General features: G+C 62.4%; 55 protein-coding genes (1 of these 55 cut by a window edge). 35 read left to right on the top strand and 20 right to left on the bottom strand.

The features are described 5' to 3' along the window. The 5 genes in view from napG to AC2FNZ_RS14850 are tightly spaced (at most 30 nt apart) and all read left to right on the top strand, a layout consistent with a single transcriptional unit that may run on beyond the window. Positions 1–675 carry the 3' portion of a ferredoxin-type protein NapG gene (gene napG / locus AC2FNZ_RS14870; RefSeq protein ID WP_170454116.1) on the top strand. The gene continues 144 nt to the left of window position 1, outside the view, so the window shows 675 of its 819 coding nt (coding positions 145–819); the start codon falls outside the window, past its left edge; the stop codon is at positions 673–675. Next, complete coding sequence (napH, locus tag AC2FNZ_RS14865) at positions 672–1,589, top strand: quinol dehydrogenase ferredoxin subunit NapH (protein ID WP_496841106.1); 918 nt, start codon at positions 672–674, stop codon at positions 1,587–1,589. The genes napG and napH overlap by 4 nt, the downstream gene beginning before the upstream one ends. Before the next feature lie 12 nt (positions 1,590–1,601). Next, positions 1,602–2,039, top strand: coding sequence for a nitrate reductase cytochrome c-type subunit (locus tag AC2FNZ_RS14860; protein ID WP_170339556.1), 438 nt, complete (start codon positions 1,602–1,604; stop codon positions 2,037–2,039). Positions 2,040–2,069: 30 nt separating this feature from the next. Further along, positions 2,070–2,765: a NapC/NirT family cytochrome c gene (locus AC2FNZ_RS14855; RefSeq protein ID WP_170585062.1), complete on the top strand. Its 696-nt coding sequence runs from the start codon at positions 2,070–2,072 to the stop codon at positions 2,763–2,765. Between the two features lie 12 nt (positions 2,766–2,777). Continuing rightward, positions 2,778–3,035, top strand: a complete 258-nt coding sequence (locus tag AC2FNZ_RS14850) for a hypothetical protein (protein ID WP_093964456.1) — start codon at positions 2,778–2,780, stop codon at positions 3,033–3,035. Between the two features lie 15 nt (positions 3,036–3,050). Here the strand turns inward: AC2FNZ_RS14850 and AC2FNZ_RS14845 are convergent, their stop codons facing one another. The 3 genes from AC2FNZ_RS14845 to AC2FNZ_RS14835 all read right to left on the bottom strand — a co-directional run bounded on the left by AC2FNZ_RS14845 (position 3,051) and on the right by AC2FNZ_RS14835 (position 4,963). Further along, entirely contained in the window at positions 3,051–3,521 is a 471-nt protein-coding gene (locus AC2FNZ_RS14845; RefSeq protein ID WP_093964457.1) for a phage holin family protein, read from the bottom strand. A gap of 11 nt (positions 3,522–3,532) precedes the next feature. Beyond that, on the bottom strand, positions 3,533–3,808 hold the full coding sequence (locus AC2FNZ_RS14840) for a hypothetical protein (RefSeq protein ID WP_496841105.1): 276 nt from the start codon (positions 3,806–3,808) through the stop codon (positions 3,533–3,535). Positions 3,809–3,880: 72 nt separating this feature from the next. After that, positions 3,881–4,963 (bottom strand): AI-2E family transporter, encoded by a 1,083-nt coding sequence (locus AC2FNZ_RS14835; RefSeq protein ID WP_496841104.1) that lies wholly within the window; start codon positions 4,961–4,963, stop codon positions 3,881–3,883. Positions 4,964–5,136: 173 nt separating this feature from the next. Between AC2FNZ_RS14835 and AC2FNZ_RS14830 the strand changes: the two genes are divergently transcribed. The 4 genes from AC2FNZ_RS14830 (at position 5,137) to AC2FNZ_RS14815 (ending at position 10,810) form a co-directional block, all read left to right on the top strand. Next, the gene (locus AC2FNZ_RS14830; protein ID WP_496841103.1) at positions 5,137–6,630 is read left to right on the top strand and encodes a BCCT family transporter; all 1,494 of its coding nucleotides are present in this window, start codon (positions 5,137–5,139) and stop codon (positions 6,628–6,630) included. A gap of 474 nt (positions 6,631–7,104) precedes the next feature. Continuing rightward, a complete protein-coding gene (gene xylB, locus AC2FNZ_RS14825) occupies positions 7,105–8,559 on the top strand; it encodes a xylulokinase (protein WP_496841102.1) in 1,455 nt (484 codons plus the stop codon). Beyond that, positions 8,556–9,512, top strand: coding sequence for an aldose epimerase family protein (locus AC2FNZ_RS14820; protein ID WP_496841101.1), 957 nt, complete (start codon positions 8,556–8,558; stop codon positions 9,510–9,512). The genes xylB and AC2FNZ_RS14820 overlap by 4 nt, the downstream gene beginning before the upstream one ends. Then, entirely contained in the window at positions 9,509–10,810 is a 1,302-nt protein-coding gene (locus AC2FNZ_RS14815) for a cytochrome-c peroxidase (RefSeq protein WP_496841100.1), read from the top strand. Before AC2FNZ_RS14820 ends, AC2FNZ_RS14815 begins: the two co-directional genes overlap by 4 nt. Here AC2FNZ_RS14815 and AC2FNZ_RS14810 read toward each other — a convergent pair whose 3' ends face one another. Beyond that, on the bottom strand, positions 10,811–12,322 hold the full coding sequence (locus tag AC2FNZ_RS14810) for a CRTAC1 family protein (RefSeq protein ID WP_496841099.1): 1,512 nt from the start codon (positions 12,320–12,322) through the stop codon (positions 10,811–10,813). Then, positions 12,312–13,529 carry an ROK family protein gene (locus AC2FNZ_RS14805; protein WP_480752527.1) on the bottom strand — a complete coding sequence of 406 codons (1,218 nt, stop codon included), beginning with the start codon at positions 13,527–13,529 and terminating at the stop codon, positions 12,312–12,314. Before AC2FNZ_RS14805 ends, AC2FNZ_RS14810 begins: the two co-directional genes overlap by 11 nt. Before the next feature lie 151 nt (positions 13,530–13,680). Here AC2FNZ_RS14805 and xylF point away from each other — a divergent pair, with 151 nt between their 5' ends. The 4 genes from xylF to xylA all read left to right on the top strand — a co-directional run bounded on the left by xylF (position 13,681) and on the right by xylA (position 18,182). Then, positions 13,681–14,700, top strand: a complete 1,020-nt coding sequence (gene xylF / locus AC2FNZ_RS14800; RefSeq protein ID WP_496841098.1) for a D-xylose ABC transporter substrate-binding protein — start codon at positions 13,681–13,683, stop codon at positions 14,698–14,700. A gap of 63 nt (positions 14,701–14,763) precedes the next feature. Next, positions 14,764–16,062 carry a sugar ABC transporter permease gene (locus AC2FNZ_RS14795; RefSeq protein WP_170356973.1) on the top strand — a complete coding sequence of 433 codons (1,299 nt, stop codon included), beginning with the start codon at positions 14,764–14,766 and terminating at the stop codon, positions 16,060–16,062. A gap of 71 nt (positions 16,063–16,133) precedes the next feature. Then, positions 16,134–16,865 (top strand): ATP-binding cassette domain-containing protein, encoded by a 732-nt coding sequence (locus AC2FNZ_RS14790; protein ID WP_093965003.1) that lies wholly within the window; start codon positions 16,134–16,136, stop codon positions 16,863–16,865. A 9-nt stretch (positions 16,866–16,874) separates the two neighbouring features. After that, positions 16,875–18,182 (top strand): xylose isomerase, encoded by a 1,308-nt coding sequence (gene xylA / locus AC2FNZ_RS14785; protein WP_496841097.1) that lies wholly within the window; start codon positions 16,875–16,877, stop codon positions 18,180–18,182. A gap of 170 nt (positions 18,183–18,352) precedes the next feature. On the opposite strand, the gene AC2FNZ_RS14780 is transcribed toward xylA, so the two are convergent. Next, on the bottom strand, positions 18,353–19,162 hold the full coding sequence (locus tag AC2FNZ_RS14780) for a glutathione S-transferase family protein (RefSeq protein WP_496841096.1): 810 nt from the start codon (positions 19,160–19,162) through the stop codon (positions 18,353–18,355). 5 nt (positions 19,163–19,167) lie between these two features. Continuing rightward, positions 19,168–19,611, bottom strand: coding sequence for a cupin domain-containing protein (locus AC2FNZ_RS14775; RefSeq protein ID WP_496841095.1), 444 nt, complete (start codon positions 19,609–19,611; stop codon positions 19,168–19,170). Between the two features lie 111 nt (positions 19,612–19,722). Here AC2FNZ_RS14775 and AC2FNZ_RS14770 point away from each other — a divergent pair, with 111 nt between their 5' ends. After that, positions 19,723–20,652 carry a LysR family transcriptional regulator gene (locus AC2FNZ_RS14770; RefSeq protein ID WP_496841094.1) on the top strand — a complete coding sequence of 310 codons (930 nt, stop codon included), beginning with the start codon at positions 19,723–19,725 and terminating at the stop codon, positions 20,650–20,652. 23 nt (positions 20,653–20,675) lie between these two features. On the opposite strand, the gene AC2FNZ_RS14765 is transcribed toward AC2FNZ_RS14770, so the two are convergent. Genes AC2FNZ_RS14765 through AC2FNZ_RS14740 form a run of 6 tightly spaced genes read right to left on the bottom strand, consistent with a single transcriptional unit; the run spans position 20,676 to position 25,270 of the window. Further along, the gene (locus AC2FNZ_RS14765; RefSeq protein WP_496841093.1) at positions 20,676–21,416 is read right to left on the bottom strand and encodes an energy transducer TonB; all 741 of its coding nucleotides are present in this window, start codon (positions 21,414–21,416) and stop codon (positions 20,676–20,678) included. Next, entirely contained in the window at positions 21,413–21,808 is a 396-nt protein-coding gene (locus tag AC2FNZ_RS14760; RefSeq protein ID WP_170339591.1) for an ExbD/TolR family protein, read from the bottom strand. Before AC2FNZ_RS14760 ends, AC2FNZ_RS14765 begins: the two co-directional genes overlap by 4 nt. Then, the gene (locus tag AC2FNZ_RS14755) at positions 21,805–22,176 is read right to left on the bottom strand and encodes a biopolymer transporter ExbD (RefSeq protein WP_496841092.1); all 372 of its coding nucleotides are present in this window, start codon (positions 22,174–22,176) and stop codon (positions 21,805–21,807) included. Before AC2FNZ_RS14755 ends, AC2FNZ_RS14760 begins: the two co-directional genes overlap by 4 nt. Continuing rightward, positions 22,166–22,831 (bottom strand): MotA/TolQ/ExbB proton channel family protein, encoded by a 666-nt coding sequence (locus AC2FNZ_RS14750; protein WP_496841091.1) that lies wholly within the window; start codon positions 22,829–22,831, stop codon positions 22,166–22,168. Before AC2FNZ_RS14750 ends, AC2FNZ_RS14755 begins: the two co-directional genes overlap by 11 nt. Before the next feature lie 4 nt (positions 22,832–22,835). Continuing rightward, positions 22,836–23,282: a hypothetical protein gene (locus AC2FNZ_RS14745; protein ID WP_496841090.1), complete on the bottom strand. Its 447-nt coding sequence runs from the start codon at positions 23,280–23,282 to the stop codon at positions 22,836–22,838. 23 nt (positions 23,283–23,305) lie between these two features. Then, positions 23,306–25,270: a TonB-dependent receptor domain-containing protein gene (locus AC2FNZ_RS14740; RefSeq protein ID WP_496841089.1), complete on the bottom strand. Its 1,965-nt coding sequence runs from the start codon at positions 25,268–25,270 to the stop codon at positions 23,306–23,308. Positions 25,271–25,576: 306 nt separating this feature from the next. Here AC2FNZ_RS14740 and AC2FNZ_RS14735 point away from each other — a divergent pair, with 306 nt between their 5' ends. The 8 genes from AC2FNZ_RS14735 (at position 25,577) to AC2FNZ_RS14700 (ending at position 34,368) form a co-directional block, all read left to right on the top strand. Beyond that, on the top strand, positions 25,577–26,629 hold the full coding sequence (locus AC2FNZ_RS14735; protein WP_496841088.1) for a hemin-degrading factor: 1,053 nt from the start codon (positions 25,577–25,579) through the stop codon (positions 26,627–26,629). Beyond that, positions 26,629–27,477 carry a heme/hemin ABC transporter substrate-binding protein gene (locus AC2FNZ_RS14730; protein ID WP_496841087.1) on the top strand — a complete coding sequence of 283 codons (849 nt, stop codon included), beginning with the start codon at positions 26,629–26,631 and terminating at the stop codon, positions 27,475–27,477. Before AC2FNZ_RS14735 ends, AC2FNZ_RS14730 begins: the two co-directional genes overlap by 1 nt. Further along, positions 27,474–28,547, top strand: coding sequence for a FecCD family ABC transporter permease (locus AC2FNZ_RS14725; RefSeq protein WP_496841086.1), 1,074 nt, complete (start codon positions 27,474–27,476; stop codon positions 28,545–28,547). Before AC2FNZ_RS14730 ends, AC2FNZ_RS14725 begins: the two co-directional genes overlap by 4 nt. Then, complete coding sequence (locus AC2FNZ_RS14720) at positions 28,548–29,324, top strand: heme ABC transporter ATP-binding protein (RefSeq protein WP_496841085.1); 777 nt, start codon at positions 28,548–28,550, stop codon at positions 29,322–29,324. A gap of 347 nt (positions 29,325–29,671) precedes the next feature. Then, the gene (locus tag AC2FNZ_RS14715; RefSeq protein WP_093964480.1) at positions 29,672–30,622 is read left to right on the top strand and encodes an ABC transporter substrate-binding protein; all 951 of its coding nucleotides are present in this window, start codon (positions 29,672–29,674) and stop codon (positions 30,620–30,622) included. 84 nt (positions 30,623–30,706) lie between these two features. Then, positions 30,707–31,744, top strand: coding sequence for a quaternary amine ABC transporter ATP-binding protein (locus AC2FNZ_RS14710; RefSeq protein WP_496841084.1), 1,038 nt, complete (start codon positions 30,707–30,709; stop codon positions 31,742–31,744). Further along, entirely contained in the window at positions 31,737–33,326 is a 1,590-nt protein-coding gene (locus AC2FNZ_RS14705) for an ABC transporter permease (protein WP_496841083.1), read from the top strand. Before AC2FNZ_RS14710 ends, AC2FNZ_RS14705 begins: the two co-directional genes overlap by 8 nt. A 61-nt stretch (positions 33,327–33,387) precedes the next feature. After that, positions 33,388–34,368 (top strand): arginase family protein, encoded by a 981-nt coding sequence (locus tag AC2FNZ_RS14700; RefSeq protein WP_496841082.1) that lies wholly within the window; start codon positions 33,388–33,390, stop codon positions 34,366–34,368. On the opposite strand, the gene AC2FNZ_RS14695 is transcribed toward AC2FNZ_RS14700, so the two are convergent. After that, a complete protein-coding gene (locus tag AC2FNZ_RS14695) occupies positions 34,365–35,333 on the bottom strand; it encodes an agmatinase (protein WP_170339617.1) in 969 nt (322 codons plus the stop codon). The genes AC2FNZ_RS14700 and AC2FNZ_RS14695 overlap by 4 nt on opposite strands. 83 nt (positions 35,334–35,416) lie before the next feature. Further along, complete coding sequence (locus tag AC2FNZ_RS14690) at positions 35,417–36,934, bottom strand: trimethylamine methyltransferase family protein (protein ID WP_496841081.1); 1,518 nt, start codon at positions 36,932–36,934, stop codon at positions 35,417–35,419. A 185-nt stretch (positions 36,935–37,119) separates the two neighbouring features. Between AC2FNZ_RS14690 and AC2FNZ_RS14685 the strand changes: the two genes are divergently transcribed. After that, positions 37,120–39,555, top strand: coding sequence for a GcvT family protein (locus AC2FNZ_RS14685; RefSeq protein ID WP_496841080.1), 2,436 nt, complete (start codon positions 37,120–37,122; stop codon positions 39,553–39,555). A 90-nt stretch (positions 39,556–39,645) separates the two neighbouring features. Further along, positions 39,646–40,617 (top strand): LysR family transcriptional regulator, encoded by a 972-nt coding sequence (locus AC2FNZ_RS14680; protein WP_170339623.1) that lies wholly within the window; start codon positions 39,646–39,648, stop codon positions 40,615–40,617. A gap of 14 nt (positions 40,618–40,631) precedes the next feature. Here the strand turns inward: AC2FNZ_RS14680 and AC2FNZ_RS14675 are convergent, their stop codons facing one another. Continuing rightward, positions 40,632–41,657 carry a LacI family DNA-binding transcriptional regulator gene (locus AC2FNZ_RS14675; RefSeq protein WP_496841079.1) on the bottom strand — a complete coding sequence of 342 codons (1,026 nt, stop codon included), beginning with the start codon at positions 41,655–41,657 and terminating at the stop codon, positions 40,632–40,634. 135 nt (positions 41,658–41,792) lie between these two features. Between AC2FNZ_RS14675 and AC2FNZ_RS14670 the strand changes: the two genes are divergently transcribed. The 11 genes from AC2FNZ_RS14670 (at position 41,793) to AC2FNZ_RS14620 (ending at position 50,797) form a co-directional block, all read left to right on the top strand. Beyond that, positions 41,793–41,975, top strand: coding sequence for a hypothetical protein (locus tag AC2FNZ_RS14670; protein WP_005981170.1), 183 nt, complete (start codon positions 41,793–41,795; stop codon positions 41,973–41,975). Between the two features lie 24 nt (positions 41,976–41,999). Continuing rightward, the gene (locus tag AC2FNZ_RS14665) at positions 42,000–43,145 is read left to right on the top strand and encodes a TRAP transporter substrate-binding protein (protein ID WP_496841078.1); all 1,146 of its coding nucleotides are present in this window, start codon (positions 42,000–42,002) and stop codon (positions 43,143–43,145) included. Positions 43,146–43,241: 96 nt separating this feature from the next. Next, positions 43,242–43,754, top strand: a complete 513-nt coding sequence (locus AC2FNZ_RS14660) for a TRAP transporter small permease (RefSeq protein WP_496841077.1) — start codon at positions 43,242–43,244, stop codon at positions 43,752–43,754. Positions 43,755–43,765: 11 nt separating this feature from the next. Continuing rightward, on the top strand, positions 43,766–45,094 hold the full coding sequence (locus AC2FNZ_RS14655) for a TRAP transporter large permease (RefSeq protein WP_496841076.1): 1,329 nt from the start codon (positions 43,766–43,768) through the stop codon (positions 45,092–45,094). A gap of 12 nt (positions 45,095–45,106) precedes the next feature. Then, positions 45,107–46,414 (top strand): histidinol dehydrogenase, encoded by a 1,308-nt coding sequence (gene hisD, locus AC2FNZ_RS14650; protein ID WP_496841075.1) that lies wholly within the window; start codon positions 45,107–45,109, stop codon positions 46,412–46,414. Continuing rightward, entirely contained in the window at positions 46,407–47,168 is a 762-nt protein-coding gene (locus AC2FNZ_RS14645; protein ID WP_496841074.1) for an SDR family NAD(P)-dependent oxidoreductase, read from the top strand. The genes hisD and AC2FNZ_RS14645 overlap by 8 nt, the downstream gene beginning before the upstream one ends. Continuing rightward, positions 47,165–48,145, top strand: coding sequence for a zinc-dependent alcohol dehydrogenase (locus AC2FNZ_RS14640; protein ID WP_496841073.1), 981 nt, complete (start codon positions 47,165–47,167; stop codon positions 48,143–48,145). The genes AC2FNZ_RS14645 and AC2FNZ_RS14640 overlap by 4 nt, the downstream gene beginning before the upstream one ends. Positions 48,146–48,167: 22 nt before the next feature. Further along, the gene (locus AC2FNZ_RS14635; RefSeq protein ID WP_170340249.1) at positions 48,168–48,578 is read left to right on the top strand and encodes a universal stress protein; all 411 of its coding nucleotides are present in this window, start codon (positions 48,168–48,170) and stop codon (positions 48,576–48,578) included. 49 nt (positions 48,579–48,627) lie between these two features. Next, entirely contained in the window at positions 48,628–49,134 is a 507-nt protein-coding gene (gene comD, locus AC2FNZ_RS14630) for a sulfopyruvate decarboxylase subunit alpha (protein ID WP_170339639.1), read from the top strand. Further along, positions 49,131–49,685, top strand: a complete 555-nt coding sequence (gene comE / locus AC2FNZ_RS14625; protein WP_005981189.1) for a sulfopyruvate decarboxylase subunit beta — start codon at positions 49,131–49,133, stop codon at positions 49,683–49,685. The genes comD and comE overlap by 4 nt, the downstream gene beginning before the upstream one ends. Then, on the top strand, positions 49,685–50,797 hold the full coding sequence (locus tag AC2FNZ_RS14620; protein ID WP_496841072.1) for an alpha-hydroxy acid oxidase: 1,113 nt from the start codon (positions 49,685–49,687) through the stop codon (positions 50,795–50,797). Before comE ends, AC2FNZ_RS14620 begins: the two co-directional genes overlap by 1 nt. Here the strand turns inward: AC2FNZ_RS14620 and AC2FNZ_RS14615 are convergent. From AC2FNZ_RS14615 to AC2FNZ_RS14600, 4 genes are read right to left on the bottom strand one after another with little or no spacing between them, the layout of a single operon-like run. Then, entirely contained in the window at positions 50,794–52,035 is a 1,242-nt protein-coding gene (locus AC2FNZ_RS14615) for a dipeptidase (RefSeq protein ID WP_496841071.1), read from the bottom strand. The genes AC2FNZ_RS14620 and AC2FNZ_RS14615 overlap by 4 nt on opposite strands. Positions 52,036–52,087: 52 nt before the next feature. Next, positions 52,088–53,269 (bottom strand): carbohydrate porin, encoded by a 1,182-nt coding sequence (locus AC2FNZ_RS14610; protein ID WP_496841070.1) that lies wholly within the window; start codon positions 53,267–53,269, stop codon positions 52,088–52,090. Next, entirely contained in the window at positions 53,266–54,069 is an 804-nt protein-coding gene (locus AC2FNZ_RS14605; protein WP_496841069.1) for a DUF3299 domain-containing protein, read from the bottom strand. The genes AC2FNZ_RS14610 and AC2FNZ_RS14605 overlap by 4 nt, the downstream gene beginning before the upstream one ends. A gap of 7 nt (positions 54,070–54,076) precedes the next feature. After that, positions 54,077–55,456 (bottom strand): metal-dependent hydrolase family protein, encoded by a 1,380-nt coding sequence (locus AC2FNZ_RS14600; RefSeq protein ID WP_496841068.1) that lies wholly within the window; start codon positions 55,454–55,456, stop codon positions 54,077–54,079. Positions 55,457–55,588: the final 132 nt, after the last annotated feature.

Raw genomic sequence — 55,588 nt, 5'->3', positions numbered from 1 at the left:
CGCCCACCGGGGGCGTTGCCCGAAGATGGCTTTCTGGGGGCCTGCATCCGCTGCGGGCTTTGCGTCCGCGATTGCCCCTATGACACGCTGAAGCTGGCCGAGTTGGGCGTCGATGCGGTGGCGACCGGTACGCCGTATTTCATCGCCCGCGACGTGCCCTGCGAAATGTGCGAAGACATCCCCTGTGTTGCGGCCTGCCCGACCGGGGCGCTGGACAAGGGGTTGCAGGACATTGACGACGCCAAGATGGGTGTTGCGGTTCTTGTGGACCAGGAGAACTGCCTGAACTTCCTGGGGCTGCGCTGCGACGTGTGCTATCGGGTCTGCCCCGTCATCGACGAGGCGATCACGCTGGAGTTGTCGCACAACGACCGGTCCGGCCACCATGCGATCTTTGCACCGACGGTTCATGCCGACCGCTGCACCGGCTGCGGCGTCTGCGAGAAAAGCTGCGTTCTGCCCGAGGCAGCGATCAAGGTTTTGCCCGCCCGCCTGGCGCGCGGCAGTTCGGCCGAACATTACCGCAAGGGATGGGAAGAAAAGGCCGAAAAGGGCGGGCCGCTGGTCGAAGGCATCATCGATCTGCCCGATCGCCTGCCCGGACCGGGCGCGGACAACCTTGCCGCGCCGGGCGGATACGAACCGGGCTACAACCTTCCGGGGGCAGGCCAATGACGGCGCGGACACATATGCCCGTCGGGCACGAGGCCCGCGAGGTCAAGGGATGGTTCGGCGCTCATCGGTTCCTGCTGCTGCGGCGGTTCAGTCAGCTGTTCTTTCTGGTCCTGTTCCTGCTGGGGCCGTGGTTCGGCATCTGGATCGTCAAGGGCACGCTGGCCGGTTCGCTGACGTTGAACGTGCTGCCGCTGACCGATCCGTTCATCCTGCTGCAGGGGCTGGTGGCCGGCCACTGGCCGGAAATGACCGCTTTGATCGGCGGGCTGATCGTGCTGTTGGCCTATGCGCTGATCGGAGGGCGGGTCTATTGCTCGTGGGTGTGCCCGATCAACCCGGTCACGGATGCCGCGCATTGGCTGCACCGTCGGCTGGATCTGCCCAAAGGCTGGCAGCCCAAACGCAGCACCCGGCTGTGGATTTTGGCGACCGTTTTGATCGTGTCCGCCCTGACCGGCGTGATTGCATGGGAACTGGTGAACCCCATCACCATGCTGCACCGCGGGCTGGTCTTTGGCATGGGTTTTGTCTGGGCGATGGTCGTGGCGATCTTTGTCTTTGACCTGTTCGTGGCCCGGCATGGCTGGTGTGGCCATATCTGCCCGGTCGGGGCCTTCTACGGCCTGATCGGCGCCAAAAGCCTGCTGCGGGTCAGCGCCACCAACCGTGCCGCCTGTGACGACTGCATGGATTGCTATGCGGTCTGCCCGGAAAACCAGGTGATCTCGCCCGCACTGAAGGGCAAGCCGGGATCCAGCCCGCTGATCCTGTCGCCCGATTGCACCACATGTGGCCGCTGCATCGATGTGTGCTCGGTCGATGTCTTCAAACTTACCCACCGGTTCGATGACGCCGTCGTCGCGCCACCCGATCCAGCCGCCGCGCCAGAACCGCGCGCCGCCAGACCTGCCTAAGGGAGTGCCAAGATGAAAAAATCAATAGCGACAGGCGCAATAGCCCTGATCCCTGTTCTTCTTGTGACCGGGCTTGCCTTTGCGCAATCCGCGTCCGTGACCACGTTGCGAGGCGTGGACATCGATGATCCGGCCATCCTAGATGATGTGCACCGCAACATCGAAGGGCGCATGCAGCGCAACTATCGCCAGCAGCCTCCGCTGATTCCGCACAAGATCGACCAGTACCAAATCGACATCCGCACCAATCAGTGCCTGTCCTGCCACGACTGGACCAAGGCCGGTGAGCGCAACGCGCCGACCCTGTCGATGACCCACTATCTGGATCGCGAAGGCAACGAGCTCGATCAGATCGCGGGCACCCGGTATTTCTGCAACCAGTGCCATGTGCCGCAGGCGGATGCGCCGGCCCTGGTCGACAACCTGTTCCAGCCCTCGGCCGGAAACTGATCCAGCTTTGGACTGAAAGGAGCACCGAATATGGCAGACTCTCCTGAAAAGCGCGGCTTGATCGGTCGCATCTGGGCGTGGATCTGGACACCGGCCGCCGCGTTCAGCGCAGGCTTTCTGGTTCTGGCGGGCTTTCTGGCCGGCATCCTGTTCTGGGGTGGGTTCCACTGGACGCTTGAGATGACGAATACCGAAGAATTCTGCGTCTCGTGCCACACGATGGAAACCAACCTTGGCGAATACCGGGAAACCATCCACTACAACAACCATTCCGGCGTACGGGCCATCTGTTCCGATTGCCACGTGCCCAAGGAATGGAGCTTCAAAATCGAAGCCAAGATCATGGCGGTGAAAGACGTCTATCACGAGCTGGTCGGCACCATCAGCACGCCCGAGAAATACGAGGATCACCGCCTGCAGATGGCCTCGGCCGTGTGGAAAAAGATGAAGGCCTCGGACAGCCGCGAATGCCGCAACTGTCACAATTTCGAATACATGGACTTCACCATTCAGGAGACGCGCGCCGCCAACGAACACCAGCGTGCGATCGACGAGAACATGACCTGCATCGACTGCCACCAGGGCATCGCGCACAGCCTGCCGCCGGGCTATCTGGAGGAGTATCAGAAAGTGGTCGCCTCGCTGGATCCGGTGACCGGCACCGAGGTGGCGCAGAGTACCGGCGCGGCCGAGATCCGGTCATTCCTGAACAGCACATCCGACTAGGAGTGGCACGACATGCTTGAGATTCTTGGAACAATCGGCGGCAACATCCTGAGCCTGCCCGGCATTCTGGGCCTTGCGGTGGGCATGATGACCCGCCAACTGTGGTTGGCCGCGACCATGGGCGCGGTGATCGGAATACTGGAAACGCTGGCTTTTGCGCATTGGACCTTTGCCAAGGTCGAGCCCATGGAACTGATCATCGGCGTTTTGGTCGGTGTGTGCGCCAGCAGCATTGGTTGCTTGATCCGCCAAAAAGGAGCGACGGTCTAGGGCGGCAGTCGCCGCCTACTCTTTGCGGTTCTTCAGGTGTTTCAGAACGGCGCTTGCGATCATTGTCACCAACCCGGGGGCAATCGTTCCCAGAGGGTCGCGCGAGACGGTTTTCAGGTCGCGAACCGTCTCGCGAGCCTCTGACATCATGTCCTGAACCTCGGCCTCGATATCGCCGATCGCCATGTCGCGCAGCTCTGCTACTGGCGTAGTGTCGGCCTCGGCGCTGACCGAGTTGGCGATGGCCGCGAGTATCAGCGCCACGATCAGGTTGATCAGGGCGATGACCAAGGCAGCCAACGGCTTGGACATCACTGACGCCAGAGCAAGATAGCCCGCGACATTCAGCATGATTATGGCCAATCCGCCCGCCAATCCGGCTGCGGCGAAAAAGCCCGCGCGTTTGGCCAAGACGGTCATGTTCCGCTGAGCGATCAGCCGTTCGGTGCGCAGGATGATGGAAATGTTTCGGGAAATACGGCTCATCTGACTGTCTCCTACCTGGACCGACCGATCACGTAGCCCAGAGCAAAAACGCCCAGGGCGAACAGGATGGCTTTCTTGTGTGGCATGGCATCCAGCTCGGCCAGCGCGGTCTCTATCTCACCGGACCAGTCTTCGAACTCGGCCGACAACTTATCGGGAATGTCCTGGACGGCCTCTTTCACCTTTTCGCCCGCCTTGCGCGCGCCCGACTTTCTGTCCTCGGCCTGCTCTTCAAGCTGTCGCTTCAACTCAGCGACCTGCTGTTCAAGTTCCGCTTTGGTAACCATTGGCGTTGTCCTTTCGTGAAGCGGCCAGTCGCGCGGGCGATGGGCCGATAATCCGGATTGGCAGCATCGAGATCAGCCCTTGGGACCCACACGGCCATCGCCCGACATCAGTATGGCGATGGGGCGGGTGGCCGGAATGTGGGTCAGAATGATCATGATGCAGACAGTGATCGGAACGCTCATCAGCGCACCGGGAATGCCCCAGATCGCGGTCCAGAATGTCAGGGCCAGTATGACCATGAGCGGGGACAGGTTCAGGCTTTTGCCCAGCAAGGTCGGCTCGAGAATATTGCCGACCGAGAATTGCACGGCCCCGCACCCCAACAGCACCATCAGGAACGGGCTAAGCTCCTCGAACTGGACAAGAGCGACCAGAGAGGGCAGGGCGACACCGATGATGGATCCGACCGTGGGGATGAAATTCAACAGAAAGGCCAGAACCGCCCAGGTCTCGGCGAAATCCAACCCGACCGCCCACATGACAAGAAAGCTGCCGAACCCGGTTAGCGCGCTGACGAAAGTCTTGATCCCGACATAACGCTGGATGCTGGCGGACGTGCTGTGCAGCACGTTGCGAACTTTGTTGGCAAGCGTTGGATCCGAGATCGCGAGGTCAATCTTGGTCTGCATCGGCAGGCGTTCGACCAGCATGAACGGCACATAGAGCAGCACAAGGAAAAAGGCGCTGAGAAAGGCGCCAGCGGACCCGATGATGCTGCCGGCAAAACCCGACAGGTTGATCTGGCTCAGCGCTTTCTGGGCCGCGGCATAGTTCTCGTTGCCGACGAGGGCGACAAGTTTTGCCAGAATACCGGACAGGCGCTCTTCGTATTTCGGAAAAGCCTCGGACACCAGACCGGCCTGGCTGGACAGGATCGACAGGATGATCAGCAATCCAAACAGGATCAGGCACAAGGCCCCAAGATGCGCCATCCATTTCGGTACGGAATGGCCCAGAATGACGATCCGGTGGATCCGGTCAGATGTTGCAGTGAGCAGCACAAACAACAGTATGGCGAAGGAAAGCGGTATCAGAACCGAGGACGCCAGCACCAATGACGCGATGGTCAGAAACAGCAGAACAACCAGCTGATACCAGAAGGTCAGCCCAAGCTTGCCCGCGCGCTGGTTGTCGGCCTTGGGTTGAGTTGCCATGCACGTCTCCTGCGGGCTCAGCGCCGTTGCGGCCCGCCACCGTTGGTCGGTTCCGCCATTAGGCACAGATATTCAGCTGTTCTCAAACAAAATTCTCGAAAGAGTTGATTTCTGGACAGGTTGCAAGCGGGTCTCTACGCTCGGCTTTGGATCAAATCCAAGGACCAAAGCCCATGCGCCGCACATTTACCAACTCGCTGCTTGTCATCGCGCTTGCGATCAGCGCAGGCATTGCGATTTGGGGTCTTGTCGACCCGGCGGGGCTGGGCCGGTTGGCGTCTGCCGCGGTTGCGACGCAGTTCGTAAGCCGGGGTTGGTTCATCATGCTCGAGGCCAGCGGTCTGTTGTTCGTTGCGCTGTTTCTGGCCTTTTCGCGCTTTGGGCGCATCCGGTTGGGGCCGGATGGTGCCGAGCCCGAGTTTTCGACTCCCGCATGGATCGCCATGCTGTTTGCGGCCGGGATGGGGGTTGGGCTGCTGTTTTATGGTGCGGCCGAGCCGCTGACCCATTTCGAAGAGCTCAGAAAATACGAGCCAGATCCGAGGGCCGCCGGATACGCGCTGTTCGTAACCTACCTGAACTGGGGCTTTCATGCCTGGGCAATCTACGGGGTGGTCGGTCTGATCATTGCCTATTTCGCGTTCCGCCGTGGGGGCACTCTGCTGCTGAGCGCGCCGTTGAACGACGCTCTGGGGTCGGCCCCGTGGGTTCGGGCGATGGGCTGGGGCTTTGATCTTCTGTCAATCGTTGCCATTGCCGTGGGGTTGGCTGGCTCGCTGGCCATTGGGGTGTTTCAGGTGCAAACCGGGCTGGCCGGATTGCTTGGCTTGGCGGATTCGGCGGCTCTGACGCTTCCGGTCTTTTTCGCCATGTGTGTGGCCTTTGTCATCCCTCTGCGCCGGGACCTGGGGGACGGCATGGCCAAACTGTCCAATGCTGCGATGCTTATCGCCGTGGCAATGATGATCTACCTGTTGATCCTTGGCCCCACCTCATACCTGATGAACGGTATCGTGAGCGGCTTCGGGAGATACGTGTTCCACGTTCTGCCCGCAGGGTTTGCCACGGCCCAGTTCTTTGGTGACGACCTCGTCAACTGGTTTCAGGATTGGACGCTGAACTACATGATCTGGTGGCTGGCCTGGTCGCCATTCGTCGGTATCTTCATTGCCCGGATTTCCCGAGGCCGAACGATCCGGGCGTTTCTTTTGGGTGTGATCGTCGCACCAACCTTGTTCTCGATCCTTTGGTTTGGCGTGTTTGGTGGGCTTGGTTTTTTTGACGCGCTGCGGCAGCAAGGTTCCTTGTCCGTGGTCAATCAGCAGAACCTGGATGCGATCACATTCGCTTTGCTTCAGCGGTTTCCACTGTCGGGGCTAACGCAGACAGCGACCATCGTCGCGGCGTTTCTGTTTGTGGTCACCAGCGTTGTCAGCGCCGGATTTACCCTTGCGATGATCGGAACCGGTGGAGATGAAAACCCGTCTCCCCGGATCCGCACGGTGTGGGGGGCAATTCTGGGTGCGTTGGGGCTTGCCATGGTCTTTGTCGGAGATATCGGGCTGGTGCGATCTGTCATCGCAATTTCGGCGATCGCCTTTGTTTTCATCGTTCCGGTTCTGGTGGTCTGTCTGTTCCGGGTGCTGGCGCGGGAGGAAGGGCCATGACAGGCGAGTTTCTGGATACCGTTCTGAACGTCACCGTCTTTCTTTACTTGGGTTTTCTGATCTGGCTGTGCCTGCGCCTGGATCCTTGAGGCTTGCTCGCCGGGAAAGGGGATGTCACCATCCGTCAAACCTGATGGACGTAACCCAAAGAACGCGCGCGTTTTTCTTGCTGGTCGAAATTCAGACATGCCGCATGCTGGCGTCGTCATGCAACGAGACACCCACCTTGATCTCGGAGATATAGGGCAGCATCCGCTAAAGTTGGCAACCTGTAGCGAACTACGTCTTCAGCGCGCAAACAGCGTTTTGGCGGAGAACCTTTTGATCTGCTGCCGATCAAAGAAGCCGGGTGAGGGCCGGGCATTCCGCCCTATTTGCGTCGCATGAATATGAACGCCGGATTCCGGTGTTGACATTTTCTGATCTCGGTTAATAATTTTACCAACTAAAATAATGTGGGTGAGGGCGCGTCTCGTGTATCTGGGTTTGGATCTGGGGACCTCGGGTCTCAGGGGAATTCTTGTGGACGAGGCCGGGCAGGTTCTGGCCGAGGCCGAGGCTGAGATCGCCACGTCGAACCCGCAACCGGGCTGGTCCGAACAAGCCCCGCAGGACTGGATCGACGCCTGTGTAACCGTAATGGGCCGACTGCGTGAGACGAACGGCGATGCGCTGGCGCAACTGCGGGCGATCGGACTGAGCGGCCATATGCACGGCGCAACGCTTTTGGATCGGGACAGCGCCGTCCTGCGGCCGTGCATTCTGTGGAATGACACCAGATCCGCGCAAGAGGCCAAAGAATTGGACCAGACCCCCGGGATGCGCGAGATCACGGGCAATATCGTGTTTCCCGGGTTCACCGCGCCCAAGCTGGAATGGGTCCGTGCCCATGAACCCGACCTGTTCGCCCGGACCGCCATGGTGTTGTTGCCGAAGGATTATCTGCGGTTCTGGCTGACCGGGGAGTATGTCAGTGACATGTCCGACAGCGCGGGAACGTCCTGGCTGGATGTCGGCGCGCGGGACTGGTCGGACAGGGCGCTGGAGTTGGGTCACATGAGGCCCGATCAGATGCCGCGGCTGGTCGAGGGCACCGACCCCGGTGGCGAGCTGCGGGAGGAACTGCTTCGGGAATGGGGGCTGTCCGGCCCGGTTGTGGTCGCTGGCAGCGCTGGCGACAACGCCGCGGCCGCTTGCGGTATCGGCAGCATCGACGAGGGGGCCGGGTTTTTGTCCCTTGGCACCTCGGGTGTGCTGCTGATGGCCCGGAACAGCTATGCACCGGCGCCCGAGACAGCGGTTCATTGCTTTTGCCATGCGGTGCCTCACCGGTGGATACAGATGGGCGTCATCCTGTCGGCGACCAACAGCCTGAACTGGCTGTCGCGCAACCTCGGCCAGCCGGTCGAGGCGCTGGCCGGGGCGCTTCCCGCCCAGCCAAGCGGGCCGTCGGCGCTGACCTTTCTGCCCTACCTGTCCGGCGAGCGGACGCCGCACAATGACAGCGCCATCCGAGGGGCTTTTCTGGGCCTCGACATCGCCTCGGGGCCGGCGGATCTGGTGCAGGCGGTGATGGAGGGCGTCGGTTTCGCAATGCGCGATTGCCTTGAGGCACTGAGGAGCACAGGCACCGAACCGTCGCAGTTGATTGCCGTAGGTGGCGGTGCGCGGTCCCGGTATTGGCTTCAGACCATCGCCACCACGCTGAATGTGTCGCTGGCCCTGCCCAAGGGGAGCGCATTCGGGGCTGCAACTGGTGCCGCGCGGTTGGCCATGTGCGCCGCCGGGGACGCAACGCCCGAACAGGTCATGACCTCGCCAGAGATCGACGCCATCATTGAACCGCAGAGTGATTTGACCGAAGCCTATGACAGCGCCTACAGACGATACAAAGCGTATTACACGGCCCTGGCGCCATTGGCTGGATGATGAACAAAAGTCGCACTGATTGCACTGATATCCCGGTTATCGTCCTGCAAGACGGGGACATGCGGGTGTCATTGCTGGGCTATGGGGCGATCACGCAAGGGTGGTGGTACAAGGGCCAACCGCTGATCCTTGGCTATGACGACCCGACCGAATACCTGAACGACCCGTTCTATCTGGGCGCGCTCGTCGGGCGGGTCGCCAACCGGATCGGCGACGCAGGGTTCGATTTGGACGGCACCCATCATGCGCTTATTGCGAACGAAGGGTCGAATACGCTGCATGGGGGGCATGAAGGGCTCTCGCGCCAGTTTTGGCAGGTCGAGCAGCTCTCGCCGCGCGAGGCGGTGCTGGTCCATGTCTCGCCTCACGGCGTGGGCGGATTTCCGGGGGCTGTGCGCTTCGAGGTCAGGGTCCGGTTGGAATTCCCTCGCCTGACATATTCGATCTCCGCCTGGCCGGACAGGCCGACACCGATCAGCATCGCGCAACACAACTACTACACGTTGGGGTCTGCTCAAGGCATCTCTGAGCACCGATTGCAGTTGGCGTCGGATCGTCACTTGGAGCTGGACGATCAGGGGATACCGCATGGCGGGATCGTCGACTCTGCATCCGTCGGGCTGGATTTCTCGGCCTCCCAGCCGATCGGGCAGGTCGCCACGGACCTCGATCACTTCTTCCTGTTCGGCACCGGCGGCAAGGTGGCCCAACCGGTTGCCACCCTTGCGGCGCCGTCGGGTCTGACGATGACGGTCCATTCAGATCAGCCCGGGGCGCAAGTCTACTCTGCCGCCCATCTGTCCGCGCCATTTGCGCTGCATGCCGGGGTCTGTATCGAACCATCAGGCTATCCGAATGCGCCGAACGTCCCCGCGTTCCCCTCGATCATATGCACGCCCGACAAGCCGTATCACCAGACGCTGATGCTCGAGATATCCGAGGCAGTGGCATGAGCGTGATCCGTTCCTTATCGGCCTTGGCTGTTCTCGCCAGCTTTGCCACCGGGACAGCGGCCCAGAACCTGGGCCCGCCTCCCGAGTTCATCGAGCCCGACCTTGCCATCGTGGAGCTGGGTCAAATGCTGTTCTACGACCCGATCCTGTCGGGAAACGAAAACATGAGTTGCGCCACCTGCCACCACCCAAGGTTCGGGACCTCGGACGGGATGTCGCTGGGCATCGGAGAAGGAGGGGTGGGGCTGGGCAGCGACCGCAGGCTTGGGCCCGACAACCTGCCCGAACAGCGCATCCCGCGTAATTCGCCGGCCCTTTGGAACCTTGGCGCGACCGAGTTCACGACGTTCTTCCACGATGGCAGGCTAGAGGATGATCCAGAGCAACCTTTCGGCATCAGAACACCGTTGGGGCAGCATATGCGGCCGGGGTTCCGCTCGGCATTGGCGGCTCAGGCCATGTTCCCGGTTCTGTCGCCGGATGAGATGGCCGGACATTACTCGGAAAACCCGATCAGCAAGGCGGTACGGCTGGGCCTTCTGACGCAACAGGGTGGTGCATGGGACCTGATCGCCGGGCGGGTGGCTGCGGTTCCGGAATATCAACGGATGTTCCGCGACGTGACCCCCGAAAAGGAGGTCTCGTTCGTTGCCATCGCCAACGCGATTGCCGATTTCATCGCCTTTGAATGGCGTGCCGACAACAGCCCCTTTGATCGCGCGATGCGCGGAGAGGAACCTCTGCCGCCCGACGCGGTGCGCGGCATGCAGCTGTTTTACGGCAAGGCCGGTTGCGGATCGTGCCATTCGGGGTGGTTTCAGACCGACCACGGGTTTTATGCGATCGCGATGCCGCAGATCGGCCCGGGAAAGGCTGCTCGGTTTGAAAACCACGTCCGAGATGATGGCCGACTGCGCGTAACCGGTGCAGCCGAAGATGCGTTTGCGTTCCGGACGCCGTCGCTGCGCAATGTCACGCTGACTGCGCCCTATGGCCACGATGGCGCCTATGCTCGGCTCGAGGACGTGGTTAGGCACCACCTTGACCCCGAAGGCGCGTTGCGGCGCTACTCGATCGAAATGGCAGAGCTGCCCGCCTTTCCCGGAGCCGATGATCAACGGCCGCTACAGGATCCGGCCTTGGTCGATGCCATCGCTGCGGCCAACGAGTTGCAACCGATTGCTCTGTCAGATGCAGAGATTGACGACATCCTGAGTTTTCTGGCCGCGCTGGAGGATCCCGCCGAACGGCTGGGTGTACCACAGCGGGTGCCCAGTGGGCTGCCAGTCGACAAGTGATCAGCGCCGCAGTCGGATGATCCGGTTGGTGTCGTATGTCTCCCAGTCCGAGGGGTCTCCGCCGGGCCAGACGACACGAATGTCCACGGTCTTGGCATTGCCCAGACCGAAATGCTGCGGCCCTGCCATCCCGCTGGCATGGCCGCCGCCGATCGTGATCTCGCGGGTCTGAATTCCGGCAGCGGTCCGGACTTCGACAAAGGCGCCGATGGCCTGAGAATTGACGTCGTGCAGGCCCAGGTCCACCATGATCCAGTTCCCTGTGGCGGGCTGGTTCTGATAGATTTCGGCGGGTGATCCGCGATTGACCACAACCAGGTCCAGCCAGCCGTCATTGTTCAGATCATGCAGTGCGGCGCCGCGAGATTTCGCCATCGATGCCACACCGGCCTCAGCCGCGGATTCGAAGAACTGACCGGATTCCAGGTGCAGCAACAGGCTGTTGGGGTCGTCCTGCGCCGCATCCGGCATCTGTTCGACATTGCCCTTCGCGACGAAAATGTCGTCACGCCCATCGTTGTTCACATCCGCGAATTGCGCGTGCCAACCGGTCGATGGTCGCCCGTCCGCGCCGATGTGCGGCCGGTGTGCGGTCGTGCCCTTGTCATAGGTCGCATCACGCCATGTGGGACCGCCGGCTTCGGGGTCGAAAATCTGGAATTTCTGATCTCCCATCGAGGTCAGGTAGACATCGGGATAGCCATCCCCCGTCAGATCGCGCGACGCGATGCCCATGCCCCAGATCGAATAGGGCAGCCAGCCTTCGGCCTGATCATACAGGCGCGGAGTATCTTCCATCGCCCACATCTGTTCCTGTCCGTCTCGGACATAGTAGTGCCGATCGTTGCTGATCCGCAGATCCGCGCGCCCGGTCCGCCCCCAATCCGAGAACAAAGCCGACAGCGCACAGTATCCGGGTTCCAGGCTGGCGGGCGGGCCATAGGTTTCGCCAAGGGGGCGGTACAGCAAAGTGGGGCCGCAGGCCTCGAATGGGCCATTCGGATTGTCGCGGTCCACATAGGTTCCGAAGGCCAGAGTGGGCAGTGTCTGCCCGGGTTCCCACGTTGCCGAGAAGGCCGTGGTCCAATGGTCATCGGAGTCAAACCCAAGCCCCGCGAATGGGCTGAACTGGCAATCGGGCCCACCTTTGAGCAACAGGTCCGCCCCAACGCGCAGAACCACAAGGTCCAGGATGGTATCGCCGTCGATGTCCATCGGGTACGCGCCGGTCACACCTGTCAGTGACAGCGGCTCCGGCGTGTTTGCCTGAAAGGAGATTTGCGCCTGAGAGGTGTTTCGGAACAGCTGCGATGGGTTCGCCCCACCAGCAAGGAAGAGTTCCGGCAAGCCGTCCCCGCTGCAGTCGAAAACCGCGACGCCGCCACCCACGAAATGCTCCCAGCCGCCGTCGTAGACATGAGAGGGAATGTCGATCGGTTGATATCGGGGGATGGCAGGATCGGCACTGGCGGTCGTGGCGAAGGCCGCCACCAAGGCGAGTTCAGCTCGCATGGGCTGCGATCTCTTGCACCTTTAGGATCGACACTTGTTCGATCCCGTAGGCCGCCGCGCCCTTGGCCCACATGAGGTCGCCCCAATGATGTACCTTGATCTCGGGCAGGGCGGTGTCGACATTCACAACTCCGTTTCGAATGCGCGCCATCACGTCGTCCGAACACAGGTGCTCAAAGCTGACCTGGGCTCCCGACAGAATGATGCAATCGGGGGCAAACAGATTGATGAGGTTGGACAGGCCCAAGCCAAACATCTGGCCCGCGCGGGCCAGAACGGAAATCGCCCGTTGGTCCCCGGCGTGCGCGCGGTCGTGAATGTCGGAAACGGTTTCCAGCGCGCTGCTTTGCCCGGCGACCGTCATTTCTCGGATCAATGCATAGTCGCCGACATAAGCCTCGAGGCATCCCCGTTGCCCGCATTGGCACAGCGCCCCGTCCAACTGGACCTTGGCGTGCCCGAATTCGGCCCCGCAGCCATGGTTGCCCCGGAACAGCTTGCCGTCCAGAACGATGCCCAGTCCGACACCGTGTTCGATCGTGACGACAAGAAAGTTCGACAGGCCCTTGCCCAAGCCGAAGAGCTGTTCGGCCTTGGCCACCAGGTTTGCATCGTTTTCAATGAAGGCCGGGCAGGGCAGGCCTTCGTCCAGAAACGCGGCGAAGTTCACATTGCGCTCGGTGATCGAAGATGACCAGTGCACGAAATTCCTCTCGGCATCGACCAAACCGGCGATGCCTATGGAAACACCTGAAAGCCCGTCGATCGTACGGTCGATCTTTGCGCAGGTCTCCTCAAGCGCAAGGCGCACGGTGCGGACGAAATCGCGTGGAGACATTCTGGCATCTTGCAGGGCGTACATGTGCGAGGTGACTTCGTTGCCTTCGAAATCGACCAGAATGACCGAGATGACCTGACGCGCGACCTTGAGGCCCGCCACAAGATAGGAGGGCCCGTCCAGTTGCAGAAGAACCCGCGGCCGCCCGCGTTTGGCCGATCTGGAATGCGCCTCGCCCTCGGTCTCTCGGACCAGGCCGGCGGAAATCAGGTCAGCGGTTGCGGCGGTGACGGTGGCCGGGCTGGTCTGCAGGGCCGATGCGATATCGATCCGCGAAATCGACCCCTTGGTTCGGATATGCTCCAACACCCGAAGGCGCGTGGCATTCCGTTGGTCCAGCGAGTTTTGAGAAGCCTTGCTTTTCAGCATCTTGTCTCCGCGAATCTTCTGTTGGCCTCAATCTATTGGGATTTGGAGCCTGCGAACAGAGTGAATATTTTACCCGCTGAAATAAATATGATACGCAGAAACACGAGGGCCGCGAATCATGACGCGATGGCCCCATCAACGGGAGGAAATCATGAAACGAATTCTCAGCTTTTCAGCTGCTGTTGCCATGGTTGGTTCGGCTGTCTTTGCCGAGCCGGTCGTCGGCGTAAGCTGGTCCAACTTTCAGGAAGAGCGCTGGAAAACGGACGAAGCGGCAATCAAGTCTGCGCTTGAGGCAGGTGGGGCCGAATATATCTCGGCGGACGCCCAGTCGTCCTCGGCCAAGCAGCTGTCCGACATCGAAAGCCTGATCGCACAGGGTGTGGACGCCCTGATCATTCTGGCGCAGGACGCGCAGGCCATCGGTCCGGCCGTACAGGCCGCCGCGGATGAGGGCATTCCCGTCATCGCCTACGACCGCCTGATCGAGGACGACCGCGCGTTCTACCTGACCTTCGACAATGTCGAAGTGGGGCGCATGCAGGCGCGCGCCGTGTACGAGGCGATGCCCAAGGGAAACTACGTCATGATCAAGGGTTCGCCTACGGATCCGAACGCGGACTTCCTGCGCGGTGGCCAGCAGGAAATCCTTCAGGCGGCGCTGGACAGTGGTGACATCGTGATCGTCGGTGAAGCCTATACCGATGGCTGGTTGCCCGCCAATGCGCAGCGAAACATGGAACAGATTCTGACCGCCAATGAAAACAAGGTCGATGCGGTTGTCGCCTCGAATGACGGGACTGCAGGTGGTGTTGTCGCGGCGCTGACCGCGCAGGGCATGGAAGGTATCCCAGTGTCGGGTCAGGATGGCGATCACGCCGCGCTGAACCGAGTGGCCTTGGGTACGCAGACCGTTTCCGTCTGGAAGGACGCACGCGAGCTGGGCAAGGCCGCCGGCGAGATTGCCGTCGCACTCAGCAGTGGCACCGACCCGTCGGAAATCGACGGAGTGGTCAGCTGGACCTCGCCGGGTGGAACGACGATGAGTTCTGTCTTCCTGGCTCCGGTTCCGATTACCAAAGACAATCTGTCGGTTGTTGTGGATGCCGGTTGGATCGCGCTGGAAGATCTGTGCCAAGGCGTCGAGAACGGCCCAGCACCCTGCAACTAAATTCCAAAGTCCCCGGCCTGCATGGGCGGGCCGGGGACCCTTGCTGAATTTGAAAGATCGGAAATGACCGAAACTTCGTCTCAGCCGATACCCCAGAAAACCAAGCCAAGCCTGTTCCAACAGCTGGAACTGGACATGCGGCTTTTGGGCATGATCGGCGCATTCGTGATCCTGTGCATCGGGTTCAATATCGTCACTGACGGACGGTTCCTGACGCCCCGCAACCTGTTCAACCTGTCGATCCAATCGGTTTCGGTGGCGATCATGGCCTGCGGTATGGTGTTCATCATCGTAACCCGGCACATCGACCTGTCCGTTGGCGCGTTGCTGGCGACCACCTCGGCGGTGATGGCCATGACGCAGACCGAGTTGTTGCCGCGCGTGTTGGGGATGGGGCTGGACCATCCCGCCACCTGGATCATCACCATCCTGGTCGGTCTTGCCATCGGAACGCTGATCGGAGCGTTTCACGGCTGGATGGTCGGCTACCTGACCATTCCGGCGTTCATCGTGACTTTGGGTGGCTTTCTGGTCTGGCGCAACGTCGCCTGGTATCTGACAAGCGGGCAGACAATCGGGCCGCTGGACAGCAATTTCCTGATGTTCGGGGGAACGAACGGAACCTTGGGGACAACGGCAAGCTGGCTGTTCGGGTTGTTTGCTTCGGCCATTGCGATCTGGGCGCTGTGGGGCAGCCGCCGGGCCAAGGCGGCGCATGGCTTCCCGGTCAAACCCGTCTGGGCCGAAGCAACGCTCGCCGGTATCATTGCAGCGAGCATTCTTGGATATGTGTACATCCTGAACAGCTATGCCATTCCGACCCGCCGGTTGCAGCGTATGTTCGAAGCCCGCGGCGAGACGATGCCCGAGGGCCTGATCGTCGGATACGGCATCCCGATCTCGGTCCTGATCCTGATCATCGTCGCCGTGACCCTGACGGTCGTGGCCCGCAAGACCCGGTTCGGACGCTATATCTTCGCGACCGGCGGCAACCCGGACGCAGCCGAACTGTCGGGCATCAATACCCGCCTGCTGACCGTCAAGATCTTTGCGCTGATGGGCTTCCTTTGCGCGGTTTCGGCGGTGGTCGCCTCGGCGCGGCTGGCCAACCATTCCAACGACATCGGAACACTGGACGAACTGCGGGTGATCGCGGCAGCGGTCATTGGCGGAACCGCCCTGTCTGGTGGCATCGGCACCATCTATGGCGCGATCCTTGGTGCGCTGATCATGCAGGCACTGCAATCGGGCATGGCCATGGTCGGCGTGGATGCGCCGTTCCAGAACATCGTCGTCGGCAGTGTGCTGGTTCTGGCCGTCTATATCGACATCGTCTATCGCAAGCGATTGGGTGGAAAATGACGCAAGCGCAGGGAACTCAGAAAACGCCGCCGGCATCCGGTCGCGGATCCGGGCAACCACCTCTGGTCGAGATGCGAGACATTTCGATCTCGTTCGGCGGGATCAAGGCCGTCGACCAAGTCTCGGTCGACCTGTATCCCGGCGAGGTGGTGGGACTGCTGGGGCACAACGGGGCTGGCAAATCGACGCTGATCAAGGTCCTGTCCGGAGCCTATCAGATGGACCACGGGCAGATCCTGATCGATGGCAAACCGGTCGAGATCAACAACCCGCGCGACGCGCGGGCCAACAATATCGAAACGATCTACCAGACCTTGGCCCTGGCCGACAATCTGGACGCCACCTCGAACCTGTTCCTGGGACGCGAAATGACGACGCCTTTCGGTCTGGTCAACGACGCGGCGATGGAGGCCGAATGCCGTAAAATCATGGCGCAGCTGAACCCCAACTTTCAGAAGTTCAACGATCCGGTTTCGGCTCTGTCCGGTGGCCAGAGACAGTCGGTGGCCATCGCGCGGGCTGTCTATTTCAACGCCCGCATCCTGATCATGGACGAACCGACGGCCGCCTTGGGTCCGCACGAGACGCAGATGGTGGCCGATCTGATTCACCAGCTCAAGGCGCAGGGGATCGGAATTTTCCTGATCGACCACGACGTACACGCAGTCATGGATTTGTGTGATCGGGCCTCGGTCATGAAGAACGGCAAGCTGGTCGGCACGGTCGATATCGCGGACGTGACCGACGACGATCTGCTGTCGATGATCATTCTGGGTAAGCAGCCCGGGCAAAACTCGGAATAGGGGGCAGGTATGACAAGCGGTTTCTTCGAGGGTATCGAAAAGGTCCGGTACGAAGGCGTAGACAGTCGGAACCCGCTGGCGTTCCGTCATTATGACCCGGACGAAATGGTGTTGGGCAAGCGCATGGAGGACCATCTGCGCTTTGCCGTCGCCTGGTGGCACTCTTTCGCATGGGAGGGCGGAGATCCGTTCGGTGGTCCGACCCTTGTACGCCCGTGGCACCCGCAAGACGACATGGCGCGCGCCCGGATGAAGGCCGATGTCGCCTTTGAGATGTTTGAAATACTGGGTCAGCCCTATTTCTGCTGGCACGACGCGGATATTCGACCCGAGCAGGGCAGCTTTGCCGAAAACCTGCGCACGCTCGAGGAAATCACCGACTATATCGGTGAAAAGATGCAGGCGTCGGGAACCAAGTTGCTTTGGGGTACCGCCAATATGTTCAGCCATCGCCGCTGGATGGGGGGTGCCAGTACGAACCCTGATCCGGAGGTCTTTGCCTTTGCCGCAGCAACCGTGAAATCCTGTATGGACGCGACCCACAAGCTGGGTGGCGAGAACTACGTTTTGTGGGGGGGGCGCGAAGGCTACGAGACGTTGCTGAACACCGATCTGGGGCTGGAACTGGACCATATGGGACGGTTCCTGAACATGGTGGTCGACTACAAGCACAAGATCGGGTTCAAGGGCACCATTCTGGTCGAGCCGAAGCCACAGGAACCCTCCAAGCACCAATACGACTATGACGCCGCAACCTGCATCGGGTTTCTCAGGAAATACGGGCTGGAAGACGAAGTGAAGCTGAACCTGGAACAGGGCCACGCGATTCTGGCGGGCCACAGCTTTGAACATGAGATCGCAGTGGCGGCGGCCGAGGGTATGCTGGGTTCGATCGACATGAACCGGAACGATTATCAATCTGGATGGGACACGGACCAGTTTCCCAACAACGTGCCAGAAGTCGCGTTGGCCTACTACTACATCCTCAAGGCCGGAGGGTTTTCGACCGGGGGCACGAATTTCGACGCCAAGATCCGCCGCCAGTCGATCGACCCCGAGGATCTTGTCGCGGCGCATGTGGGCGGCATGGACGTCTGTGCCCGCGGATTGAAGGCCGCGGCCGCGATGATCGAGGATGGCGGGCTTGATGCCGCGTTGACCGACAGATATTCCGGATGGGACAGCCCGGAGGCGCAATCCATGCTTGCCTCATCGCTGGATGAAATCGCGGCCCGGGTGTTGGCCGAAGGTATCAATCCCGAGCCTCGATCCGGAAGGCAGGAGCGGTTGGAGAACTACGTCAACAGGTTCGTCTGACGGCTGTAGGTTCAACAGTTTCGCACCCAGAAGCCTCGGATTGGTTCGGTTTCATCGGCCGGTACTCGTGACGTAGGACCGGCTGTGCGCCACCGGGCCATATCCGAATGCGTGTTGTGGGCGTCGGTCCTCCGCGGAGGGGGGCCAATCGACCCGGGTGCCTTCTGGCTTCAATCAGATGCCGGGACTACCAGCCCAAGTTCTTTGTCCGATGCCGTCCCGGCGTATTTGTCCCGCGGTGGCATTGGCCTCGACTTCCAATGTGGCTCGAACGCAAAGCTCGACACTTTGCGGCCGCCCACCAACGCTCCGTTTCCGGCACCCAAGGCATAGTCGTAGTAGAGTTTCACGATTTCTTCTTGTGTCACCTGCCCCGTGGCCTCATGGGCCATGCAGGCGGCTTTCCAGTCTCGGACCCTGTCGTACTCGCCGTTTTGCGGGAGTTCGAAGTCCTCGTAATATTCCAGAAACCAGAAGCGTTGGAACATCGGTGTGAATACCGCCTCGGCCAACCCGAACTGATCGAACAGAAAAACACCGTTCGGGTTGTGGGTCAGGAGAAAGTCATTGAGGTCACGATATAGCGCGAGCAGTTTTTCGTTGTGGGCGTCTTTCTGCGCGGGGTCCTGGTTCATCACATAGACGTAGCCGGTCATGGTGAAGGCGCCTTCTTTGGCAATCAGCATCGACTCGACCGCATGCTCGGCCGGGTCGGTGCGCCGCAGCGTTGGCCCTTCGAGCATTTCATCGAGATAGCGCAGGATCACGAGGCTCTCCTTGATGATCTGCCCGTCCGGAGTCTCGAGAACCGGCAGAGCGGTCGTTCCGCGCGTTTTTGTCAGCAGTTCTGGATCGCGGGGTTTGGTGATGTCCACGACGCGGAACTCCACCCGGTCCCGAATCCCCCGTAGTGCCAGTAAGATTTCAAGCCGCTGTGAAAAGGGACACACGGGAATATGGTAGACGATGTGCTGGGTCATGACGTTCAATCCAATGGTGGGCCAGTAAATGACAGGTTGTACTTGGCGGCTACGGCCTCGATGTCAGGCATGTCTTCTGGAATTTTGTACAGGGCCGTTGCCATGGCGTGGAAGAAGCCCTCGAAACCTCCCGGTGTGAGAATGACAAGGTGACGGCTGGGCTCATCACCGATGACCTTGAACGTGTGTTCTTTTCCGCGGGCTATGAAGATGCTTTCGCCCGGGCCCACACGTGTTTCGATACCTTCGACCCAGACTTTGCAGACACCGGTCAAAATCACGAAGACTTCGTCCTCGGCGTGATGGATGTGCCGTGGCGGTCCGCTTCCGACCGGCGAAAGGCTGTCTACAATCGACATGGCGCCCCCGGTTTCAGCGGGGTCCAGAATTGTTTTGTATCGAACGCCCTGCCATTCGAGCGTGGTGTCATCAACCAGATGATCATGCATCGCTTCTGTCCTTTGATCCGACATGAAACGAAAGCGCTTTCGGTACCTTACTTGTAGGCGCAAAAAGCGGTATCAATCTAACGAAAGTTCATAATACGCGGTATTACCGACATGAATTTCGCAACGCTTGATCTGAACCTGCTCCGTGTTCTTGATGCGATCCTGACGGCGGGGTCCACCACCAAGGCAGGGGAAAGACTTGGGGTCTCGCAATCCGCGGTGTCGAATGCGTTGAACCGCCTGCGGCACGCCTTGGGTGACGATCTGTTTGTGCGGCGGGGAAATCAGCTTGTCCCAACGGATTTTGCGGTCTCGATCAAGGACGGGCTGCGTGAGGAACTCAATCGACTGGAAAGCCTGCTGAGCCGCAATGATGACTTCGACCCCAGGCAGGCATCCGAAACTTTCAAGATTGCGGCCAGCGACTTTTTCGCCGAGCTGCTGATGCCCGGTCTTGGGGGCGTTCTGAACCGCAAGGCTCCGAAGATGGTCGCGCAATTGGTGGATCTTGTTCCCGAGAACTATGTCGAGAGTCTTGAGCGCTACAATGCTGATCTCGCGTTGATCCCGGATACAGATACACCGGATTGGATCAGCCGAGAGGTGCTGTTCCGGTCGTCCTTCATGGTCGTCGGCCGCGTTGACAACCCATTCCTTGCACAGATCGAAGACGGCACCGAACTTCCGATGGAAACCTTCTGCGCCTTGTCGCATGTGCTGTTCTCACCTGAGGGAAAACTGGCGGCGATGGGTGATGCGGCTCTGGCGAAAGTTGGTCGGAAAAGGCACGTCGCGATGACCCTTCCGGTGTTTTCAGGGGTGTGCCGAGTGGTCAGTGCAAGCGATCTCTTGGCCTTGGTGCCTTCTCAGCTGGCCAGGAAGTTTGCGCCGGAGTTCGGCCTGAAGGTCCTTGCCCCGCCGTTCGAAATCGAACCCGTCAACATCATCGCTATCTGGCACAGACGATCGGATGCAAATCCGATGGCAAAATGGATGCGGCAACAAGTGTTCGACCTGCTGAAGCCGCTGGACACCAGGTAGCCGGACAAGCGCGGGCTGAGTCTCTATTTACTGACGATTTCCACGGTATAGGCGCGCCGGGCCGAGGGCGGCGGCGGCGGGAAGGGCGCGGCGGTCCGGACCTGCGCCAGTGCGACCTGATCCAGCCGGGACGAGCCCGAGCTGCGGGCAACGCTGACCGAAGCCAGCGCGCCGTTGTCGGCGATGCGAAAGGCCACCCGAACCGAGCCCTGGATGTTCACGCTTTTGCGCCGCGCCCGCAGGATCCTGCGCTTGACCAGACCGGCATAGGTGCTGGCCTCGGCATTGCCCTGCTCCTGCGCGGCGCGGTTCGTCCGCTTCGCCGAGGCCGCCCCGGTCGCCGCGTTGCCGGTGGCGCTGCCCTTTTTACGGCTGACCGCGGCATTGCCGGTCGGGGTGGGTGGTTTTGGAGGCCGGGCCTGCTGCGGCTCGGGTTTTTGCAGGGTCGGCGTATGGGAGTTCTGCCGCTGGGCCGGGGCCTGCGCCTGTAACCTGGTGGCCGGCTGCGCGCGCGCACGGTCCGCCGGGGCCTCTGGCGCGGTCTGTGTCGGGGCAACGGGTGAGTGACGGGTGGCGGCGGGGGGTGTGGCCACGGTTCCGGCCGCATAGTCCCGGAACGAAGACCCCAGCGCCGCAGGGGCAACCGCGCCACTGCCTTCGATGAGAACTGCCTCGTCCGTGTCGAATTCGAACAGGGCGGCGGCGTGGGTCGCGGCGGCCAGCACGACCAGCACGGTGGCCATAGTGCGGGATTGCGGGATCATGGCAGGCCCCGTTCGGTCACGACGAAGACCCTATTGGCGCCCAGGGCCCGCAGGGCGTCGCTGACCTGTTTCAGCCGCACCGCCGGCAAGGCCCGGTCGGGCACCAGCCGCACGGCGTCCAATGGCAGGTCGATCGAGGCGCGCTCGACATAGGCTGCCACATCCGTCAGCTCGGCCCCGCGATATTCCAGCACGCCGTCGGCGCGGATGACCAGCGCATCCGGGGGCTCGCGCCCTTCAAGATCCGCCGTCCGCACCAGTTGCACCGACTGGCCTAGGGGCGGCGCCAGCGTGCCCGCGATCATGAAGAAGACCAGCATCAGAAAGACCACGTTGATCAGGGCGATCGTCGGCTCGCGGCCGGGTTTCGTTTTGGGGGTCAGCCGGATCATCCAATGACCTGCGTGCTGAGGCGGGACACGGGTTCAAGTGCGGTCAGCAAGTCGATCAACTGCTGCGAGGTCGCCCCGCCGCCCAGGCTGATCAAGGCCAGCTGGTCGGTTCGGCCGTCGAACCGGGCGGCGACGGCGTTGGGCGCGACTTCGGTGCCGTCGATCAGGATGCGGTCGCGCTCCAGCTTGATGAACCGGATGGACCGCTGGGCCTGCGACCCGCCCGCCGCGGCGGTGGTCAGCTCGATCTCGGCGTATTTCGAGAAGGTCGAGGTTAGCATGAAGAACAGCAGCAGCAGAAAGATGACATCGATCAGGGATGTCATCGACAGGCGCCGGCGCCGCCTTTTGCGGGTTTCAAGCGCCATGGGCCAGCGCCTCGGAGGACGGGATGGCCGGGCGTGGCGCGGCGGCGTGGCCGGGGGCAAACACCGTGCGCAGGGCGCGGTTGGCAAAGACCCGTTCGCGGGTCATGCGCGCCTCGAACCAGGTCAGGACCAGCGAGGTGGGCATGGACACGGCCAGCCCCGCGGCGGTTGTCATCAACGCAACCCAGATGCCCCCGGCCAGCAGCGCCGGATCCACCGCGTTGCCGGCCTCCTGAAGGGTGCGGAAGGCCTCGATCATGCCCAGCACGGTGCCGAACAGCCCCAGCAGCGGCGCAAGCTGCGAGATTATGTCCAGCACGTTCAGCCCGCGTTCCAGCCCGGCAAAGCGCGCCTCGGCCTCGGCATCGGTGCGGTCCATCAGTTCCGGCCCGTGCCCGTCTAGCGCCATGGCGACCACCGGCGCCAGATAGCTGCGGCTTCGGTCCAGATGCGCGCGCGCGGTTGCCCGGTCGTTGCGGTCCCAGGCTTCGATGGCCAGCGACAGCTCGACATGCCGCCCGACCCCGGCGGCCTTGTATTGCCACAGCTTGTAGAGGATCAGCGCCATGGTCGCGACCGAGGTCGCGATCAACACCGCCACGACCGGGCCGCCCAGGTCCAGAATTGCGGTCAGTCTTTGCAGAAACGCATCCATCGGATCATCCAATCAATTCGGTCTCAAGGCGGCTGCGCAGCGTCAGACCGGACAGGCAGGCATCGGCCAGATCGCCGGGATAGGCGCAGTCCTGCACCCCGTTGATCAGGATCCGGCTGATCTGATTGCAGGCCAGACCGGTGAATTTGAACTGGCGCACGCGGGGCCGTCCGGCGGGCAGGTCCTGGAAATCCAGCAGCGTCAGCAGGGCCACTTCGCCTTGCGCGCCGAACAGCACCGTTTCATAGACGGCGCCGCCGATATCGGCGGGGTGGGCGTTTTCGACCACGAAGCTCAGCAGGCAGCCATGATCCTGATTCACGGCCGAGCTGAGCTCGATCGTGACGCCGCCCGCGCCCTGCGTGTCTTCGGCACTGGCCAACCCCGCCCCCGCGATGGGGGGCAGGGCCAGCAGGACCGCCCGAACAAGATTTTGCACAGCTTTTGTCATGACGGGTCCTTTCCCTGAGGGGTTCAGAAGGTCTTGGCCACGGTCAGCTTGAAATTCCGGCCCGGCGAATTGCGGGTCGACAGGTTCGGCTGATAGGCCTTGTCAAAGATGTTCTCGATCCCGGCGCGCAGTTCGAAGCCTGCCAGCGCGCCCTCTTGCGGCAGATAGGTCGCGCGCAGGGTGTTCACCCCGTACCCGCCCACCGGATCGCCCGAGGAATCGAGCCCCGACTTGGCGCCGAAGATCTCCCAGCTGACATCCAGGGTTTCGCCAAACCGCTTGCCCAGGGTGATCCGCGCCGAATCCGTGGGCTCGTTGCGCCACGGCGATCCGATGCCCGCCGCGCTGAACTCGGTGGCGCTGACGATGTTGGCATTGAAATCGACGTAGAAGCCCGTGGCATGGGCATAGGAGGCTTCAATCTCGACGCCCTCGGTTTCGACCTTGGACAGGGGCAGGGACGGAGTGCCCGACACGTACGAGGTGATGTCCCACAGATCGGTGCTGTAGACATTGACCTTGGCGCGCACAACGTCGCCGGCGGCGAAGATATCGCCGCTGTCATAGGAAATGCCGGCCTCCCAGGTGCGGGATTTCTCGGGCTGGGTCATGTAGAGCGGTGTGCCCAGATCGTCGATGATCGGCAGGCTTTCGGTATAGGCCCCGCCCGCGAATACCGCGAAGCCGCTGGCGAATTCATAACGGGCCGACAGGCCGCCCATCAGCGCGTCGTTGTCATAGCTGCCGTTGAAGGGCGCGGCCGCGTCGCCGTTGCCCTTGATGTCCTGCGTTTCGTACCGCAGCGCGGGCGTGACGGTCAGCTGGTCGCCGAACTGGATGTCGTCAACCGCAAACAGCGCGACGCGACGGTCGGTGCCGCCCGGTGCCGATGGGGCATCCAGCCGCTCGCGCTCGATGAACTCCACCCCGAACCGCAGATCATGCGACGCCGCCCCGGTCTGGAAATACGAACTGTTCTTGATCGTCAGCTTGGTGGTTTCGTAATTGTGCGTGGCATCGGCCAGCGCCCGGATGCCGGGGAAGAAGGGCGTTCCCTCCAAACTGGACGAACCGGGCACATAGCTGCTGTCGATGGACTGCTCGGAATAGCTGAGATTGACGTCCAGATCGACCAGATCGTTGCCGGCCGGCCGATACTGATAGCGCAGAACGGCGATCCGGGTTTCGATGTCGCGGTCCACGTTGCCGAAGGCGTCCGCCGTCGTGCCGAAGGAATCATAGGGCACGTCCCGCTCTTCCGAGGTGGACTGATTCCAGGACGCGGTGATCGAATGTTCACGGTTGTCGCCAAAGCTGTATTTCCCCTTGGCCAGCAGCGAAGGCAGGGTAAAGGCGCTGTTGCCGATCGTGTCGCCGTTCCCGTCCTTCTGATCGCTTTGGTCGCGATAGGTGTAGTTGAGCAGGAATTCGGTCTGCCGGTTGGGTTGCCACGCAAGGATCGACGACGAGGCAAAGCCGCTGCCGTTGGAATACCCCTCGAGTGTCTGGCGGAAGCGGAACCCCGGCTCGCCGCCGGTAAAGTCGGACGCGTCCTTGGTTTCCAGCTGAACCACGCCGCCGACGACGCCCGAGCCGTATTCGAAGGACCCGACCGTGCCGCGTATGACCGAGACGCTTTTGTACAGCTGCGGATCGGTGAACAGCTGGTTGCCGATCCGGTACAGCTCTTCCGCGCCGGTGGTTGCGCCGTCGACCAGGATCAGAACCTTCTGGTCGGTGCCGAAGGTGCCGTTGGCCCCGTATCCGCGGATATTGATGCCCGATCCTTGCGGGGTCGAGCCGTTCACCAAGGTGACGCCGGGAACCGAATCGATCAGCTCGGCCACCGTGTTGGCCTGACGGTCATCAATCTCTTCCTGGTCGATATTCGTGACCGGAACCGCGGTGCCGGTCTGGATCTCGCGTTTGCTTTCGCCCAGTTCCAGGGTCCCGAGGAACCCGTCATCCTGTTCCTGCGCCCAAACCATGGACGCCATCAAACCAAAGCAAGAGGCAGTCCCAAGCAGGCCTGCAATATGAGTACGTGCACGCATTTCTGTCCCTTCGAAACAAGTGTGAGGACCGGAGATGCTTGCAGTTCGCTGGCGCTGGTCAGTTTTTTGCTGTTTTTTGGAATCGCCTTTTCGCGGCGACTTGTGTTCGTTAATAAAGGTGACTAAAACAGTCAACATAGTTTCGTGCCTTTAATTTCGGCACTGCCAGCAGGACGCTGTTTGCGATCAGCGCCCGGGCCAGCACCCCCTTAAAACCACGATGAAGACGGGAAACCCGCTATGGAACAGGTGCTTATGGCTCCTCAGGATATTCGTGCTGCCTATGCGCAGAAGACAGGCCAGCGAGACCGCGATTTAGCGGAATCGCTGGGGTTGAGCGAGGGCCAACTGGTCGCGGCCTTTGCCGGGGAGGGCGTGACACGGCTGAACCCCGACCTTGACGGGTTGTTCGGCCAGTTGGCCGGCTTGGGCGAGGTCATGGCGCTGACGCGCAACCCGTCCTGCGTGATCGAAAAGATCGGGCGATACGACAATTACCACAGCGGCCAACATGCCGCGATGGTGCTGACCGAAGAGATCGACCTGCGCATGTTCCCCACGCAATGGCACCATGTCTTTGCGGTCGAGCGGGAAACCGAGGCCGGTCTGCGCCGCTCGATCCAGGTGTTCGATGCGGCCGGGGACGCGGTTCACAAGATCATTCTGCGCGATGGCTCGGATCTGGGCCACTGGGGCACGCTGGTTCGGACACTGGCCGCCGAGGATCAGAGCCAGACGATGGCGGTCGCGCCGCGCAAACCGGCCGAAGCGCCTAAAGCCAATGCCGACAAAGCCGACGACCTGCGCCACGAATGGGCAAAGATGACGGACACGCACCAGTTCCTGCGCCTGACCTCGAAGCTCAAGATGAACCGGCTGGGCGCCTATCGCATCGCGGGCGAACCGCTGGCCCGCGCGGTTGATCCCGCGGCGGTCACCGGCCTGTTCGAACAGGTGAGGGATCAGCAGATTGAGGTGATGATCTTCGTCGGCAACCGCGGCTGCATCGAGATCCACGGCGGGCCGGTGCGGAATCTTCAGCAGATGGGGCCGTGGTTCAACGTGCTGGATCCGGGCTTCAACCTGCATCTGCGCAGCGATCACATCGCCGAGGTCTGGGCCGTCGACAAGCCGACCCAGCGCGGCCCGGCGATCTCGGTCGAGGCCTTCGACGCGGACGGCGCTTTGATCTTGCAGATCTTCGGGCGCCGCACCGGCGAGGCCGATCATCGCCCTGCCTGGGACGCGCTGGTTGCCGCGCTGCCCGGTCCGGCCGATACCGGAGCGGCATGATGCGGGGCCTGGTGACACTTTGCGCCGCTTTGCTGGCTTCGGCGGCGGTCGCGCAGGCCGAGAGCAAACGCGTGATCGCCATCGGCAGTTCGCTGACCGAGATCGTCCATGCCCTGGGCCAGCAGCACCGGCTGGTCGGCCGTGACCGCAGTTCGACCTGGCCGCCCGAGGCGGCGGATCTGCCCGATGTCGGGTATCGCCGGGCCCTGTCGCCCGAGGGCGTGCTGTCGGTTGCGCCCGACCTGATCCTTGCGCTCGAAGGGTCGGGCCCGCCCGAGACCATCGCGGTGCTGCAAGAGGCCGGCGTGGATTACATCACCATTGCCGACGAATTCTCGCGCGATGGCGTCATCGACAAGATCCGCGCCGTGGGTGCCGCGCTGGGGGTCGAGGCCGAGGCCGAAGCCCTGGCGGCCGAAACCGCACGCCGGCTGGACCGGGCGCTGGCCCAGGCGTCCGACGCGCAGGACGCGCCGGTGAACGTGCTGTTCCTGCTTTCGGCTCGGGGCAGCGAATTTGTCGTCGGCGGGGCCGAGACCCAGGCCGATACCATCATTCGGATGGCCGGAGGCAAAAACGCGGCCGCGGGTGTGACGGGTTTCAAGACGATGACGCCCGAAGCCATGGCCGCCACCGCGCCGGACGTGATCCTGATGATGGAGCGCCAGGGCGAGCCGATCCTCTCGGAGGAAGAGCTGTTCGCGCTGCCCGCAGTCCGGCTGACTCCGGCGGGGCGGAACCGGGCGCTGATCCGGATGCCCGGCGCCTATCTGCTGGGCTTCGGCCCGCGCAGCGCCGACGCGGTCATGGATCTGTCGGCCGCATTGCGGGGCGTCAGGGGCTCATGACGCTGGCACTGGATAACGGCGCGCCCCCGACCGCCGCGGCCCGCAGGTCGTGGGCTGCATGGGTGACCCTGGCCCTGATCGGCCTTCTGGCCGTGACCAGCATGGCCAGCATCTCGGTCGGCGCGTCCGAGGCCTCGTTGAAGATGGCCGTTTCAGATCTGCTGCATGGCCGGGGCCTGTCGGATCTGAACCGGATCGTGCTGTGGGACATCCGCCTTCCGCGGCTGGCGATGGGCATCCTGGTCGGGGCGGCGCTGGCGGTGTCGGGCGTCGTGATGCAGGGGCTGTTCCGAAACCCGCTGGCGGATCCGGGCATCGTCGGCGTAAGCGCGGGGGCGGGGCTGGGCGCGATCACCGCCATCGTCTTCGGCAACCTTCTGCCCGCCGCCGTTCTGGCCTGGGTCGGCAGTGGCCTGGTCGCGGTTGCCGCCTTTCTGGGCGGCTGGGCGTCGGTCCTGATCCTCTATCGCGTTTCGACGCGTCAGGGGCAGACCTCGGTGGCCACGATGCTGCTGGCCGGCATCGCCCTGGCGGCTCTGTCGGGCGCGGTGTCGGGGGTCATGGTGTACATCGCCGACGATCAGCAGCTGCGGGATCTGACCTTCTGGGGCATGGGGTCGCTGGCCGGCGCGACCTGGACCAAGGTCGCCACCGCCGCGCCTTTGATACTGGCGTCGATCCTGTGCGCGCAGCGTCTGGCCCGCGCCTTGAATGGCCTGGCCATGGGCGAAGCGGTGGCGCATCACATCGGAATTCCGGTGCAGCGCAGCAAGAACATCGCGATCCTGACGGTGGCCGCCGCCACCGGCGCGGCCGTGGCCGTGTCGGGCGGGATCGGGTTCATCGGCATCGTCGTGCCGCATCTGCTGCGGCTGGGCACCGGCCCCGATCACCACCGGCTGCTGGTGAATGCGGCCTTGCTGGGCGCCGCCCTGTTGCTGGCCGCCGACATGATCAGCCGGGTGATCGTGGCCCCGGCCGAGCTGCCGATCGGCATCGTCACGGCCATTCTGGGCGCGCCGGTGTTCTTCTGGATCCTGCTGCGCCGCCACGGATCGATGGGAATGTGAATGATGAAAGCTGAAAATGTCAGCGTCCGTATCGGGCGCAAGCAGATCCTGCGCGAAGTGGATTTCCTGGCTGAACCCGGACAGTTCACCGCGATCATTGGGCCCAACGGCTCGGGCAAATCCACGCTGCTCAGGGCGCTGTCGGGCGAAATCCCGAACGTTGGCCGGGTCACCTTGAACGGCCAGGACATCGCGGCCCTGCAGCCCTGGGAACTGGCGGCGATGCGGGGCGTTCTTCCGCAATCCTCGGCCGTCGCCTTTCCCTTCACCGCGCTGGAAGTCGTACGCTTGGGCCTGCCCGGCGGCCTGGCCAACGGCGACGACGCCCTGCCGTCGCGCGCGATGGCGCATGTCGATCTTGCGGGGTTCGAGCCGCGCTCGTACCAGAACCTGTCCGGCGGCGAGCAGCAACGCGTGCAGCTTGCGCGCGTTCTGACCCAGGTCTGGAGCTCGGTGCGGCGCGACCGGCCGCGCTGGCTGTTGCTGGACGAGCCCGTCGCCAGCCTGGACATCGCGCATCAGTTCACGGTTCTGCGCATCGCGCGCGAATTCGCCGATCAGGGCGGGGGCGTCGTGGTCGTGATGCATGACCTGAACCTGACCGCGTTGTTCGCCGACAAGGTCTGCGTTCTGTCGAACGGAGAGGTCTGGCGCACCGGGGCGGTTTCGGACGTCATGACCGACGAGGTGATGCGGCAGGTCTACGGCATCGATCTGCCGGTCAGCACGCTGCCGGCAACTGACGTTCCGTTTGTCTTGCCGCAGGCGCTGGTTTGAGGCCCAAACCCCACTGAGCCAAACTGCAGGGCAGCCAGATTTCATGCAGCAGGCGTACCAATCCAACGCACGGTCTCACGGGTTTCACCACGACGCGTGGGACCGCTATTCGGAATTTAGCGAAACCATTCTGCGAGAATTTCGAAACCGTGACCCCGGTTCGAAGTTGCGCTTGATGGGTCAAACGGCAGGTGCTTCACTTTTTTCAGTGCGGGGCGTGTTCACATGCGAAACGCGCTCAATACACCCGAGACGCTGACCCGATCTCGACGATCAGGCCCGTCCGCCTGATCGCTTTCGATCAACGAGAATCAGCGCCGAAGACGACCAACATGGAGAGATGCAACATGAACAAACTTGCTACGTTACTGGGGGGCGCATCGATGGCGGTCGCTGCCCCGGTTTTTGCTGCCGATATCGTGATCGGTGTCCCGAACTGGGCGTCGGTGAACGCCACCGCGCACATTCTTGAAGTCGTTATCGAAGAAAACCTTGGCCTTGATGTCGAATTGCAGAACGGCACCAACCCCATCGTGTTCGAAGCGATGGATTCCGGCGCGATGCACGTCCACCCGGAAGTCTGGATGCCGAACCAGCAGAACCTGCACGACACCTATGTCAAACAGAATGGCACAGTCGTGATGAACGAGAACCCGGTTCAGGCTGAGCAGGGTATGTGCGTGCCGACCTACATTGCCGAGGAATATGACATCAAGTCCATCGACGACCTGAGCGATCCGGACAAGATGGCCATCTTCGATACTGACGGAAACGGTACCCCCGAGGTTTGGATCGGCGCGCCCGGTTGGGCGTCGACCGTGGTCGAGAAGATCCGCGCCAAGTCCTATGGCTATGACCAGATCTTCGAACTGACCGAGTACGAGGAAACCATCGCCTACGCTAATTTGGCAAACGCGACCAAGGCCGGCGATCCGTGGATCGGGTTCTGCTACAGCCCGCACTACATCTTCGTGACCCAGGAACTGACCGTGCTGGAAGAGCCGCCGCATGATCCGGCCACCTGGACGATCGTTCAGCCCACCGATGACCCGGACTGGCTGGACAAGTCCGAGGCCTCGACCGCGTGGAACGGGGCAACTCTGCACCTGCACTACGCCAAAGAGCTTGAGGAAAATCACCCCGAGGTCGCGGCCCTGTTCCGCAACTACCAGATGCAGGGTGATGATCTGAGCGCGATGGGCAAGGCGCTGGCCGTGGACAACATCGAAGCAGCCGATTTCGCCCGCCAGTGGGTGGCTGAAAACGAAGACACCGTTATCGGCTGGCTGACGAACTAAATCACAAACGCATGGGGCCGTCGCGACTGATCGCGGCGGCCCTTTGCCTGTTTGCCGGGATGCAACCCCGTAGATGAGGGGCAAATGGACGAACCTGTCGTAAAACTAGAAAATGTCTGGAAAATTTTCGGCGCACGGGCCGAAGAAGCCATGGCTGCGGTCCGGAATGAAGGTATTGGAAAACCTGAAGTTCTTGAAAGATTCAATTGCGTGGTCGGCGTTCAAGGCGCCACGTTCGAGGTGCCGCGTGGCGAGATTTTTTGCATCATGGGCCTGTCGGGTTCAGGCAAGTCGACCCTTGTGCGCCATGTCAATCGCCTGATCGAGCCCACGGCCGGAAAGATCGAGATCATGGGGCAGGACGTGTCCAAGATCTCCGAGTCCGAGTTGCGCCGCATCCGCGCGCAGCAGATCGGAATGGTATTCCAGCACATGGCGCTGATGCCGCACCGTTCCGTGCGCGACAACGTGGCCTATCCGCTTGAGATCCGCAAAGTCTCGAAATCCAAGCGCTGGGCGGTCTCCGATCATGCGCTGGGCCTGGTGGACCTGACCGGGTACGAGGACCGGTTGCCCAAGGAACTGTCGGGCGGGATGCAGCAGCGCGTGGGCATTGCGCGCGCGCTGGCTTCGGACCCGGAAATCCTGTTGATGGACGAACCATTCTCGGCGCTGGACCCGCTGATCCGGCTGCAGTTGCAGGATCAGTTCAAGGCTCTGGTTGCGCAGCTGAAAAAGACCACGCTGTTCATCACCCATGACCTGGACGAGGCGATCCGTATCGGCCACCGCATCGCCATCATGAAGGACGGCGTGATCGTCCAGGTCGGCACGCCCGAGGACATCGTGATGAACCCGGCCGATGACTATGTGCGCGAGTTCGTGCAGGGCATATCCAAGCTGAAACTGGTCAAGGCGCATTCGATCATGGAGCCGTTGGAGAGCTACTCCGGTCCGCTGGATGGCGCACCGCGCGCCGATGAGGGTGCAGACCTCGACCAACTGATCGACCTGGCCGTGAACACCGAGCTTCCGGTGGTGATCACCGATGGCGGTCAGGATGTCGGCGTCGTGACCAAACCACGCCTGCTGCGCGGAATTCAGGGGGGCAAAAATGACTGATGCAACCACGGAATTGAAAGTCACGGCCGCCTCCGACATCGAGGTGGACCGCGAGGCGCTGGATCGGTCGATCCGCGAATTCGCCGGCCCAAATGGCGACTATTACGTCAACGCCTTTCACAAGATCCACGATGCGACCAGTCCGATCCCGAACACGTTCAACCTGTGGGCGGCGGTGCTGGGGCCTTTCTGGTCCGCCTCGCGGGCGATCTGGGGGATGTTCTGGGCTTTCCTGATTCTGGAAATCATCGCCTGGGTGCAGATCGGGCGCGGCGGCTGGGGCAATCCGGGGGCTGACCTAGCCGAACGCGCGGCCCGTCAGCAGGACCGTGCGAACGAGCTGCTGGCCCGCGCGGCGGATGCAACCGAGAAGGCGGACATCGACCGGTTCAACAAGTTGGCCGCAAATATCCAGAAGGCGGCCGATGCCAGCCTGGCCAAGGCGCAGGCCGCGCAGTCCGAAGCGCTGGGGATCATGGTCACCGGCCTTTTGATGCTGCTGGTCTTCAAGCTGGTGCAGGGGCTCTACGCCGATCGGGTGTACGAGAAGCAGTATTCGAACTGGCGGATCGACCCCGACAGCACCGAAAGCGGCCGCTCGACCCGGAACACGGTTCTGGGGGCGATTCTGGTGACTGCGATCGGGCCATTGATCGTGTACAAATTCACTGTGAACGCCTCGCTTCCGCTGCTGGATGCCTTCCCCGAAAAACAAGTGTCCGAGATGATACTCGGGCCTGATCAGGGCACATTGTTCTCGGTCGTGGCCAGTTGGATGGAGGCCCGGATCGACGCCGCCGCCGCCGCGGGCGGAGACATTTTCGACGGGATCGTTGCCGGTGTACGCTCGGTTCTGGACGGGCTGACCGTGGCCCTGATCGGGTCGCCCTGGCCCGTGGTCATGCTGGTGATCTGCGTGACCGCGTGGCGCGCAGCGGGTCCGCGCGTGGCGATCTTCACCGCCGCGTCGCTGGCCTATATCGCGCTGCTGGGCTATTGGGGCGTTGCGATGGAGACGGTGGCACTGGTGGGCGCGGCCGTGCTGCTGTGCGTCACCTTCGGCATTCCGCTGGGCATCTGGTTCGGCAAATCCAAACGTGCCTATCGCGCGGCCGAGCCGGTGTTGGACCTGATGCAGACTCTGCCGGCCTTCGTGTATCTGATCCCGATCATCGCCTTCTTTGGCACCGGCAACCCGCCGGGCATCCTGGCCACGATCATCTTCGGTATGCCGCCGGTGATCCGCCTGACGGCGCTGGGCATGCGCGGGGTGCCGGAAAGCATCAAAGAGGCCGCCGTGGCCTTTGGCGCCTCGAAATGGCAGTTGCTGAAGGACGTGGAAATCCCGCTGGCGCTGCCGTCGATCATGACCGGCGTGAACCAGACCATCCTGATGTGCCTGTCGATGGTCGTGATCATCTCGCTGATCGGCGGCGGGGGTCTGGGCAAGGAAATCCTTGAGGCGCTGCAATATGCGGCCAAGGGGCCGGGCCTGCTGGGCGGTTTTGCGATCCTGTTCCTGGCCATGGTCATGGACCGCATCGTTCAGGGCGCCTTCCGACGCGAAGACGAAAAGATCTGACACGGCAGCCGCCCCCCGGATCACCCGTGGGGGCGGTTTCATTTCAGGGCGGGGAGATATGATGGCGGACCGCTATGAACAATCCATGATGGACAACCTGTACTGGTGGGGCGTGCCCACCCTGTTCCGGTGCCCGCATGTGGGGCCGCAAGACCAGGATATCGCCCTTGTGGGCGTGCCGCACTCTGCCGGCAACGGCACCACCGAGCGCGACCAGCATCTGGGCCCGCGCGCGCTGCGTCATGTCTCGGCCGTGCAGCGCCGGGTGCATTCGCTGTTCCAGATCGATCCGTGGTCGAGCGCGCGCATTGCCGATGTGGGCGACGTGCCGTTTCCGCGCGCCAACGACAACGAAGACTGCATCGAGCGTATCACCGCCTTCTACCGTGACATAGACGCGGCCGGTGCGCGGCCCGTTTCGATCGGTGGCGATCACTCGATCACGGGCGGGATCGTTCAGGCGCTGGGCCGAGGCGAACTGGCGGGCGGGCAACCGGTCAGCTTTTTGCATCTGGATGCGCATACGGATGTGTTCACCAAGGTCGATCATTTCCTGGGGGCCAAGAAGTCGGCCGCGCATTGGGGAGCTTACCTCGCCGATCAGGGGCAGGTGGACCCGGCCCGGTCGATGCAGATCGGGTTGCGGGGGCATCCGCGCAGCCTGGACTGGCTGCAGCCTTCATATGACTATGGCTACAACATCGTCACCATGCGCGAGTTCCGCCAGCGTGGCTTGGCCGATGTGGTGGCCCAAACGCGCGAGGTTCTGGGCGACCGGCCGGTTTACATCACCTTCGATCTCGACTGCCTTGACCCGACCATCGCGCCGGGCGTGTCGAACCTGGAACCCGGCGAGAAGGGTTTTGACATCGACGAGGCCGTGGGCATCCTGCATGCCGCGCGGGGGCTGAACATCGTCGGCGGCGATGTGGTCTGCATGATGCCGACCAAGGACAGCCCCAACAATATCACCGCGCTGACGGCGGCGGCGGTCATGTTCGAGATGATCGCGATGATCGCCGAGAACGTCGCGCGGGCCTAGCGCCGCGCGTCGATCGCCTGGGCCAGCACGCACAGCAGCTCGAACATCAGCGAAATGCCCAGCCAAGCGGTACCGCCCGATGGGTCGAAGGGAGGCGAGACCTCGACCAGATCCGCGCCCACAAGGTTCAGACCTTCCAGCTTGCGGATGACCTGCTGGGCCTGAAAGCTGTTGGGGCCGCCGATCTCGGGCGTGCCGGTGCCAGGGGCATGGGTGGGGTCCACGAAATCGATGTCATAGGTGCAATAGCAGGGCGCGTCGCCGACGATGGAGCGGACCTCGGTCATGACATCGTCGATGCCGCGGTCGAACAGCTCTTCGATGCGGATGATGCGGATGCCCTGCGCCTCGCCCCATTCGATATCCTCGGTGTTGTAGGCGGTGCCGCGAATGCCTACCTGCACGAAACGTTCGGGATCGACCAGCCCCTCCTCGACCGCGCGGCGGAACGGGGTGCCATGGGTATATTTGTGGCCGCCGAAATAGCTGTCGAACAGGTCGGTATGGCTGTCGAACTGGATCAACCCAAGCGGGCCGTCGCTGGCCAGCGCCCGCAGGACGGGCAGGGTGGTCAGGTGATCGCCGCCCGCCGTCAGGGGCACTATGCCGCGCAGCATCAGGTCGGTGTAGAAGCGGGTGACGCGATCCAGCGTATCCTCGATATCCACCGGGTTGGGCGGCACGTCACCCAGGTCGGCACAGTTGACCAGTTCGAACGGGGCAACCCCGGTCACCGGGTTCATGGCGCGGATCATGGTGGACTGGTCGCGCAACTGCCGCGGCCCGTGCCGCGCGCCGGGCCGGTTGGTGGTGCCCCCGTCCCAGGGGATGCCGACCAGCCCAAGCTCGACCAGATCCATCCGGTCGTCGTCCGCGGTCAGGGCCGGCAGACGCATGAAGGTGGGGACACCGGCAAAGCGCGCCAGCTCCATCGCCGAGACGGGTTGAAAGAACGCATTTGCCATGAGGCCCCCTTTGTCGTCATTTGCCCGAGCCTAGCGCCAAGCCCGCGTCAAAAACACCCAGTCCGCGACACAGCAACGTCGGATCAGGACAGAATCCGGAAAATGGCGCGGATCTCGGCCTCCTGTTCGGGGCTGAGGTATTGCGGGTGATGCGTGCGCAGGATTTCACGCGCGCGGTCACGGGCGGTGGACCAGGCATCGCGGGCGCCGCTGTCCTGCCAGCTGCGCGGCTCGGCCCGGTCGGCAAGGGCGGGGTAGAAATAGTCACGCTCCATCGCCGCATGGGTGTGGGCGCTGCCCAGAAAATGGCCCTCGCCCAGAACCGACTGGCAGATCGCGTCAAAACCCAGGTTTTCTTCGGTCACCTCGATCCCGCGCAGGGCGCGATAGGTGTGCGAGTGCATCTCGTCATCCAGCACGAACCCCTCGAAGCTGACCCCCAGCAGCGAGGCCGTCATGCCCGAGCTTTCATAGATCAGGTTGCCCCCGGCCAGCGCGGCGGCCAGCGAGGTGATGCCTTTTTCGGCGCCGTATTGCGCGTCGATGGCCTTGGCATCGGTCATCGAACAGGCCACGCCCGAGGGCAGCCCCAGCCAGTTGGTGATCTGGGCCGAGGCCGCGTTCAGCACGGCGGTTTCGCCACTGCCGCCCGAAAACGCGCCGGTGCGCAGATCGATGATGAAGGGCCAGTTGGAAAACACCATGGGAAAGCCCGGCCGGATCGCGTTGACCATGATCAGGCTGGCCAGAGTTTCGGCCAGAGACTGGGTCAGAAACCCGGCCATGGTGGCGGGCGCGGTCGCCCCGGCCTGGGCTGCTGTGATGCAGGACATGGGGATGTTGTGCGCGATGCATTCATAGACCACGTCCACCGCATCTTCGCCGTACCGCAAGGGCGAGATCACCGGGCTGATATGCGCCTTCAGGAACGGGCGTTCCGCAAAGGCGCCCCGGCCTCCGGCAGCGATATCCAGCATCCGCACGATGGGCGCGACATGCTCGGCCAGCGTGAACGAGGTCGCCACCGGTTTGGTGGTATTCCGGATCAGCGCATAGGCGGTATTCACGTCCAGATCGAAATTGTCCGGCACGTCGGTGGCGACGCAGCATCGGGTGAACCAGCTGACATTGGCCAGCGTGTCCTGAAGGCGGGTGAAATCATGCAGATCGGCCAGCGTCGACGGGCGATAGAGCCCGCTGTCGAGGTCCAGCGTCTGGACCGCTGCTCCGCCGGTGCCGAAATGCACGCGGTCGCCGCCCACTTCGATTGACCGGGCCGGGTCGCGCCCGTGCAGGGTAAACCGCTTGGCGGCCCGCCGGACCGCGCCTTCGACCATCGCTCGAGGAAAGACCAGCCGTCCCGGCGGGCCTGGCCGCGCACCTGCGGCGATCAGATCTTGTGCCAGGCGGTCGGGCACCTCGCCCATGCCCAGCGTTTCCAGCAGGCGCAGGGCGGTGTCGTGGATCGCCGCGATCTCGGGCAAGGTCAGGGGTTTGTACTGCCCGCCGATCTGGCCGGGCGGGCAGGGGTCAAATGCCGGTTTGGCCGCCCGTTGCGCCAGCCTGGCCCGCCGCCCGCCGCGTTTGCCCTGTTCTGGCATCTCCGAAGGCTCCTGATCCGATCCTGCCCTGTAGGGTATGCGGCAACGCGGGGTGCAGCCAAAGCGGAAATGCCGTTTTGAGAAATCTCAATTCCCGTTTCGATTTTTCGGGACCGGCCACTGCGCCATTGCCCGCCCGCTGCGCCGTTCGGCAGGGTTCGGAGAACCTCAGAAGGAGCACACCCATGAAATCGCGCACCAAGGTCGTGGTGATCGGCGGCGGAATCGCCGGCTGTTCAACCCTGTATCACCTGACGCAGGAAGGCTGGAGCGACGTGGTTCTGGTGGAGCGCAACGAGCTGACATCCGGCACCACATGGCATTCGGCCGCGCAGGTGACGAATTTCGGAATGAACCAGACGATGGTGGGGCTCAAGTCGCATTCGATCCGCCTGTACAAGGAACTGGCCGAAGACCCGGACTATCCGATCAACTACCATCATGGCGACGGTGGCATCCGGTTGGCCAATACCGAAGCGCAGATGCAGGGCTATCGCCATTTCGCGTCGATGGCGCGAGGGATGGACGTGCATTTCGAGGTGATCGACGCGCATGAATGCGCCCGCCGCCACCCGCTGATTTCCACCGAGAACCTGCTGGGTGGCCTGTGGGATCCGCTAGATGGTGACATCGACCCGGCACAGCTGTGTCAGGCGCTGGCGCGGCGGGCGCGCAAGGCCGGGGCCGAGGTCCATCGCAACACGCCGGTCACGGCCCTGACCCAGCATGGGGACGACACCTGGACCGTTCATACCGAGCACGGCGACATCGACTGTGACATCGTGGTGAATGCCTGTGGCTACCGCGTGAACGAGGTGGGCGCGATGATGGGCGTACACCATCCCGTGGCCTCGATGGAGCACCAGTATTTCCTGACCGAGGAAATCCCCGCGATCCGCGATGCCGGCCACCGCATGCCGCTGCTGCGCTGCCCGATCAGCGACTACTACTGCCGGCAGGAAAAGAACGGGCTGCTGTTGGGTTTCTACGAACAGGACTGCAAGACCTGGGGCATAGACGGGATCGACCCGAACTTCGTCAACGCGCTGTGCCCGGACGATCTGGACCGGGTGACCGATGTGCTGGAAGGCGCGTTTGCCCGCATGCCCGCGCTGATGGAGGCAGGGATCCACACGGTCGTCAACGGCCCGATCACCTACACGATCGACGGCGCGCCTCTGGTCGGGCCGATTCCCGGCAAGCGCAACGCATTCTGCATCATCGGGCTGCGGGCCGGGCTGGGCGAGGGGGGCGGCCACGGCTGGCTTCTGGCCCAGCAGATCGTGCATGGCGAGGCCTGCTATGACACCTGGTGCCTCGACCCGCGCCGGTTCGCCGGGCATGCCAATGTCGAGCTGACCGCGTTGAAGGCGATCGAGGATTATCAGAACGAGTTCCGCTTTCATTTTCCGCACGAGCACCGCCCCGCCGGGCGGCCCGCCAGGACAACGCCGCTGACCCCGGTTCTGGCCGCCGAGAGCGCGGAGTTTACCGTGGTGAATGGTTGGGAGCGGGTCGAGTACATCAAGCCTACGCCCGATTTCACGCCGACGCTCAGTTTCGATTTTGACGAAACCTTCGACGTGATCGCCGCCGAGGTCGCCAACGTGCAGCAGAATGTCGGGCTGGCCGAGGTCAACGGGTTCAACCGGATCGAGATCACCGGCGCCGACCGGCATGCGTTCCTTGACCGGATGATCTGCGGCGCGCTGCCCCGTCGCCCGGGTCGGGTGGGGTTGGCCTATCTGCTTAACCATCAGGGCATGGTCAAGGCCGAGGCGACCATCGCCAATCTGCCCGCCAGCAACCGGGGGCCGGATCGCGTCTGGTACGGCTCGGCCGCCGCGGCCGAGCTGCACGACATGGATTGGCTGTCCCGACACATCGCCCCCGACGAGGACGTGCAATTGCGCAGCCTGACCAACGACCAGACCATCCTGGTTCTGGCCGGACCACGGGCGCGTGACGTGTTGTCGGCCTGCTCGCGCGGGGATTGGTCGCGGGACGCCTTCCCGTGGCTCAGCGTACACGAGTGCTTTGTCGGGATCGCGCCCGCTACCGTGATGGGCGTCAGTTTCTCGGGCGAGTTGGCCTATGAGATCCATGTGCCCAACGCCTCGCTCCATGCGGCCTATCTTGCGCTGCGGCAGGCCGGACAGGCCTTTGGCCTGCAACTGTTCGGCGCGCGGGCAGTCGAGTCGATGCGGATGGAGAAAACCTTCCTGCATTGGAAGGCGGACCTGATCACCGAGTTCGACCCGTTCGAAACCGGGTTGGGCCGCTTTGTTCGGCTGGACAAACCGGAGTTCATCGGGCGCGCGGCGCTGATCGAACGGCAGGCCAAAGGGCCGTCACGCAAGTTGGTTGCCCTGCAGGTGCAGGCCGCGCACGCGCCCGCGCATCCCGGTGCGTCGCTGATGGCAGGGGATCGGGTGGTGGGAACGGTGACCTCGGGCGACTGGGGGCATCGTACCGGGCTGAACCTTGCGCATGCCTTTGTCGAGCCGCACCTGTCAGCAGAAGGCAGCGAGATGATGCTGGACCTGTGCGGTGACAGGGTTCCGGCGCGGGTTATTCCTGCCTGCCCCTACGATCCCGACTTCATCCACATGCGCAGCTAAAGCGGGTGACCAACATTCACCATTGCCCGAAAGCCAAAACTCTGTTTCGCTAGTTTCGATGAAATCGAAATTGCGGGAGGGTTTTGCCCCGTGTCCAAAACACTGAGCCTGCGCTGGTTGGAAGTGTTTCGCCTGATCGCCAAGTCCGGTTCGATTCAGCAAGTGGCCTCGGAAACGGGTTTGTCGATCAGCACCGTTTCCAACCATCTTCGCAGTCTGGAAGACGCCCTTGGCATCGCATTGGTGGATCACGGCCGTCGTCCGATGAGCTTGACACCGGCTGGCGAAGTATTTTCGCGTTATGTACGGGATGGCCTGACCGTGTTGAAGCGGGGCGAGGCTGAGATCCGGTCTGGCAACTGGCGCCACGCCACCGATCTGCGGCTGGCTCTGGTGGACGATTTCGACAACCAGATCGCGCCCGAACTGATCCGGTTCCTGGCCCATGCGCTGCCGCGCTGCAATTTCCGGCATTTCACGCGGCCCAGCCACGAGATCATCGAGAAGTTGCAAGAGCACAAGCTGGACGCAGGTGTGGCGACCCGACCGCCCGGCGGCACACAGGGGCTGATCGAATATCCTTTGATGCGCGATCCGTTCATCGTGATCGTGCCCGAAAAGTTCAAGGGCGAGGTGCAGGACCTGTTCTCGCCCCATTCCGACCTGCCGCTGCTGCGGTATTCGCGAGACTACACGATCGGCAAGCAGATAGAGATCCAGCTGACGCGCAACAAGTACAACCTGCCGAACCGGTTCGAGCTGGAATGCAACCAGTCGATCATGGGGCTGGTCGCCGAAGGCAGCGGGTGGGCGATCACCACGGCGGGGTGTTTCCATCGGGCGCATCGCTATCATGACTCGGTGCGGGCAACGCCTTTTCCGGGGCGGAACTTTGTCAGGATCGTTTCTCTGTTCACGACCGAGGTCTATCCGGACACCACTTCTAAACTGATCCACAAGGCCCTCAGCAGCTTGATCCGGCAGTATTTCACCGAGCCGATGTGCAAACGGCATTTGTGGCTGAAGGGTGATTTCCGGACGATGGAAGATCAGGCCGCCTGACCCGGGCACGCGGATTACCGCGAGTTGGCAGGACCCAGGGACTGCCGTTCGACAATATGCGTGTACAGGTGTTCACCGGCCGCCGGGGTCCTTTTTTCAACCATTTCGATCAATGCCTTCGCGGCTTTTCCGCCCATTTCCCGATGCGGCACATGCACAGTTGTCAAAGCCGGGCGCAGGATCCGGGCCAGTTCGATGTCATCGAACCCTGTGATCGAGACATCCTCCGGGACTTTCAGCCCCATGTCCTGAGCCCTGAGCAAAGCGCCAGCGGCCAGGACATCGTTGCCGCACATGACAGCCGTCGGCGGCGTGTCCTGCGACATGAAACGCGCGAACGCTTCGGCGCCGTTTTCGATTTCATACGGGGTCTCGATGACCTGAAGCACCTGCGGGTCAAGCCCGTGCTGCCGAACAGCGTCGCGCACGCCGTCCAGTCGAAGGCGCGCGCGGTCGTTGCCGTGGGTAATGCCGGATATCACCGCAAGCCGTCTGTGTCCGAGGTCGAGGACCCTTTTCGCCAGCTCGTACATGGCCGCCCGGTTGTCGAATCCGATAGAGGGCAGACGCCCGTCCGGGGAAAACGACCACGCAACCAGCGCCGGAATTTCGCGGTGTTCAAGAAATTCGTAGATGCGCGGCGCCCGGTCGTGACCGATCAGCAGCAGGCCATCGGCGCCGCGGGCGACCAGAGTTCGGATCTGCTCTTCTTCAGTTGCCGGTTTGTAGGCCGAACTGGATACCAGTAGCGTATAGCCATGTTGGTGCAGCTCTTCCTGAAAGGCCTGCAAGCCGCGCGCAAAGATGGCGTTTTCCATCGTCGGGATGATCGCGCCTATGGTAAACGTGCGCTTGGCCGCCATGACCCGAGCCGCGAAATTCGGTGTATAGCCCAGGGCCTCGATCGCCGATTGCACGCGTTTTCGGGTCGCTTCGACCACCCTGTCCGGGGTGTTGATGCAACGCGAGACCGTAGCCGTGGAAACGCCTGCCCTTCTGGCAACGTCATCCAGTGTCGGGGCGGGCTTCAGCTTCGACATTTCCAAACCTAATCTTTGTTCTCTTCAATTCTAACCGGATCGGATTGGCAATGAAAGGCGAAATGTAAGCGCTTGCATTTTCTATGTAAGCGCTTACAAATGGCATCAGTGCCGATTCTACCCGGAGTCCCGAACATGTTCCTTGCCGCATCCGCCATCGTCTTCGTCGTCTATTTCGCGAACGTGGCGCTGGGTGCGTTTGCAGGCCGCGCGTTTCTTGGGGATGTGGGTGAGATGCTGGTTCTGTTCGCGGCGTCGATCCTGTTCGTTGTCGCAATTCTGAAAAAAGAGGCCGCGCGCGAGGAGAACGGCGGCTGAATTTTTCCAATGGGAGGGCAATCAATGAACAAAGATCAAATGGAACTGGCGTCAGCTGAACGCCGCAATTTCCTGAAGCTGAGCGCCGGCGGCGCGTTCACGGCGGCAATCGTGGCGGGCGCGGGAGGCGTGTTGTGGTCATCCGAGGCCGCGGCGCAGACCGCCAAGGAGGAAAAAGAGCGCGAACAAGCTGCCGAGCATGTGATGACGGTGGCCACGGCCTATGTGCTGGGCGCCTCGCGCAGCTATCCGATCATGCAGCTGGACCTGAAGGAGAACATCCAGAACGCAACCAACGGCAAGGTCTATGTCAAGCTGGCCCCGGGCGGGCAGCTGGGCGCGGGCGGCGCTTTGGTGCAGAAGGTGCAGGGTGGAACCATCCAGGCCGCGCAGCATTCGCTGTCGAACTTCGCACCCTTCGCTTCGACCGTGGACCTGATCAACATGCCGTATCTGTGCGGCTCGAACCAGCGGTTCACCAATCTCGTGCATTCCGACACCTGGAAGAACGAAGTGCATCCCAAGGTCGAGGCCGCAGGCTTCAAGGCGCTGTTTTATGTCGTGATCGACCCGCGCGTCGTGGCCGTGCGCCAGGGCGGAAATGCCATCATCACCCCCTCGGACATGAGCGGGATCAAATTCCGCGTGCCCGGGTCCAAGATGCTGCAGCAATACTACCGCATGGTCGGCGCCAACCCGACCCCGGTTGCTTGGGGTGAGACCCCCTCGGCCATCAAGCAGGGCGTGGCGGATGCGCTCGACCCGTCGGTCGGCGCGCTGTATGTGTTTGGCTTCAAGGACATTCTGTCTCACGTCACCTTCACTCAGGCGGTGCCGGACAGCCAAGTCTATTCCTGCAACCTGGAATGGTTCAACTCGATGCCGGCCGACGTGCAAGAGGCCATAATGTGGGGCGCGGAGATGACCGGACACCAGAACCTCGCCAAGGTTCCCTCGGCTCGCGCCTATGCAATGGCCGAACTGAACAAGGCCGGGGTTCAGTTCCACTCGCTGACCGACGACCAACTGGCCGAGTGGCAGGAGGCCGGCGGTTATCAGCGCTCGGAATGGGACCCATTCAAGACCGAGCTGGCCGGGTCGATGGACGCCTTCGAAAAGTTGGTCGAGGCGGCCGGCACCCAAGGCAAATACTACGTCCACGACGCCTGATACGGACCGGGCGGGCGCCGGACGCGTGCCCGCCTTTTCCAGACCTGCACGGCCTGATCCTTCAGGCCCATCCCCCCAGCCTTGCCGAGGGAAGCGATGTCCTTACTCAAAACCATAGACCGCAACGCCGAACGCTGGCTGCTGCTGGTATTCTACGTGATGCTGGTCATCACGATGGCCATCGAGGTACTGCGGCGCGAGATCTTCGCCTATTCCTCGATCTGGGGCGAGGAGATCGTCCGCTATTCCTTCATCTATCTGGCCTGGATCGGCGCGGCGGCGGCGGTCAAGGAGCGCGCCCATATCCGGATCGACGTGATCATGCATTACCTCGGGCCGCGGCCCAAGGCGGTGCTGTATATCTTCGGTGATCTGGTGATGTTCGCAGTGGCGGTCATCGCGCTCTATTGGTCCTACGAGGCGGTGCATGTCTCGGCCAAGTTCGGGTCGGTCACCGACGGGCTGCGGGTATCGAAGGTGTGGTTCCTGATGGCGGTGCCCACGGGATTTGCCCTGATGATCTGGCGCCTGATCCAATCGTTGATGAGCGATATCAAAAGTCTTCGCGACGGCACGCCCGTCTTTGAAGGCGACAAGCTGTTTGACTGAGGAGCAGGCGGATGCTGTGGAATACCCTCAATCAAACGGTCGAACTGGGCTGGGATTTCTACCTGCCCGTGATCCTGTTCGTCGGCGTGATCGCGCTGGCGGTTCCGGTCTGGGCTGCAATCGGCTCGGCCGCGATCGTGATGCTGATCATGTCGGGGGACCTGCCGCTAAGCCTTGTGGGCGAAAGCCTGTTCACCGGCATCGACGCCTTTGCCCTGACCGCCGTGCCGCTGTTCATCCTGACCGGTGACGTGCTGGTGCGCACCGGGCTGTCGCGCAAGTTTCTGGACGTGGCCGAGGCGCTGACCTGTTTTGCCAAGGGCGGGTTCGGTTCGGCCACGGTTCTGGTCTGCGGCATGTTCGCAGCCATTTCGGGGTCTGACGCGGCGGGGGCGGCGGCAGTGGGTCGGATGACGATCAACCGACTGGTCGAAAGCGGCTATCCGCGCCCATATGCCTGTGCGTTGGTGGCGGCGGGGGCCTGTACCGGTATCCTGATTCCGCCTTCGATCGCCTATATCATCATCGGGCTCGTGCTGGGCATCTCGGCCTCGACCCTGTTTCTGGCCGCTCTGATCCCGGGGCTGGCGATCCTGATCTCGATCCTCGTGACCAATATCATCATGAACCGCCTCTATGCCTATGAGGGCGGCGGGATGATGACCTTTGGCGAGTGGGCGGCCAACCTTGGGAAGGCGCTGAAATCAGGCTGGTATGCGTTCATCGTGCCCGGCATCATCTTCTATGGCATTTTCTCGGGTCGCCTGACCCCGACCGAGGCGGGCGCGACCGCCGTTGTCGTCACCATCATCATGGGGTTCATCCTGCGCACGCTGACGCTGGCAGACTTCCCGTCGATGCTGGTCAGCTCGGCCAAGGTGAACGGGGTGATCCTGCCGATCATCGCCTTCTCGGCCCCGCTGGCCGAGGCACTGGCGATCATGGGCGTGCCGCAGGGCTTCGTGGCCTCGGTGACCTCGCTGACCGAGGATCCGTTCCTGCTGATCCTGCTGATGATCGGCATTCTGATTGCGGCCGGTTGCGTCATGGAGACGACACCGAATATCGTCATTCTGGCCCCGATCCTGAAACCGTTGGCGGACAATATCGGCATGAACGAGATCCAGTTCTGCATCATGATGATCACTGCCTTGGGCGTTGGCTTCATCACGCCGCCACTGGGGCTGAACCTGTTCGTGGTATCGGGGATCACGGGTGAATCCATCCTCAAGATCGCAGCCCGCGCCGTGCCCTTCGTGCTGACCATGCTGATCGTCGTCATCCTGATCGCCTACGTTCCGGCACTGTCGACCACTTTGCTTCCTGAAATCTACCAATAGGATCTTCTGAACATGTCGCGTGAATACCTCAAGAAGGCTACCCTGACCGCACAATCCCACGCGTCCGAGGTGCATGACACGGTCAAGACCATACTGGCCGACATCGAGGCCGGCGGAGACGCCAAGGCGATGGAATACGCGGCCAAGTTCGACAAGTTCGAGGGCAATGTGCTGATGACGCCCGAGGAAATCGAAGCCGCCTGCGCCCGGGTGCCGGAAAAGCTCAAGGCCGATATCCGTTTTGCCCAGGACAACGTGCGCCGCTTTGCCGAGGCGCAGAAGGCCACCGTTTCGGATGTGCAGCTGGAAATCGTGCCGGGCTTCATCGCAGGTCAAAAGGCCATCCCGGTCGATGCGGCGGGCTGCTATGTGCCCGGCGGGCGGTATAGCCACATCGCCAGCGCCATCATGACCGTGACCACCGCCAAAGTGGCGGGGTGCCGTCACATCACCGCCTGTTCACCGCCCCGCCCGGGCGAGGGCGTGGCTCCGGCGATCGTCTACGCCGCCAATATCAGCGGCGCTGACAGCATTCTGGCCATGGGGGGCGTGCAAGGTGTGGCCGCCATGACCTATGGCCTGTTCGGGCTGCCGCGCGCCAACATCCTTGTGGGGCCGGGCAACCAGTTCGTGGCAGAGGCCAAGCGCATTCTGTACGGCAAGGTCGGCATCGACATGATCGCCGGCCCGACCGACAGCCTGATCCTGGCGGATGCCACGGCCGACCCCTTCGTCGTGGCCACCGACCTGGTCAGTCAGGCCGAGCATGGCTACAACTCGCCCGTCTGGCTGGTGACCGATGACCGTGATCTGGCGATCCGGGTGATGGAGATGGTCCCGACCCTGATCGCCGATCTGCCCGAACTGAACCGCGACAACGCCGCCGCCGCCTGGCGCGACTATGCCGAGGTGATCCTGTGCGCGGACCGCGAAGAGATGGCCGCGTGTTCCGACGACTACGCCCCCGAGCACCTGACCGTGCAGGCCGCGGATCTGGATTGGTGGCTGGATCGGCTGACCTGCTATGGTTCGTTGTTCCTGGGCGAAGAAACGACCGTGTCCTATGGCGACAAGGCCACCGGTACGAACCACGTCCTGCCCACGTCAGGCGCGGCCAGCTATACCGGCGGGTTGAGCGTGCACAAATACATGAAAATCGTCACCTGGCAGCGGGCCACGCGCGTGGGTTCGAAACCCATCGCCGAGGCGACCGCGCGGATTTCGCGTCTGGAGGGGATGGAGGGCCACGCCCGCGCCGCAGATGTGCGTCTGGCCAAGTATTTCCCGGACGAAAATTTCGACCTGACCGCAGATGAATGACCCCCGCGACCTGTTCGATCTGACCGGCCGGGTGGCCTGCGTCACGGGCGCCAGTTCGGGGCTTGGCCGGCGCGTTGCGCAGGTGCTGGCGGCTGCGGGCGCGCGGGTGGTGGGCGTTGCCCGCCGGGCCGATGCATTGGCCGAGTTGCAGGCCGAGATCGGTTCAAGCGCTGCGGTTGTCGCAGGTGACGTGGCCGACCGGGGCGGCCTGCCAAGGCAGGTCGAACAAATCGCGGCCCCGTTCGGCGCGCCGGATATCGTGGTTCATGCCGCCGGGGTGAACACGCGACAGGTCGCCGATGACGTCACGCCCGAAGGCTGGGACGCGACGCTGGGCCTGAACCTCGGTGCGCCGTTCTTCCTCAGTCAGGCCATGGTGCCTGCGATGAAGGCGCGTGGTTGGGGCCGGATCGTAAATTTTGCTTCGCTGCAGACGACGCGGGCCTTTCCCGGCGGGATCGCCTATGGGGCCAGCAAGGGCGGGATCGCACAGCTGACCCGCGCCATGGCCGAGGCCTGGTCGTCCCACGGGATCACCGCCAACGCCATCGGCCCGGGCTTCTTTCCGACCGAGCTGACGCAGGCGGTGTTCGATGACCCCGCCCGCGCGGCCCGCAACGCGGCTCAGACATGCATCGGTCGCAATGGCCGCATGGACGACATTGACGGGCCGATCCTTTTCCTGTGCTCGCAGGCATCCGACTATGTAACCGGGCAGATCCTGATGGTTGACGGGGGGTTCACGGCGAAATGAAAGCTCTGGTTTATGAAGGCGTCGAACAGCTGGTCTATCGCGACGTACCGGACGCCGCGCCGCAACCCGGTGAGCACCTGATCCGGGTCGAGGCCGCTGGGATCTGCGGGTCCGACATGCATGCCTACTTGGGTCATGATGCGCGCCGCCCGGCGCCCTTGATCCTGGGTCATGAGGCAGCGGGCACAGTGATCGGCGGCCCCAAAGACGGAACGCGGGTCACGATCAATCCGCTTGTAAATTGCGGGCAGTGCCCGGCCTGCCAAGCGGGACGGGAAAACCTGTGCCCCGACCGCCAGATCATCTCGATGCCCCCGCGCGAAGGCGCTTTTGCTCAATATGTTTCGATGCCTTGGGACAATCTGGTCGAGGTGCCGGATCACGTGCCCTTCGCCAAAGCCGCCTTGGCCGAACCGCTGGCCGTCAGCTGGCATGCCGCGCGCCTCGCGCTCGAGGCGCTGCACCCGGCGATGGAGCGTCGTGCGCTGGTGATCGGTGGTGGGGCGATCGGCCTTGCGGCGGCGCTGGCGCTGCGGGCGATGGATGTCGTGGATGTGACCATCGTCGAACCCAACGACCTGCGGCGTAAGTTCCTGCAAAGGCTGGATTGCGCCAAGGTCGTACCCGAAGCGCAAGGCGAATTCCCGATCGTGGTCGACACCGTGGGATTTGCCGCCACCCGTGCGGTTGCCTCGGAGCGGGCCCAACCCGGCGGGGTGATCGCGCATGTGGGCCTGGGCGAGGACGCCGGCGGGCTGGACGTGCGACGCATGACCCTGCAAGAGATCACCTTCATCGGAACCTACACCTATACCGCGCAGGATTTCCGTCAGACCGCCCAAGCCATCTTTGACGGCGCGCTGGGGCCTCTGGACTGGATCGAAGAACGCGATCTGGCCGATGGCGCCCGGGCCTTTGCCCAGCTACGCTCGGGCGAGGTCGCGGTTCCGAAAATCGTGCTGTCCCCGTGGGCCTGACCGCCCGGAACTGGAGGTAACCATGTATAAGAAAATTCTTGTCCCCATGGCGCTTGACCACGGCATTTCGCCCCAAACGCTCGAGATCGCCCGTGCTCTGGGCGGCGGATCCGCCGAGATCGTCGCGCTGCATGTCTATGAGATGCCGCAGGGCTCGGTCAGCGTCTATCTGGATAAGGATGCCGTGGCCGATGGCTTTGCCCGCGCCCGCGAAGTCCTGATGAACAAGCTGGAAGGCCTTACGGACGTAAAGCCCGAACTGGTCAAAGGCCACACCGCGCGCACGATCATCGACTATGCCAACGACCACGGGTTCGATTGCGTCGTCATTGGCTCGCACCGGCCCGGACTGACTGATTATTTCCTCGGCTCCACCGCGTCGCGCGTGGTGCGGCATGCAAAATGTGCCGTCCACGTTCACCGCAGGGCCTGACCCGTCCATCGCGCCCTCGGCGCCCCAACCCAGGAACAGAAGCTTCGACATGAACATAGACAAGAAGATCACCGAAGATCTGGTGGCCAACGACATCTCGTTCGTCACCACGGTGCCGTGCAAGCAACTGGCCGGCGTCATCGCCGAGATCGACGCCCACGACTCCATCTACCACATCCCCTCGAACAAAGAGGACGAAGGCATGGGCCTGTGCGCCGGGGCCTGGATGGGCGGCAAGCGACCCGCGATCATCATGCAGAACACCGCGATCGGGGTCACGATCAACACGCTGGCGACGCTGATCCAGTATTACCGGATGCCGCTGCCGATGCTGATCTCGTATCGGGGCGAACTGCGCGAGCCCATCGCCTGCCAGGTCGAGATGGCCGTTCATACCAAGGCCCTGCTGGCGCAGATGCATATCCCGACCTACCATTTCCACCATCAGGAAGACGTTGCCGAACTGGACGCGATCCTGAAATACACCTTCATGTGCAACAAGCCCGTCGCGATCCTGACCGACGCCAATTTCTGGGGAGGCTATGGCGACCAATGATCCGTTCTGAAATCCTGAAGGAAATCGCCCCGATCCTGCGTGACCAACTGGTCGTGTGCAATATCGGCATCCCCAGCCAGGAACTGCATGCCATCGACGATCAGCCCACCAATTTCTACATGCTGGGCACGATGGGGCTGGCCTCGAGCATCGGTCTGGGTCTGGCGCTGGCCCAGCCAAAACCGGTGATCGTCATCGACGGCGACGGCTCGATCCTGACCAATCTGGGGACGCTGCCGACCATTGCCAACAACGTGGCCGACAACTACATCCTGCTGATCATCGACAACGGCTCGTATGGCTCGACCGGCGATCAGCCGACCTATGCGGGGCAGAAGACCTCGCTGGCCAAGATGGCCGAGGCGGCGGGCTGCGAGCGCGTGATCGAATGCCAGGCCGAAGAGACCGGCCGCGTGCTGCAAGAGGCGCTGGACGCTCGCCAGATGACCATCATCGTCAGCAAATGTGAAAGCGGAAACGCCAAGATGCCGCCGATCACGATGGACCCGGTCGTCATCCGCGATCGCTTCATGAAGGCCGTTCAGGCCTGATGGGCGCAAGCGCCATCCACAGCGCCGAAGATGCCCGCCGGTTGGCTCGGCGGCGTCTGCCGTGGATGGTGTTCGACTATATCGACGGGGCCGCCGGGTCCGAGGCCGGGGCCCGGCGCACCCGCACGGCACTGGACGCGATGCCCCTGCGGCCCCGGATCCTGCGCGATGTCAGTACCCGGTCACTGGCGACCCGCGTGTTCGGGCAACCAGCCGACAGGCCCTTCGGCATCGCGCCCATGGGCATGTGCAACCTGTCCGCGCCGGGCGCCGACCTGATGCTGGCGCGGCTGGCGGCGCAATACGGGGTGCCGCTGGGCGTTTCCACGGTGGCTTCGACACCGATGGAGGCGCTGATCGAAGAGGCCCGGGGCCATGCCTGGTTCCAGCTGTATTTCAGCGGCGATGGCAGCGGCACGTTCAAGCTGGTCGATCGGGCAAGGGCCGCGGGCTACAAGACCCTGATCCTGACGGTTGACGTGCCCGAAGTCGGCCGCCGCCCGCGCGAACTGCGCCACGGCTTCCGCATGCCGTTCCGGATCGGGCCGCGGCAGTTCCTGGATTTCGCGCTGCATCCGCGCTGGTCGATCTCGACCCTGCTGCAGGGCAAACCGCAGATGGCGAATTTCCTGATGGAGGGGTTCGAGTTCGACCGCACCGAAAGCCGTGCAAAGGCCGATTGGGACACGCTGGCGCGGCTGCGCGACCGGTGGCCGGGCAAGCTGGTGGTCAAGGGCGTGCTGGATGTCGAAGACGCGGTTGCGCTGAAGGCGGCCGGTGTCGATGCCATCCAAGTCTCGAGCCACGGCGCCCGCCAGTTGGAGAGCGCACCCGCACCGATCTCGGTCCTGCCGCAGATCCGGGCGGCGGTCGGCGACGACTATCCGCTGTTCTACGACAGCGGCCTTCGGTCCGGAGAAGATGCGCTCAAGGCGCTGATGGCAGGAGCCGATTTCCTGTTCTTCGGGCGGATCCTGCAGTTCGCCATCGCGGCGGGCGGCGAGGCCGGTTTGCACAGGTTGTGGGCGGTGCTGTCCGAGGAGATGGACATCGCCATGGCCCAGATCGGTGTCAGCACCTTGTCGGATATCCAACGACCGGACGGGGACTAACGCGCGTGGAACAGGTTCTGGAACTCCTGCCGCATCCGCAGGCGTTCTGGGTATTCCTGCAAAAACCGTTCGAGCGGCTTGCCCTCCCAGACCTGGGCATAGACGCGCATTTTGTTGCCACCGTAGATTTTGGCGAGGTCCTCGTTTGAATAGCCCCGCGCCCATAGATCGTCGGTTATCGCGGCAAGGATCTTGGCCAATTCACCATTCCCGGTTGCGCCTTTGTTGAACGCATCAATCATGTAGCCGCCGTCGTCATACATGCTGGCATTCGCGGTCGCGAACTGAACGACAAGTTCGGTTGAAAACATGTCGTCCGTCGCGATCCCGACATGGTCGACGCCGACAAGTTGGACATAATAGTCGATCATATCGGCGGCTTGTTTGGGTGAGATATCTTCGGGCCATACCCCGTCCATCATCCATTCTGTGAATGTGGGCGAAATGTAACCTCCGGACTTGGCTGCCCGCAGTGCCTCGTCGTCCGGGATGGCTCGGTAACAGCCCTTGGTCGTGGCGTTGGGCTCATTCGCGTAGAGCCCCGCCGGAACCGAGTGGGTGTAGACATAGGGCACGCCGGGATAGTTCTCATCCATGTAGTCCATCGCGTCGTTGGCCGTTTTCGACCCGGTGTGGCTAAGGTCCAGCAGGATGCCAAAGCGCACCATCTCATCGATCACGGATTTGCCCCATGGGGTCAGACCGATGTCCCGACCGTTGTAAGCTGCCAACTGCCCTGATCCGGTTCGGAAAATGTCGTTGTACGCCAGGATCATGCTTTTGATGCCCATGTCCTTGAGCATGGCCATCTTCTTGAGGTCTCCATCCAGAACCGTTGCCGTTTGGCTGTTCCAGATCACAGCCGTCTTGCCCTGAGCATGCGCGGCCTCGATATCGCGTGTTTCATTCACGATCAGATAATTCTCGGGCTGCTGCGCCATGGCTGCGCGGAAATGATAGTGCTGTTCAAGCAACACATCGAACGACATGTCAGCGGCGGCCAATGTCATTTCATGGCCGGTGATGCCGTTGTCCCGGGCGCGTTGGAAGTAGGTGTGCAGTTGCTCGTCTTCGGTCCAGCCGGTTCCGTAGGGGCTGGCCAGCATGCCCAGTACGATCGTGTCCTGCACGAACTGCCTGGCTTGGTCCGATGCGTCCCAGGTCTTGCTTTCTTCGCTGGCGTGAAGAGGGGCGGCGATTGTCAGGACAGTTGCGGCTGCAGTCATCAGTGGCTTCATCGAGTGTCCTTCCATGGGTTGCATTGCCTCAAGCGAGCAGACCCGGCCAGCGTCAGAACACGAGCCTTGTCCGAAGGCCGAACAGGGCCACGTTGTCCTGGCCGGGGTTCAGCAGTGGGTTCGAGATGAACTGCACAGACGGCGTGATCTCCAGGCCGGGCGAAATCGAAAAACGGTAGAAAGCCTCGAGGGTGAACTGATCGCCATCGATGCCACGGGCTTCGGCCCAGTTCAGCCCCAGCCCAGCCAGATCGGTGTTCCGGCCGTAGTACCCGATGCCGGCTGACAGGGACCGATCATACAGCGCCGCCGTTCCCTTTGCCGCGCCGGCGCGCAGGAACGGCATCCATTGGTTGCCCACGAACCACGCGGCGGAGAAGGTCGCGCCATAGTCTTCGGCCCGGCTGCCGTCATCGGCTGCGTCCGCGTGCCAAAGGGTCAGGTGGATGTTGTCGAAGTAGATCCGATCAAATCCCGACGTGTAGCCCAGCTCGAGCGATTTGAAGAGGTTGCCGTCGCTGAAAACGTCGAAGTTCGGATCGGACGGATCGGCATTTGCGTCAGCGACGCTCGCCACAGCATAGAAATTGCTGCCCAGCCGCACGCCCCCGGCAAGACCCAGCCCGGGGTTCGGGGCGTTTATCGTCGGGTTGGTGTTGAACGACAGATTCTGGAAACCGCTATAGGGACTGACAAGGCCATAAATGTCGACGAAGTCGGTCACGTCGATCTGACCGAATTGCAGCGTCCATGACCCGTCCGCGGCCCGCTGTGACCAGAACAGGTTCGTCAGCAGCAAACCCGTGTCGTTGAAGGCGGTTCCTGTGATCGAAAGCGCGCCTCCGTCCAGGCCCAGAAACTGCGGCGCGACATCGGTATAGCTGTGCCGGTGTTCCACCTTGAACGTCAACGAACCCTGTTCGGTCGCCTGCCAGCTGCCATAGAAACGGGCAATTCCGCTGGCGGCTTCTCCGGCGCCCAGGTCGGCATCCGTCGTTTGCCCAAGGGCCAGATAGTCAATGTTGAAACGGAACCCGTCTTCGGCCAGACGATCCTTCCAGGCAAACCATCCAGGCGCGATATTGCGTGGAAAATCCGACCGGAATTGCGGATCGGTCAAGCCGTCTCCGGGTTCAAGCTCGGCATTCACCGACGAGGGACCTGACAATCCCTGAGCGACCGCACCCGAGGCCCAGACAAAGGCCGCCAGCACCAGCGCAATCCGTCGGATCATTCCGAGGCCGCCTGACCACCGGTTTTGCGCCGCCCCGCGGCCCCAAGAAGATCTGTCGCATCCTCGCTCCACTCCAGCCCGTCGGTGCGGTTCTGGAGCGTCTCGACCTTGTCTGCCTCCAATTGGAATGTGGCGCGCATCGGCATCAGCCCGTCCACCACCACCATCTGGTGATCGGTCGGCGAAATCGTCAGACGCCCCGTCAGGCGGACGGGTTCGTGGACATAGCTGGGAACCCAGTCGGCATCCAGCATCACACGGATCATCTGGTTCGGCGGCGGCGGCGGCATATGACTGCACATGCCCCGTTCGGGCACCAGATAGACAACAGATCGCCCGTCCGCGTCCGCCGGGGCCGGAATGGCGAAACCGGACAGCGTGACCTCTTGCCCGTCATACAAGGGGTTGCCAAGAGTGGCTGCTTTTTCCCTACGTTCGGTCACGACCTGGCGTTGACCCAACAGCCAGTCCACGTCGACACCGCCCGCGGCCAGCGCGTCCTCGGTCTCGTGCAGAAGCTCCTGCCACTTCTGGCGGTCCTCGTCCGTTCCGACATCCTGCTGCAGCCGGCCACGCAGTCGCACGACGAACAGGACGTCGTCGAATTGCTCGGGGCTGAGATCGCGATAGGGGTCTTCGAAGGTCTGGACGGTCGGGTCGGGCAGATCGTCCCAACCAATCGAGAGGCCAGCCCAGGACGGCGCGCCCGCACCCAAGCTAAGCGTCGCCGCAATCAGCAGAGTTCGGACGGAGTTCAAAAAGGCGGGCTTGTCATGGCGGTCCCGACCGCGAATCCTCATCATGGCCTTAGTTGAGCGTATTTTTGTAGATCACGCCATCCTTCATGATCAGGCGGATGGTCTCGGGGCTGTCAGGCCGCAGATCCGCGCCGAACCACTGATCGCCTGTGCCCACGACCGAGAAATCTTCGAGCGGGTTGCCGTCGATCAGCAGAATGTCTGCATAAGCGCCTTCCTCGATCACTCCGAGCTTACCGGCGGTGTAGGGATTGGTAAAATCGCCGGACAACTGGGCGATCTCGCCTCCGATCGAGGTCAGTGTGACCATTGACTGATAGGGGCCGAAGAATTCGTTGTTCAGGTGTTTTTCATACGCGATCTGGATGTTGCAGGCTTCGACTGTGCCTACGCAATCTGTCTGGAACCCGCGCTTGACCGGGCATTCCTTCATGTTCGGGATGTAGTTCTCGAAGGTCGCCGAAGCCGAGATTGCCTTGGCAAGGCTCGATGGTTGGTTCTTGACCGCCGGAATATCCAAAAGGCCGGGATCGAACGCTGTGAGATTGGTCGTGATATACGCGCCCATTTCGTTCATCTTTTCAGCAATTTCGCAGTCGAACGAAAATCCGTGTTCGATGGACATCACCCCCGCGTCGAGCGCACCCAGAATTGCTTCCTTCCGATAGGAATGCGCCATGACATAGCTGCCATATTCATTCGCGACCTGCACGGCGGCTTTGATCTCTTCTGGCGATCCGGCCAGCAACTGCCAAGGGTCGAAGGCCGAAACGACACCGCCCGATTGCATGAATTTGAGCTGGGTCGCGCCCATCCGGAAGTTGTTGCGTCCGAATTTGTAAACGTCGTCAACGCCGCTGATTTCCTGTGCCATGTTCAGGCGGCTGAAATTGGTGTCCCTCCCCGGAGGTGCGGTGAAGTTGCCAAAGTCGGCGTGGCCTCCACGCGTGCTTAGAAAGGCGCCCGACGGATAATAGCGTGGCCCTGGAATCTGACCCGAGTCGATAGCCCGTCGAAGTCCACCATTAGCCCCGCCGGCATCCCTGACCGTCGTGAACCCCTGCATCAGATACATTTCGGCCATCCGCGTCGCATGGATTCCGAAATCCTCCCATGTCGAATTGGCTTCCATGGCGCTGAGACTGGGCCCCATCAACATGAGATGCGCGTGGTTCTCGATGAACCCGGGTGTCAGTGTGCGCCCCTCGCCTTCAATCACCGTGGCGTCTGGGGCGTTGATCGCTTCGGTCGAAACCGTTTTGATCAGGTTCCCTTCGACCAGCACACTGGCGTTTTCGATGCGTTGTTCGCTTGTGCCGTCGAAGACATGCACGTTGGTGAACAGTGTTTGAGCTGGTTTTTCATCCTGGGCCGCCGCCGGCCAAGCGAAACTGAGGGCACAGACCACTCCAAGGTATAGACGTTTCATCACTGTTCCTCCCGCTTGTGCCTGTTTGGCTATCATTATCCTATATTTGAATATGATAGGGCCGGCGATCCAAAGTCAAACCTGCGGGGTCGACAATTGGAGAGGGGAACAGGCCGTTTGGCCAAACCGCTT

It is taken from the genome of Ruegeria sp. SAZA006 (assembly GCF_059613465.1).
The sequence above is the reverse complement of the archived record's forward strand: the minus strand, read 5'-3'. Positions and strand labels throughout refer to the sequence as shown.

Excerpts from the sequence above, each read along its gene's own strand:
- AC2FNZ_RS14615 (WP_496841071.1), bottom strand. The coding sequence starts at position 52,035 with ATGAAGCCACTGATGACTGCAGCCGCAACTGTCCTGACAATCGCCGCC.
- AC2FNZ_RS14775 (WP_496841095.1), bottom strand. The coding sequence starts at position 19,611 with ATGCATGATCATCTGGTTGATGACACCACGCTCGAATGGCAGGGCGTT.
- AC2FNZ_RS14665 (WP_496841078.1), top strand. The coding sequence starts at position 42,000 with ATGAACAAAGATCAAATGGAACTGGCGTCAGCTGAACGCCGCAATTTC.
- comD (WP_170339639.1), top strand. The coding sequence starts at position 48,628 with ATGAACATAGACAAGAAGATCACCGAAGATCTGGTGGCCAACGACATC.
- AC2FNZ_RS14620 (WP_496841072.1), top strand. The coding sequence starts at position 49,685 with ATGGGCGCAAGCGCCATCCACAGCGCCGAAGATGCCCGCCGGTTGGCT.
- AC2FNZ_RS14705 (WP_496841083.1), top strand. The coding sequence starts at position 31,737 with ATGACTGATGCAACCACGGAATTGAAAGTCACGGCCGCCTCCGACATC.
- AC2FNZ_RS14670 (WP_005981170.1), top strand. The coding sequence starts at position 41,793 with ATGTTCCTTGCCGCATCCGCCATCGTCTTCGTCGTCTATTTCGCGAAC.
- xylA (WP_496841097.1), top strand. The coding sequence starts at position 16,875 with ATGACAAGCGGTTTCTTCGAGGGTATCGAAAAGGTCCGGTACGAAGGC.
- AC2FNZ_RS14840 (WP_496841105.1), bottom strand. The coding sequence starts at position 3,808 with ATGGTTACCAAAGCGGAACTTGAACAGCAGGTCGCTGAGTTGAAGCGA.
- AC2FNZ_RS14700 (WP_496841082.1), top strand. The coding sequence starts at position 33,388 with ATGGCGGACCGCTATGAACAATCCATGATGGACAACCTGTACTGGTGG.
- comE (WP_005981189.1), top strand. The coding sequence starts at position 49,131 with ATGATCCGTTCTGAAATCCTGAAGGAAATCGCCCCGATCCTGCGTGAC.
- AC2FNZ_RS14835 (WP_496841104.1), bottom strand. The coding sequence starts at position 4,963 with ATGGCAACTCAACCCAAGGCCGACAACCAGCGCGCGGGCAAGCTTGGG.
- AC2FNZ_RS14600 (WP_496841068.1), bottom strand. The coding sequence starts at position 55,456 with ATGAAACGTCTATACCTTGGAGTGGTCTGTGCCCTCAGTTTCGCTTGG.
- AC2FNZ_RS14685 (WP_496841080.1), top strand. The coding sequence starts at position 37,120 with ATGAAATCGCGCACCAAGGTCGTGGTGATCGGCGGCGGAATCGCCGGC.
- AC2FNZ_RS14640 (WP_496841073.1), top strand. The coding sequence starts at position 47,165 with ATGAAAGCTCTGGTTTATGAAGGCGTCGAACAGCTGGTCTATCGCGAC.
- AC2FNZ_RS14660 (WP_496841077.1), top strand. The coding sequence starts at position 43,242 with ATGTCCTTACTCAAAACCATAGACCGCAACGCCGAACGCTGGCTGCTG.
- AC2FNZ_RS14795 (WP_170356973.1), top strand. The coding sequence starts at position 14,764 with ATGACCGAAACTTCGTCTCAGCCGATACCCCAGAAAACCAAGCCAAGC.
- AC2FNZ_RS14855 (WP_170585062.1), top strand. The coding sequence starts at position 2,070 with ATGGCAGACTCTCCTGAAAAGCGCGGCTTGATCGGTCGCATCTGGGCG.
- AC2FNZ_RS14805 (WP_480752527.1), bottom strand. The coding sequence starts at position 13,529 with ATGCTGAAAAGCAAGGCTTCTCAAAACTCGCTGGACCAACGGAATGCC.
- xylF (WP_496841098.1), top strand. The coding sequence starts at position 13,681 with ATGAAACGAATTCTCAGCTTTTCAGCTGCTGTTGCCATGGTTGGTTCG.
- AC2FNZ_RS14610 (WP_496841070.1), bottom strand. The coding sequence starts at position 53,269 with ATGATCCGACGGATTGCGCTGGTGCTGGCGGCCTTTGTCTGGGCCTCG.
- AC2FNZ_RS14850 (WP_093964456.1), top strand. The coding sequence starts at position 2,778 with ATGCTTGAGATTCTTGGAACAATCGGCGGCAACATCCTGAGCCTGCCC.
- AC2FNZ_RS14740 (WP_496841089.1), bottom strand. The coding sequence starts at position 25,270 with ATGGTTTGGGCGCAGGAACAGGATGACGGGTTCCTCGGGACCCTGGAA.
- AC2FNZ_RS14810 (WP_496841099.1), bottom strand. The coding sequence starts at position 12,322 with ATGCGAGCTGAACTCGCCTTGGTGGCGGCCTTCGCCACGACCGCCAGT.
- AC2FNZ_RS14735 (WP_496841088.1), top strand. The coding sequence starts at position 25,577 with ATGGAACAGGTGCTTATGGCTCCTCAGGATATTCGTGCTGCCTATGCG.
- AC2FNZ_RS14725 (WP_496841086.1), top strand. The coding sequence starts at position 27,474 with ATGACGCTGGCACTGGATAACGGCGCGCCCCCGACCGCCGCGGCCCGC.
- AC2FNZ_RS14690 (WP_496841081.1), bottom strand. The coding sequence starts at position 36,934 with ATGCCAGAACAGGGCAAACGCGGCGGGCGGCGGGCCAGGCTGGCGCAA.
- AC2FNZ_RS14860 (WP_170339556.1), top strand. The coding sequence starts at position 1,602 with ATGAAAAAATCAATAGCGACAGGCGCAATAGCCCTGATCCCTGTTCTT.
- AC2FNZ_RS14765 (WP_496841093.1), bottom strand. The coding sequence starts at position 21,416 with ATGATCCCGCAATCCCGCACTATGGCCACCGTGCTGGTCGTGCTGGCC.
- AC2FNZ_RS14655 (WP_496841076.1), top strand. The coding sequence starts at position 43,766 with ATGCTGTGGAATACCCTCAATCAAACGGTCGAACTGGGCTGGGATTTC.
- AC2FNZ_RS14770 (WP_496841094.1), top strand. The coding sequence starts at position 19,723 with ATGAATTTCGCAACGCTTGATCTGAACCTGCTCCGTGTTCTTGATGCG.
- AC2FNZ_RS14730 (WP_496841087.1), top strand. The coding sequence starts at position 26,629 with ATGCGGGGCCTGGTGACACTTTGCGCCGCTTTGCTGGCTTCGGCGGCG.
- hisD (WP_496841075.1), top strand. The coding sequence starts at position 45,107 with ATGTCGCGTGAATACCTCAAGAAGGCTACCCTGACCGCACAATCCCAC.
- AC2FNZ_RS14675 (WP_496841079.1), bottom strand. The coding sequence starts at position 41,657 with ATGTCGAAGCTGAAGCCCGCCCCGACACTGGATGACGTTGCCAGAAGG.
- napH (WP_496841106.1), top strand. The coding sequence starts at position 672 with ATGACGGCGCGGACACATATGCCCGTCGGGCACGAGGCCCGCGAGGTC.
- AC2FNZ_RS14605 (WP_496841069.1), bottom strand. The coding sequence starts at position 54,069 with ATGAGGATTCGCGGTCGGGACCGCCATGACAAGCCCGCCTTTTTGAAC.
- AC2FNZ_RS14780 (WP_496841096.1), bottom strand. The coding sequence starts at position 19,162 with ATGACCCAGCACATCGTCTACCATATTCCCGTGTGTCCCTTTTCACAG.
- AC2FNZ_RS14845 (WP_093964457.1), bottom strand. The coding sequence starts at position 3,521 with ATGAGCCGTATTTCCCGAAACATTTCCATCATCCTGCGCACCGAACGG.
- AC2FNZ_RS14715 (WP_093964480.1), top strand. The coding sequence starts at position 29,672 with ATGAACAAACTTGCTACGTTACTGGGGGGCGCATCGATGGCGGTCGCT.
- AC2FNZ_RS14790 (WP_093965003.1), top strand. The coding sequence starts at position 16,134 with ATGCGAGACATTTCGATCTCGTTCGGCGGGATCAAGGCCGTCGACCAA.
- AC2FNZ_RS14635 (WP_170340249.1), top strand. The coding sequence starts at position 48,168 with ATGTATAAGAAAATTCTTGTCCCCATGGCGCTTGACCACGGCATTTCG.
- AC2FNZ_RS14745 (WP_496841090.1), bottom strand. The coding sequence starts at position 23,282 with ATGACAAAAGCTGTGCAAAATCTTGTTCGGGCGGTCCTGCTGGCCCTG.
- AC2FNZ_RS14760 (WP_170339591.1), bottom strand. The coding sequence starts at position 21,808 with ATGATCCGGCTGACCCCCAAAACGAAACCCGGCCGCGAGCCGACGATC.
- AC2FNZ_RS14645 (WP_496841074.1), top strand. The coding sequence starts at position 46,407 with ATGAATGACCCCCGCGACCTGTTCGATCTGACCGGCCGGGTGGCCTGC.
- AC2FNZ_RS14720 (WP_496841085.1), top strand. The coding sequence starts at position 28,548 with ATGATGAAAGCTGAAAATGTCAGCGTCCGTATCGGGCGCAAGCAGATC.
- AC2FNZ_RS14710 (WP_496841084.1), top strand. The coding sequence starts at position 30,707 with ATGGACGAACCTGTCGTAAAACTAGAAAATGTCTGGAAAATTTTCGGC.
- AC2FNZ_RS14695 (WP_170339617.1), bottom strand. The coding sequence starts at position 35,333 with ATGGCAAATGCGTTCTTTCAACCCGTCTCGGCGATGGAGCTGGCGCGC.
- AC2FNZ_RS14820 (WP_496841101.1), top strand. The coding sequence starts at position 8,556 with ATGATGAACAAAAGTCGCACTGATTGCACTGATATCCCGGTTATCGTC.
- AC2FNZ_RS14755 (WP_496841092.1), bottom strand. The coding sequence starts at position 22,176 with ATGGCGCTTGAAACCCGCAAAAGGCGGCGCCGGCGCCTGTCGATGACA.
- AC2FNZ_RS14830 (WP_496841103.1), top strand. The coding sequence starts at position 5,137 with ATGCGCCGCACATTTACCAACTCGCTGCTTGTCATCGCGCTTGCGATC.
- AC2FNZ_RS14750 (WP_496841091.1), bottom strand. The coding sequence starts at position 22,831 with ATGGATGCGTTTCTGCAAAGACTGACCGCAATTCTGGACCTGGGCGGC.
- AC2FNZ_RS14815 (WP_496841100.1), top strand. The coding sequence starts at position 9,509 with ATGAGCGTGATCCGTTCCTTATCGGCCTTGGCTGTTCTCGCCAGCTTT.